This is a genomic window from Polaromonas sp. (genome assembly GCF_039932935.1).
Lineage (GTDB): Bacteria > Pseudomonadota > Gammaproteobacteria > Burkholderiales > Burkholderiaceae_C > Polaromonas.
The window spans coordinates 1-56,237 of the sequence record NZ_JBDTPB010000146.1; the positions used below are offsets into that span (position 1 = coordinate 1).

At 61.5% G+C, this 56,237-nt stretch carries 55 protein-coding genes and 1 riboswitch; of the genes, 31 read left to right on the forward strand and 24 right to left on the reverse strand.

The window, feature by feature from the left end; translation table 11 throughout:
- From ABI546_RS23135 to dnaA, 3 genes are all read right to left on the reverse strand, one after another.
- The coding region (locus ABI546_RS23135) for a hypothetical protein (protein ID WP_348050692.1) at positions 1-212 on the reverse strand (212 nt) is incomplete at its 3' end.
- Between the two features lie 114 nt (positions 213-326).
- Entirely contained in the window at positions 327-1,433 is a 1,107-nt protein-coding gene (gene dnaN / locus ABI546_RS23140) for a DNA polymerase III subunit beta (protein ID WP_348050694.1), read from the reverse strand.
- 308 nt (positions 1,434-1,741) lie between these two features.
- Positions 1,742-3,136, reverse strand: a complete 1,395-nt coding sequence (gene dnaA / locus ABI546_RS23145) for a chromosomal replication initiator protein DnaA (RefSeq protein ID WP_348050696.1) — start codon at positions 3,134-3,136, stop codon at positions 1,742-1,744.
- A 446-nt stretch (positions 3,137-3,582) separates the two neighbouring features.
- On the opposite strand from dnaA, the gene rpmH reads away from it, so the two are divergent.
- From rpmH to ABI546_RS23180, 7 genes are all read left to right on the forward strand, one after another.
- Positions 3,583-3,717 carry a 50S ribosomal protein L34 gene (gene rpmH, locus ABI546_RS23150; protein ID WP_007862708.1) on the forward strand — a complete coding sequence of 45 codons (135 nt, stop codon included), beginning with the start codon at positions 3,583-3,585 and terminating at the stop codon, positions 3,715-3,717.
- A gap of 53 nt (positions 3,718-3,770) precedes the next feature.
- A complete protein-coding gene (locus ABI546_RS23155; protein ID WP_348050699.1) occupies positions 3,771-4,190 on the forward strand; it encodes a ribonuclease P protein component in 420 nt (139 codons plus the stop codon).
- Between the two features lie 47 nt (positions 4,191-4,237).
- A complete protein-coding gene (gene yidD / locus ABI546_RS23160) occupies positions 4,238-4,516 on the forward strand; it encodes a membrane protein insertion efficiency factor YidD (RefSeq protein WP_348050808.1) in 279 nt (92 codons plus the stop codon).
- Positions 4,513-6,234: a membrane protein insertase YidC gene (gene yidC, locus ABI546_RS23165; RefSeq protein ID WP_348050701.1), complete on the forward strand. Its 1,722-nt coding sequence runs from the start codon at positions 4,513-4,515 to the stop codon at positions 6,232-6,234. Before yidD ends, yidC begins: the two co-directional genes overlap by 4 nt.
- Positions 6,235-6,353: 119 nt before the next feature.
- On the forward strand, positions 6,354-7,790 hold the full coding sequence (gene mnmE / locus ABI546_RS23170; RefSeq protein WP_348050703.1) for a tRNA uridine-5-carboxymethylaminomethyl(34) synthesis GTPase MnmE: 1,437 nt from the start codon (positions 6,354-6,356) through the stop codon (positions 7,788-7,790).
- Positions 7,791-8,054: 264 nt separating this feature from the next.
- Positions 8,055-8,546: a cyclic nucleotide-binding domain-containing protein gene (locus tag ABI546_RS23175; RefSeq protein ID WP_122954706.1), complete on the forward strand. Its 492-nt coding sequence runs from the start codon at positions 8,055-8,057 to the stop codon at positions 8,544-8,546.
- A gap of 253 nt (positions 8,547-8,799) precedes the next feature.
- The gene (locus ABI546_RS23180) at positions 8,800-9,519 is read left to right on the forward strand and encodes a hypothetical protein (RefSeq protein WP_348050706.1); all 720 of its coding nucleotides are present in this window, start codon (positions 8,800-8,802) and stop codon (positions 9,517-9,519) included.
- Between the two features lie 130 nt (positions 9,520-9,649).
- Here the strand turns inward: ABI546_RS23180 and ABI546_RS23185 are convergent, their stop codons facing one another.
- Both ABI546_RS23185 and ABI546_RS23190 read right to left on the reverse strand, forming a co-directional pair.
- Positions 9,650-10,222, reverse strand: coding sequence for an adenine phosphoribosyltransferase (locus ABI546_RS23185; protein ID WP_348050708.1), 573 nt, complete (start codon positions 10,220-10,222; stop codon positions 9,650-9,652).
- A 90-nt stretch (positions 10,223-10,312) separates the two neighbouring features.
- Entirely contained in the window at positions 10,313-12,307 is a 1,995-nt protein-coding gene (locus tag ABI546_RS23190; RefSeq protein ID WP_348050710.1) for a cation:proton antiporter, read from the reverse strand.
- A 126-nt stretch (positions 12,308-12,433) separates the two neighbouring features.
- Between ABI546_RS23190 and ABI546_RS23195 the strand changes: the two genes are divergently transcribed.
- The 4 genes from ABI546_RS23195 to ABI546_RS23210 all read left to right on the forward strand — a co-directional run bounded on the left by ABI546_RS23195 (position 12,434) and on the right by ABI546_RS23210 (position 15,760).
- On the forward strand, positions 12,434-13,426 hold the full coding sequence (locus tag ABI546_RS23195; protein ID WP_348050712.1) for a KpsF/GutQ family sugar-phosphate isomerase: 993 nt from the start codon (positions 12,434-12,436) through the stop codon (positions 13,424-13,426).
- 151 nt (positions 13,427-13,577) lie between these two features.
- Positions 13,578-14,180: an HAD hydrolase family protein gene (locus ABI546_RS23200; RefSeq protein ID WP_348050714.1), complete on the forward strand. Its 603-nt coding sequence runs from the start codon at positions 13,578-13,580 to the stop codon at positions 14,178-14,180.
- Positions 14,177-14,953, forward strand: a complete 777-nt coding sequence (lptC, locus tag ABI546_RS23205; protein WP_348050716.1) for an LPS export ABC transporter periplasmic protein LptC — start codon at positions 14,177-14,179, stop codon at positions 14,951-14,953. Before ABI546_RS23200 ends, lptC begins: the two co-directional genes overlap by 4 nt.
- A 30-nt stretch (positions 14,954-14,983) precedes the next feature.
- On the forward strand, positions 14,984-15,760 hold the full coding sequence (locus ABI546_RS23210) for an SDR family oxidoreductase (RefSeq protein ID WP_348050718.1): 777 nt from the start codon (positions 14,984-14,986) through the stop codon (positions 15,758-15,760).
- Between the two features lie 107 nt (positions 15,761-15,867).
- Here ABI546_RS23210 and ABI546_RS23215 read toward each other — a convergent pair whose 3' ends face one another.
- From ABI546_RS23215 to ABI546_RS23225, 3 genes are all read right to left on the reverse strand, one after another.
- Positions 15,868-16,332: an RNA-binding protein gene (locus ABI546_RS23215; protein WP_348050720.1), complete on the reverse strand. Its 465-nt coding sequence runs from the start codon at positions 16,330-16,332 to the stop codon at positions 15,868-15,870.
- A gap of 658 nt (positions 16,333-16,990) precedes the next feature.
- Positions 16,991-17,197 carry a zf-HC2 domain-containing protein gene (locus tag ABI546_RS23220; RefSeq protein ID WP_348050722.1) on the reverse strand — a complete coding sequence of 69 codons (207 nt, stop codon included), beginning with the start codon at positions 17,195-17,197 and terminating at the stop codon, positions 16,991-16,993.
- 31 nt (positions 17,198-17,228) lie between these two features.
- Positions 17,229-17,795 carry a sigma-70 family RNA polymerase sigma factor gene (locus tag ABI546_RS23225; RefSeq protein ID WP_348050724.1) on the reverse strand — a complete coding sequence of 189 codons (567 nt, stop codon included), beginning with the start codon at positions 17,793-17,795 and terminating at the stop codon, positions 17,229-17,231.
- Between the two features lie 109 nt (positions 17,796-17,904).
- On the opposite strand from ABI546_RS23225, the gene ABI546_RS23230 reads away from it, so the two are divergent.
- From ABI546_RS23230 to ABI546_RS23250, 5 genes are all read left to right on the forward strand, one after another.
- Positions 17,905-18,501 carry a TlpA disulfide reductase family protein gene (locus ABI546_RS23230; RefSeq protein ID WP_348050726.1) on the forward strand — a complete coding sequence of 199 codons (597 nt, stop codon included), beginning with the start codon at positions 17,905-17,907 and terminating at the stop codon, positions 18,499-18,501.
- A 163-nt stretch (positions 18,502-18,664) separates the two neighbouring features.
- Entirely contained in the window at positions 18,665-18,946 is a 282-nt protein-coding gene (locus ABI546_RS23235; RefSeq protein WP_348050728.1) for a DUF2282 domain-containing protein, read from the forward strand.
- 91 nt (positions 18,947-19,037) lie between these two features.
- Complete coding sequence (locus ABI546_RS23240) at positions 19,038-19,922, forward strand: DUF692 domain-containing protein (RefSeq protein ID WP_348050730.1); 885 nt, start codon at positions 19,038-19,040, stop codon at positions 19,920-19,922.
- Positions 19,919-20,815 (forward strand): DNA-binding domain-containing protein, encoded by an 897-nt coding sequence (locus ABI546_RS23245; protein WP_348050732.1) that lies wholly within the window; start codon positions 19,919-19,921, stop codon positions 20,813-20,815. The genes ABI546_RS23240 and ABI546_RS23245 overlap by 4 nt, the downstream gene beginning before the upstream one ends.
- Positions 20,812-21,327, forward strand: a complete 516-nt coding sequence (locus ABI546_RS23250; protein WP_348050734.1) for a DoxX family protein — start codon at positions 20,812-20,814, stop codon at positions 21,325-21,327. Before ABI546_RS23245 ends, ABI546_RS23250 begins: the two co-directional genes overlap by 4 nt.
- A 58-nt stretch (positions 21,328-21,385) precedes the next feature.
- On the opposite strand, the gene ABI546_RS23255 is transcribed toward ABI546_RS23250, so the two are convergent.
- Positions 21,386-22,588 (reverse strand): ammonium transporter, encoded by a 1,203-nt coding sequence (locus ABI546_RS23255; RefSeq protein WP_348050736.1) that lies wholly within the window; start codon positions 22,586-22,588, stop codon positions 21,386-21,388.
- 176 nt (positions 22,589-22,764) lie between these two features.
- A riboswitch (yybP-ykoY riboswitch) is annotated at positions 22,765-22,951 on the forward strand.
- Between the two features lie 5 nt (positions 22,952-22,956).
- Between ABI546_RS23255 and ABI546_RS23260 the strand changes: the two genes are divergently transcribed.
- From ABI546_RS23260 to otnI, 7 genes are all read left to right on the forward strand, one after another.
- Entirely contained in the window at positions 22,957-23,520 is a 564-nt protein-coding gene (locus ABI546_RS23260; protein ID WP_348050738.1) for a TMEM165/GDT1 family protein, read from the forward strand.
- A 248-nt stretch (positions 23,521-23,768) separates the two neighbouring features.
- Positions 23,769-24,920, forward strand: a complete 1,152-nt coding sequence (locus tag ABI546_RS23265) for a homoserine O-acetyltransferase (RefSeq protein WP_348050741.1) — start codon at positions 23,769-23,771, stop codon at positions 24,918-24,920.
- Positions 24,917-25,531: a methionine biosynthesis protein MetW gene (gene metW, locus ABI546_RS23270; protein ID WP_348050743.1), complete on the forward strand. Its 615-nt coding sequence runs from the start codon at positions 24,917-24,919 to the stop codon at positions 25,529-25,531. The genes ABI546_RS23265 and metW overlap by 4 nt, the downstream gene beginning before the upstream one ends.
- 116 nt (positions 25,532-25,647) lie before the next feature.
- Positions 25,648-26,529 carry a chromate resistance protein ChrB domain-containing protein gene (locus ABI546_RS23275; RefSeq protein ID WP_348050745.1) on the forward strand — a complete coding sequence of 294 codons (882 nt, stop codon included), beginning with the start codon at positions 25,648-25,650 and terminating at the stop codon, positions 26,527-26,529.
- Entirely contained in the window at positions 26,526-27,917 is a 1,392-nt protein-coding gene (chrA, locus tag ABI546_RS23280; RefSeq protein WP_348050747.1) for a chromate efflux transporter, read from the forward strand. The genes ABI546_RS23275 and chrA overlap by 4 nt, the downstream gene beginning before the upstream one ends.
- A 45-nt stretch (positions 27,918-27,962) precedes the next feature.
- On the forward strand, positions 27,963-29,912 hold the full coding sequence (locus ABI546_RS23285) for a SulP family inorganic anion transporter (protein ID WP_348050749.1): 1,950 nt from the start codon (positions 27,963-27,965) through the stop codon (positions 29,910-29,912).
- A gap of 16 nt (positions 29,913-29,928) precedes the next feature.
- Positions 29,929-30,762, forward strand: coding sequence for a 2-oxo-tetronate isomerase (otnI, locus tag ABI546_RS23290; RefSeq protein WP_348050752.1), 834 nt, complete (start codon positions 29,929-29,931; stop codon positions 30,760-30,762).
- 15 nt (positions 30,763-30,777) lie between these two features.
- Here the strand turns inward: otnI and alkB are convergent, their stop codons facing one another.
- The 4 genes from alkB to ABI546_RS23310 all read right to left on the reverse strand — a co-directional run bounded on the left by alkB (position 30,778) and on the right by ABI546_RS23310 (position 35,143).
- Positions 30,778-31,431, reverse strand: a complete 654-nt coding sequence (gene alkB, locus ABI546_RS23295; protein ID WP_348050754.1) for a DNA oxidative demethylase AlkB — start codon at positions 31,429-31,431, stop codon at positions 30,778-30,780.
- 10 nt (positions 31,432-31,441) lie between these two features.
- Positions 31,442-32,185: a 2OG-Fe(II) oxygenase gene (locus ABI546_RS23300; RefSeq protein WP_348050756.1), complete on the reverse strand. Its 744-nt coding sequence runs from the start codon at positions 32,183-32,185 to the stop codon at positions 31,442-31,444.
- 101 nt (positions 32,186-32,286) lie between these two features.
- Positions 32,287-32,706 (reverse strand): Cu(I)-responsive transcriptional regulator, encoded by a 420-nt coding sequence (gene cueR / locus ABI546_RS23305; protein ID WP_348050758.1) that lies wholly within the window; start codon positions 32,704-32,706, stop codon positions 32,287-32,289.
- Positions 32,699-35,143, reverse strand: coding sequence for a heavy metal translocating P-type ATPase (locus ABI546_RS23310; protein WP_348050760.1), 2,445 nt, complete (start codon positions 35,141-35,143; stop codon positions 32,699-32,701). The genes cueR and ABI546_RS23310 overlap by 8 nt, the downstream gene beginning before the upstream one ends.
- Positions 35,144-35,319: 176 nt before the next feature.
- On the opposite strand from ABI546_RS23310, the gene ABI546_RS23315 reads away from it, so the two are divergent.
- A complete protein-coding gene (locus tag ABI546_RS23315) occupies positions 35,320-35,508 on the forward strand; it encodes a heavy-metal-associated domain-containing protein (protein WP_348050762.1) in 189 nt (62 codons plus the stop codon).
- Between the two features lie 73 nt (positions 35,509-35,581).
- A complete protein-coding gene (gene asd, locus ABI546_RS23320; protein WP_348050764.1) occupies positions 35,582-36,436 on the forward strand; it encodes an archaetidylserine decarboxylase in 855 nt (284 codons plus the stop codon).
- Positions 36,437-36,445: 9 nt separating this feature from the next.
- Here asd and ABI546_RS23325 read toward each other — a convergent pair whose 3' ends face one another.
- Positions 36,446-37,297 (reverse strand): DUF72 domain-containing protein, encoded by an 852-nt coding sequence (locus ABI546_RS23325; RefSeq protein ID WP_348050766.1) that lies wholly within the window; start codon positions 37,295-37,297, stop codon positions 36,446-36,448.
- Between the two features lie 199 nt (positions 37,298-37,496).
- On the opposite strand from ABI546_RS23325, the gene ABI546_RS23330 reads away from it, so the two are divergent.
- Positions 37,497-38,972 (forward strand): M20 family metallopeptidase, encoded by a 1,476-nt coding sequence (locus ABI546_RS23330; protein WP_348050768.1) that lies wholly within the window; start codon positions 37,497-37,499, stop codon positions 38,970-38,972.
- A gap of 77 nt (positions 38,973-39,049) precedes the next feature.
- Positions 39,050-39,970, forward strand: coding sequence for a lysophospholipase (locus ABI546_RS23335; RefSeq protein WP_348050770.1), 921 nt, complete (start codon positions 39,050-39,052; stop codon positions 39,968-39,970).
- Positions 39,971-40,087: 117 nt separating this feature from the next.
- On the opposite strand, the gene ABI546_RS23340 is transcribed toward ABI546_RS23335, so the two are convergent.
- From ABI546_RS23340 to ABI546_RS23350, 3 genes are all read right to left on the reverse strand, one after another.
- Entirely contained in the window at positions 40,088-41,335 is a 1,248-nt protein-coding gene (locus ABI546_RS23340) for an MFS transporter (protein WP_348050772.1), read from the reverse strand.
- Positions 41,332-42,105, reverse strand: coding sequence for a 16S rRNA (uracil(1498)-N(3))-methyltransferase (locus tag ABI546_RS23345; RefSeq protein WP_348050774.1), 774 nt, complete (start codon positions 42,103-42,105; stop codon positions 41,332-41,334). The genes ABI546_RS23340 and ABI546_RS23345 overlap by 4 nt, the downstream gene beginning before the upstream one ends.
- 84 nt (positions 42,106-42,189) lie before the next feature.
- Positions 42,190-43,335 (reverse strand): phosphotransferase, encoded by a 1,146-nt coding sequence (locus tag ABI546_RS23350; RefSeq protein ID WP_348050776.1) that lies wholly within the window; start codon positions 43,333-43,335, stop codon positions 42,190-42,192.
- A gap of 117 nt (positions 43,336-43,452) precedes the next feature.
- On the opposite strand from ABI546_RS23350, the gene ABI546_RS23355 reads away from it, so the two are divergent.
- The 4 genes from ABI546_RS23355 to ABI546_RS23370 all read left to right on the forward strand — a co-directional run bounded on the left by ABI546_RS23355 (position 43,453) and on the right by ABI546_RS23370 (position 48,923).
- Positions 43,453-45,894 (forward strand): LPS-assembly protein LptD, encoded by a 2,442-nt coding sequence (locus ABI546_RS23355; protein WP_348050778.1) that lies wholly within the window; start codon positions 43,453-43,455, stop codon positions 45,892-45,894.
- The gene (locus ABI546_RS23360) at positions 45,887-47,302 is read left to right on the forward strand and encodes a peptidylprolyl isomerase (RefSeq protein ID WP_348050780.1); all 1,416 of its coding nucleotides are present in this window, start codon (positions 45,887-45,889) and stop codon (positions 47,300-47,302) included. The genes ABI546_RS23355 and ABI546_RS23360 overlap by 8 nt, the downstream gene beginning before the upstream one ends.
- A 124-nt stretch (positions 47,303-47,426) precedes the next feature.
- A complete protein-coding gene (rsmA, locus tag ABI546_RS23365; RefSeq protein ID WP_348050782.1) occupies positions 47,427-48,206 on the forward strand; it encodes a 16S rRNA (adenine(1518)-N(6)/adenine(1519)-N(6))-dimethyltransferase RsmA in 780 nt (259 codons plus the stop codon).
- 15 nt (positions 48,207-48,221) lie between these two features.
- Positions 48,222-48,923 carry a glycosyltransferase family 25 protein gene (locus ABI546_RS23370; protein WP_348050783.1) on the forward strand — a complete coding sequence of 234 codons (702 nt, stop codon included), beginning with the start codon at positions 48,222-48,224 and terminating at the stop codon, positions 48,921-48,923.
- Positions 48,924-49,171: 248 nt separating this feature from the next.
- On the opposite strand, the gene ABI546_RS23375 is transcribed toward ABI546_RS23370, so the two are convergent.
- From ABI546_RS23375 to ABI546_RS23405, 7 genes are all read right to left on the reverse strand, one after another.
- Positions 49,172-49,621 carry a barstar family protein gene (locus ABI546_RS23375; protein WP_348050784.1) on the reverse strand — a complete coding sequence of 150 codons (450 nt, stop codon included), beginning with the start codon at positions 49,619-49,621 and terminating at the stop codon, positions 49,172-49,174.
- A 49-nt stretch (positions 49,622-49,670) separates the two neighbouring features.
- Positions 49,671-49,997, reverse strand: a complete 327-nt coding sequence (locus ABI546_RS23380; protein WP_348050810.1) for a ribonuclease — start codon at positions 49,995-49,997, stop codon at positions 49,671-49,673.
- Positions 49,998-50,251: 254 nt separating this feature from the next.
- The gene (locus tag ABI546_RS23385; protein WP_348050785.1) at positions 50,252-52,582 is read right to left on the reverse strand and encodes an NADP-dependent malic enzyme; all 2,331 of its coding nucleotides are present in this window, start codon (positions 52,580-52,582) and stop codon (positions 50,252-50,254) included.
- Between the two features lie 242 nt (positions 52,583-52,824).
- The gene (locus ABI546_RS23390; protein ID WP_348050786.1) at positions 52,825-53,541 is read right to left on the reverse strand and encodes an ABC transporter ATP-binding protein; all 717 of its coding nucleotides are present in this window, start codon (positions 53,539-53,541) and stop codon (positions 52,825-52,827) included.
- On the reverse strand, positions 53,534-54,310 hold the full coding sequence (locus tag ABI546_RS23395; RefSeq protein ID WP_348050788.1) for an ABC transporter ATP-binding protein: 777 nt from the start codon (positions 54,308-54,310) through the stop codon (positions 53,534-53,536). Before ABI546_RS23395 ends, ABI546_RS23390 begins: the two co-directional genes overlap by 8 nt.
- Complete coding sequence (locus ABI546_RS23400; protein ID WP_348050790.1) at positions 54,307-55,281, reverse strand: branched-chain amino acid ABC transporter permease; 975 nt, start codon at positions 55,279-55,281, stop codon at positions 54,307-54,309. The genes ABI546_RS23395 and ABI546_RS23400 overlap by 4 nt, the downstream gene beginning before the upstream one ends.
- 1 nt (position 55,282) lies before the next feature.
- On the reverse strand, positions 55,283-56,155 hold the full coding sequence (locus ABI546_RS23405; RefSeq protein WP_348050792.1) for a branched-chain amino acid ABC transporter permease: 873 nt from the start codon (positions 56,153-56,155) through the stop codon (positions 55,283-55,285).
- Positions 56,156-56,237 lie beyond the last annotated feature (82 nt).

Consider the following 56,237-nt stretch of genomic DNA (forward strand, 5'->3'; position numbering starts at 1 on the left):
GTGCCGTCAGACGTGTCGCCGATGTACATGCCGGGGCGCTTGCGCACGGCTTCCAGGCCTTCCAGGATCTGGATGGAGCCCTCACCATAGGCTTCGGACGCGCCGGCCTGGTTGGTGTCGATCTTGGGCTGGAAATTGGAGCTTTCCTCCGTTGCAGCACCGTCGTTGACGTTTACCTGATCGGCTTCGTTAGGTTTGTTTTCTTCAGTCATGGCCAGCTTTACTTCCGATCTTTTCTCGAATTACTTCGATTTCTTCAATCTCTTGAATGACCAAACCCGCGGAGAGTCGCGGGTCTGGTTGTTGTTCAGCGTGTGGTCGGCGCGTTAAATGCGCATCGGCATCACCACGTATTTAAAGGCTGCGTCGTCGGGAATGGTCAGCAGCGCGGAGCTGTTGGAGTCAGCCAGCTCGATCTTCACCATGTCCTGGTCCATGTTGGCCAGGGCGTCGATCAGGTAGGTCACGTTAAAGCCGATTTCGATGGCGTCGCCACCGTAGTCGATGTCGAGCTCGTCGACAGCTTCTTCCTGCTCGGCGTTGTTGGAGGCCACGCGCAGGGTGCCTGGCTCGATGTTCAGGCGCACGCCCTTGAACTTCTCGCTGGTCAGGATGGCGGTGCGCTGCAGGCTGGCCAGCAGGGGCACGCGGCCCAGGGTGATGATGTTTTTGTGGTTCTTGGGAATCACGCGGTTGTAGTCGGGGAACTTGCCTTCGACCAACTTGGTGACAAATTCCATACCTTCAAAACTGAACTTGGCCTGGTTGCCGGCAAATTGCATTTCGATGGCGCCTTCTTTGTCGCTGAGGAGGCGCTGCATTTCCAGAACCGTCTTGCGCGGCAAGATGACTTCCTGCTTGGGCACTTCAACGTCGAGCATGGCCGACGAGAACGCCAGGCGGTGGCCGTCGGTGGCAACCAGGCTCAGCTGCTTGCCTTCGGCGACGAACAGTATGCCGTTGAGGTAGTAGCGGATGTCGTGCACCGCCATGGCAAACGACACCTGGTTGAGCAGCTCTTTGAGCACCTTTTGCGGCACAGCGAAGCCTGGGCCGAAGTTGGCGGCTTCCTGGACCAGGGGAAAGTCTTCAGCCGGCAGGGTTTGCAGCGTGAAGCGGCTTTTGCCGCCCTTGAGGATCAGCTTGTTTTGCGAAGACTCGAGCGAGACGGTCTGGTCGCTGGGCATGGAACGCAGGATGTCGATGAGTTTGCGGGCGCCCACGGTGGTGGTGAAGTTGCCGGCGTCGCCGTCGAGCTCGGCCGTGGTGCGGATCTGGATTTCCAGGTCGCTCGTGGTGAGCTGCAGCTGTGCACCGGTTTTGCGGATCAACACGTTGGCCAGAATCGGCAAGGTATGCCTGCGCTCCACGATGCCGGCAACGGATTGCAGTACCGACAAAACTTTATCCTGGGTTGCTTTCAGAACGATCATGACTTCCTCTGTATATATCTTTAATTCTTTAATTCAAATTAGTAGTAGTAGATAAGGGTGGCACTCATCTGTGGATAGCACCATTTTCCCCTTTTTGATCAACCACTTGGCGTTTGTTTAACCATGTGTTCAGACGCCCCTGAAGTACCGTGCCCAATATGAACAACTTTCGATTGTCATCTGCTTCTGTGGATAAGCCATGGGTTGTTCAAAAGTTGTCCCCAAAGTTATTGCGCGGGTGTTGGAGCCGGGTAAAACACTGCCAAAACTGCGCGCTAAAGGGTACTAAACGGTTTATATGGCGCATTTCAGCCTTTGAGGGTTTGTTCGAGCACATGCAGCTGCTGGTTGAGCTCTGTCATTTGCTGGCGTTCGGCAGACATCTTGCGCACGGCGTGCAGCACGGTGGTGTGGTCACGCCCGCCAAAGAGCTCACCGATCTCAGGAAGGCTCTTCTGGGTGAGTTCCTTGGCCAGGTACATGGCGATCTGCCGTGGCCGGGCAATGCTGGCGGGCCGTTTCTTTGAATACATGTCGGCGACTTTGATCTTGTAATAGTCGGCGACGGTCTTCTGGATGTTTTCGACGGAAATCTGCCGGTTCTGTATAGAGAGCAGGTCGCGCAGGGCCTCGCGGGCCAGCTGGATGGAGATTTCCTTGAGATTGAAGCGTGAGTACGCCAGGATCTTGCGCAAGGCGCCTTCGAGCTCGCGCACGTTGGAGCGGACGTTCTTGGCGACGAAGAAGGCGACTTCTTCCGGCATGGACGTGCCTTCGGCCTCGGCCTTGCGGATCAGGATGGCGACACGCATTTCGAGCTCAGGCGGCTCTATGGCGACCGTGAGGCCGGAATCGAAGCGCGACACCAGCCGCTCATGAATATCCGTCAGACCCTTGGGATAAGTGTCGCTGGTCATCACAATGTGCGACTTTTTGGTCAGCAAGGCCTCAAAAGCGTTAAAAAACTCTTCCTGGGTGCGATCCTTGTTGGCGAAGAACTGGACGTCGTCAATCAGCAGCAAATCCAGGGAGTGATAACGCTCCTTGAATTCATCAAAAGTCTTGCGCTGGTAAGCTTTAACCACATCTGAAACAAATTGTTCAGCATGGATGTAGAGAACTTTGGCGGCGGGGTTGTCTGACAGCAGCTTATTGCCGATGGCGTGCATCAAATGGGTCTTGCCCAAACCGACGCCGCCGTAGATAAAAAGCGGGTTGTAAAGCTGGCCCAGGCTGCTGGAAACGTGAAGCGCTGCGGCCCGGCCCATGCGATTGGCTGTGCCTTCAATCAGGGTGTCGAAAGTCAGCGCGCTGTTAAGGCGGTTTTTGAACGGAGCGCCTGCGGCTTCTTCAGGAACGCCCAAGCCGACGGGCTCAGGAACGCTGGAGCCTTCAAAGCTGCGAACCAAAGATGATGACTTGACGGGGGATTCGCGCGGAGCAAGCGCTAACTCAAGTGGAATGCTTTGGCCGGAAATCTTCTCGAGCAAGGCCGAAATCCGGCCTGCATACTGGGCACGAACCCAGTCCAGCTTGAAGCGATTGCCAACCAAAACGGTGACTTTGGTGAGGTCAGGAGCGACCTCCACGAGCAGCGGGCGGATCCAGGTATTGAACTGTTGTTCAGGTAATTCCTGCGCCAGGTGGTCTACGCAGCTTTGCCACAAATCCTGGTTCAGGTTTTGTACGGATGCCTCACTCATGCTGTTTTTGGCTGGGTTGCTGGCCTGGGAAGAGGCGCCCGGCAGCGGTTAGCTGCTTGTGGATATTGTTAATTTTAAGCACCGGCAATTGTAGTCCGCGTGACGAGTTATCCACAAAATAATTGCTTCGGGTTTCAACCTATTTCCGGAGCCGTTTTATGGTAGCCAAGACCCCTTTCAGTCGCATCTCAGCCTTTACCCCAAATGGGCGGGCTAACTTGTTGCCAGCGTTGGGAAATCTGCGATAATCATGGGTTTCCCTGATTCGCGGCGGGTTTGCCTGCCTTGAAGACTTGCAGAGATGGTTGTGTTGTACGGCCACCAAGATCATTCGAATCGCCAAAAGCAGTGCCCTTGAGCTTGATTGAGTAATTGATCAAGTCAACAAGAAGGCAACGCAAGGCAAAGGGGGAAGCTTTGTAGCTGACCGGCTAGTAGGACTCATCATGAAACGCACATACCAACCCTCCAAAGTCAAACGCGCCCGTACGCACGGCTTCCTGACGCGCATGAAAACGCGCGGCGGCCGCGCAGTGATTGCTGCACGCCGCGCCAAAGGCCGTAAACGCCTGGCTGTATAAGCCTGTTTTTTGCTGCCAGCCATTCGCAGTTTTTAAACTGACGCCTGGCGCTCGTGCAACGGCTTCAGACCCGACCGCAGTTCCAGGCAGTTCTTGCCGGCGCCATTGTTGCAAAGACAACGCACTTCGCATTGCACCGCAATGCGCTGGGCGCAAGGCCTGAGCAAACCGGACCCGGCAAACTGGCTGATGTGCTTGCGGCAAAACCGCTGTTTCCCATACAGGATGTCTGGCTGGGGGCCATGGTCCCCAAACGCTGGGCCAAACGCGCCGTCACACGCAACGCCATCAAAAGACAGATCTACACCGTGAGCGCTGATTTTTCGCATCAGTATCCACAGGCTGCTTATGTGGTCCGCTTGCGGCGTGATTTTTCGCGCACCGAATTCATCAGCGCGAGCTCCGAGCAGCTCAAATTGGCCGTGCGCACCGAAGTGCTGGCCTTGATGCAGGCAGGAGCCAAGGCGCCATGAGCCAGGTTATTACCCAGGTTATTGCCACGCTGGCTCCGCTGGTCCGTTTGCCGCAAACCTTGTTGATTGGCCTGGTCAAGGGCTATCGCTTGTTTCTCAGCCCCTGGCTGGGCTCCGCCTGCCGTTTTGAGCCGACGTGTTCTGCCTATTCGCTGCAGGCCCTGCAGCAGCATGGTGCGGCCGCGGGCAGTTACCTTACCTTGCGCCGGCTGGCCCGCTGCCAGCCCTGGTGCGAAGGCGGGCACGATCCGGTGCCGTCTGTTTCCCTCTTTTCCCGCCTGGCCACCACGGTGGCCCCCACCCCTTCTAAAAAGACGCCGTCATGAACGACATTCGCCGCACCATTTTGTGGGTGATTTTTGGTTTTTCCATGGTCCTGTTGTGGGACCAGTGGCAGGTTTATAACGGCCACAAGGCGACCTTCTTTCCTTCGGCAACACAGAGCGCCAAGGCGCCTGCGACCGGTTCCGCGGCTTCGGCTCCCGCAGCCATCGGCAGCGCAGGGTCTTCTGTGCCTGCGCCGCAGGCCGCCAACGCAACGCCAGGCGCCGCCGGTGTTGTGCCCGCCGGTGCCCCGTCGATCACCCCATCGACAACCAGGGAACGCGTGGTTGTGAACACCGATGTGCTCACACTGACATTTGACAGCGAAGGCGGCACCCTGGTGCACTCGGCGTTCATCAAATACAAAGACCAGACGCACAAAGAAGAAGGTTTTGTCCTGATGGATGAAAGCGCCAACCGCGTTTACGTGGCGCAAACGGGGTTGATTGGCAGCGCTGCCTTGCCAACCCACAAGACGCCAATGGCCGTTGTGCCCGGTGACCGGGCCTTGAAAGAGGGACAGGACGAGCTTCAGGTCAAGTTTGAGTCGGCGGACATCAATGGCGTCAAGCTGATCAAGACCTACACCCTCAAGCGCGGCGCCTACGACATTGCCGTGCGCCACGATATCGTGAACACCGGCACGGCAGCGGTCACACCGCAGTTGTATCTGCAGCTCGTGCGTGACGGCAACAAGCCGCCCGGCGAGTCGTCGTTCTATTCCACCTTTACCGGTCCGGCCATTTACACCGAGGCGAAAAAATACCAGAAGGTCGAATTCAAGGACATCGAAAACAACAAGGTCGACGTCGAGAAGCAGGCTTCCAACGGCTACGTGGCCATGGTGCAGCACTACTTTGCAACGGCCTGGATCTTGCCGGACGGACTCAAGCGCGACCTCTTCTTCCGCAAGGTGGATAACAACCTCTACGCCGTGGGCCTGATCACGCCGCTGGACACCATCGCGGCTGGCACCACCAAAACCGTGGAGTCGAAATTCTTTGTCGGCCCGCAAGAAGAAAAAACCCTCGAAGCCATTGCCCCCGGCCTGGAACTGGTCAAAGACTACGGCTGGCTCACCATCCTGGCCAAGCCGCTGTACTGGCTGCTCGACAAGCTGCATGGCTTCCTGCACAACTGGGGCTGGTCCATCGTGGCGCTGGTGCTGTTGCTGAAGATTGCGTTCTATTGGCTCAACGCCAAGGCGTATTCCAGCATGGCCAAGATGAAGGCGATCAACCCCAAGATCATGGAAATGCGTGAGCGCCTGAAAGACAAGCCGCAAGAAATGCAGCAGGCGATGATGAAGATCTACAAGGAAGAAAAGGTCAACCCGATGGGCGGCTGCTTCCCCATCATGATCCAGATCCCGGTGTTCATTGCGTTGTACTGGGTGCTGCTGTCCAGTGTTGAAATGCGCAATGCGCCGTGGATCTTGTGGATCCATGACCTCTCAGCGCCGGATCCATTCTTTATCCTGCCTGTGCTGATGACCCTGACCACCATGCTGCAAACGGCGCTGAACCCTGCGCCGCCGGATCCGATGCAAGCCAAGCTGATGTGGTTCATGCCGCTGATCTTCAGTGTGATGTTCTTCTTCTTCCCGGCCGGCCTTGTGTTGTACTGGATCACGAACAACATCCTGTCGATCACCCAGCAGTGGATCATTAACACCCGCATGGGCGTGCCGCCGCAGTTCAACCTGCCGAAGTTCAACTGAGGACAGGCAGAAAATAAAAAAAGGGGCCGCTTCGCGGCCCTTTTGCTTGGGGGACGAAGCCGGCGCTGAAACCGCTTTAGCCCCACCCCACCGCCCCCTTTGCCCCTTAATATCGCACCATGCTGGCCCGCCACCACGACCCGATCGTTGCCATCGCCACCGCACCCGGCCGTGGCGCGGTCGGCATCGTGCGTGTGTCGGGCAAAAACATTGCCGCGGTCATTGAAGCCGTGTGCGGCCGCCCGCTAGCGCCTCGCCACGCGACCTACCTGCCGTTTATCGACGCGCAAGGCATGGCCATCGACGAAGGCCTGGCATTGCATTTCCCCGCGCCTCACTCCTACACCGGCGAGGACGTGCTGGAACTGCAGGCCCATGGTGGCCCTGTGGTGCTGCAATTGCTGCTGGCGCGATGCCTGGAGGCTGGCGCGGCCCTGGAACCCGTGACGGGCCAGGCAGCCCTTGCGGGCCTTCGCGTCGCACAGCCCGGCGAGTTCACCGAACGCGCGTTTCTCAACAACAAAATCGACCTGGCGCAGGCAGAAGCTATCGCCGACCTGATCGACGCCAGCACCGAAATCGCCGCGCGCTCGGCGGCGCGATCAATGTCCGGCGAGTTCTCGGACGCCGTCAATACCCTGCTGGAACGGCTGGTCCATCTGCGCATGCTGGTCGAGGCCACGCTCGACTTTCCGGAAGAAGACATCGACTTCCTGCAAAAAGCCGATGCAGAGGGCCAGCTGGTTCGCCTGCGGACAACTCTTGCCGATGTGATGCGGCGCGCCACGCAGGGCGCCATCCTTCGTGAAGGCATCAAGGTCGTGATTGCCGGCCAGCCCAACGCCGGCAAGAGCTCGCTGCTGAACGCGCTGGCGGGGGCCGAGCTGGCCATCGTCACGCCGATCGCGGGCACCACCCGCGACAAGGTGTCGCAGCTGATCCAGATAGAAGGGGTGCCGCTGCATGTGGTCGACACTGCCGGCCTGCGCGACGCGCTGGATGAGGTCGAGAAAATCGGCATCGAGCGCGCCTGGGCGGAAATCGAAAGTGCCGACGCGGTGCTTTTTCTGCACGACCTGGCGCGGCAAGCGCCAGGCGGCGACTCACAGGATGCTATAAATTACATAGCTGCTGACGCTCGATTAGCAAAGGTCCTGAGCCAAAAACTCCCCAAAAACGTCACCGTGATTGATGTCTGGAACAAGTCAGACGCGGTGACCGCTGCGGCGATAGAGACGCTGCCAGCGGGCGTCACGATATCGGCAAAGACCGGTGCCGGCCTGCATGACTTGCGTCAAAAGCTTCTGGAAGTGGTGGGCTGGCAGGCGGCGCCCGAGGGTGTCTTCATGGCCCGCGAGCGCCACGTACGCGCGCTGGAAAACGTCAATGCCCAGCTGCAAAAGGCGGCGAAACAACTGCACGCCGCGCATCCCGCGCTCGACCTGCTGGCCGAAGATTTGCGCCAGGCCCAGCGCCATCTGGGTGAGATCACAGGTCAATTTACCGCCGACGACCTGCTGGGTGAAATTTTCTCGCGTTTCTGTATAGGCAAGTAGCTTGGACCTGGCCGTCTGCTTTGCCGGGCCAGTGCATCGCGTCGGTTGAAAAAACTGGCGCCGCTACACACCAGCGGCTGGTAAGTAGGTCTTTTGGGTGCCAAAAGCCGACCAGCGGGGCGACCCGGAGGATCAGCGGTTGAGTTGCAGCCAAAACCCTCATTTCCCAATGAAATTACAAATTTTGAACCCGCTGTATCAGGTGTAAGGGGGCGTTAATGTCCCTTGCCGGCCTTGTAGTGCAAAGGTATCTTCCGTCCCACTATGAACGCTCCACTACCTGCCGCTATCCGTTTTGACATCCAGGGCCTCGCCCAGGCCATTCTTCACTGCCACGCCAGTGACGCGTTGCGCTGTCAATTCAACCAGCCGCATTGGGACATCCTGGCCAGCTACATGCAGCCGTTTGCCCTTAACAGCGGCCAGGTGCTGATGGAACAAGGCGCGTTGGACCGGACCCTGTATTTCGTGGAAAGCGGCACGCTGAGCGTTCATTACGAAGATGAAAAGGCTCGCGTTCGGATGGCGCTCGTAGGCGCCGGTACCGTACTCGGGGAAGGCGCATTTTTCTCGCACATGCCGCGTAGCGCCACCGTGCATGCTTCAACGCCCTGCAAACTGTGGTGCCTCACGCCCATGCGCTTTCTTGAGCTGGCAAACCGCCACAGCCCCATCGCGCTGGAGTTGACCATGGCGATGGGCTCCGTGATGGCCAAACGGCTGTACAACCGCCCCAAGCGCGTCGCGGTGACCTGAACCTCTACCCCGTTGGGTGCACGGCACGGCAGCAACGTGGCAACTTTCCCCGACACGATTCTTATGACGCAACAGGCCGTCAAAAGTCGCGATCGGCGTGATTTTTTACCAGATTTCGCATAAGTGAATCGCTACAGTAACTGGCCAAACCGGATTCGCTGCCAAACAACAGCTGACCCGGTTTGAGCTATTGCTTACAGATTTCACTTCGTGCATTGATGGAAAATGCAGATTCATCACGAGAACGTTGCTTATGTCTTTTATGAACTGGTTTTCCAGCAAGCCACCTCAAGCCAAACCGGCCGCCCACGAAGAGCACAAGCGCGTAGCACCCGCTCCCCAGCGGCATGCCGCCGAAAACCTGGTGCCGGCCGATACCGGCAAAGTCAAGCGCCATGCGCGTCGCGAGCAGCTGTATGTCGCAATTCGCGAGGCGATGACCCGTTCCGGCGTGCTCTCCGCGAGCTACAAGTTCAAGGTGCTCTCACTCGACCAGGGCGGCAATGAATTCCTGGTCATGATGGATTTGGCAAAGGCTTTTGGCGGACCGCCGGAGCAGCTGGGTGAAATTGAGACGCTGATCATGCAGCATGCCAAAACGCGCTTTGAAATAACCGTGCCTGCCGTGTATTGGCGCCTGGACGAGCTGGCCGTAGTGGTGAAGCCCGCCGCCCCGGCCGTGCACCAACCGACGCCGGCTCCAGCCGTGCGGGCCGAAACCAACGTGGAAACCCCACCAGCCAAACCGGCGGCGCCGCGCTATGAGCCGATCCAGGCCGACGAGGTCGCCGCTTTTAAACAGGCTTTGGCGGCGGCATCCGCGCAAGGGCCAGCTGTATCGGAAAAGGGCGTCAAGGTTCACAGCGGCCCGCGTTCCTACACGCTGTTGACGGGTTTTGAGGACACGGAGATGCCGCCGGATTCCGCGGCCATGCCCGCACTCAGCAGCACCCAATACGGCGATCTGCACTGACGGACCCGCGCTAACCGAGGCAAAATATGGCTGTAGCCCAATAGCAGCGGGCGCAAGCAGCTATTATTTTAATAGCATCAGCCTGGGCTGAGGCGGCAAAACCGCCTTGTTCCGTGCCGCGTCGGGCGGCTCAATGCCCGGCGAAATCAATCAAGGTGAAGAGCGGTAAGCCAGCCGCACGCAATTTGTCGGAGCCACCCAGTTCAGGCAGGTCGACAATGGCCGCGCCTTCGGTGACGGTGGCGCCCAGTTTTTCCAGCAGCTTTTTGCCAGCCATCATGGTTCCGCCCGTGGCGATCAGGTCATCGATCAAGAGCACCCGGTCGCCAGGCTTGACCGCATCGGTGTGCAGTTCCACGGTAGCGCTGCCGTACTCGAGTTCATAGGTCTCTTGCACGGTCGTGAAAGGCAGCTTGCCCTTCTTGCGGATCGGCACAAAGCCAACGTTCAATTCATAGGCCACCACCGCACCAAGGATGAACCCGCGCGCGTCCAGTCCCGCCACCACGTCGGGCCGGAGTTGCGCGTCCATGTAGCGGTGCACAAAGGCGTCAATCAACACGCGAAAAACCTTGGGGTTCTGAAGCAAAGGCGTGATGTCACGAAACTGCACGCCGGGAGCGGGCCAGTCCGGCACCGTGCGGATATGGTTTTTGAGGTATTGGCCGACGGTTTGGTGGGTGAGGCTGTGCAAGTCAGGCATGGCTGGTTCAAGTGAGTGCGCCCGTATTGTGCCCCCATCGTCACGACAGGCGGCTACCCTGCCGGGTGATTTCTGCCGGCGCTCGGCTGCTTAAACAGCGCGGCCGCGCAGCAGCTTTTCTTCGGCTATGGCCAGCGCCTCGGGTTTGCCCGACAGAACCAGCGTATCGCCGCCTTCCAGCAAGGTCTCGTGGTGTGCCGGCACTGCCTTGCCATTGCTGCGGCGCAGACTGACCACGCGTACTCCACCGGCTTCCAGCGCCATGGCGCCTACAGGCTTTCCGGCGGACTTGCTATCCAGTGGAAGCGTGACGTTGGAGAGGCGCTCTTGCTCAATCTCATTGACCGTGTCGTCGTCGGCGCCGCGGAAATAACCACGCAGCAGGTTGTAGCGCGCGTCACGCTGGTCCTGCACCACGCGGATCACGCGACGCATAGGCACGCCGACCAAGGCCAGCGCATGGCTGGCCAGCATCAGACTGCCCTCGATTGCTTCGGGCACCACTTCGGTGGCGCCCGCCGCCTGGAGTTTTTCGAGGTCATGGTCATCGACGGTTCGCACGATCACCGGCACTGTGGGGGCGTGGGCGCGGGTGTTCGCCAGCACCTTGAGCGCACTGGCCGTGTCCAGGTAGGTCACGACCACCGCGCTGGCGCGGGCCAGGCCGGCGGCCATCAGGGCTTGCAAGCGCACAGCATCGCCAAACACCACGGAGTCGCCGGCAGCAGCGGCTTGCCGCACCCGGTCGGGGTCCAGGTCAAGCGCCATGTACTGGATTCCCTCGCGCTCCAGCATGTGGCCGAGATTCTGGCCGCAACGGCCGTAACCGCAAATGATCACGTGCTTGTTGGCGTTGATGGATTTGCGCGCGATGGTCGTCATCTGCAACGACTGCTGCAGCCATTCGCTGGAGACCAGCTTCATCACGATGCGGTTGCTGTACATGATGATGAAAGGCGTGGCCAGCATGGACAGCACCATGCTGGCCAGAATGGGATTGAGCAGCGCGGGTGGCACCAGGTTGCTTTGCTGAGCCAATGTGAGCAGCACAAAGCCGAACTCACCGGCCTGGGCAAGGTACAGGCCGGTGCGCAGTGAGACGCCGGCGGTCGCGCCCAGTGAGCGGGCCAAGGCAGTCACCAACACCAGCTTGAAGAGCACGGGCAGCGTCGTCAGCAGCAGCACCAAGGGCCACCGTTCGAGCACCAGCCGCCAGTCCAGCAGCATGCCGATACTGATAAAGAAAAGGCCCAGCAGAACATCGTGGAAGGGACGGATGTCGGTTTCCACCTGGTGTTTGTATTCGGTCTCGGAAATGAGCATGCCGGCAATAAAAGCGCCCAGTGCCAGGCTCAAGCCGGCCTGCTCAGTTAGCCAGGCCAGCGCCAGCGTGACCAGCAGGAGATTGAGTACAAACAGCTCTTCGCTCTTGCGCCGCGCCACGATGGTGAGCCACCAGCGCATGATGCGTTGCCCGCCGGTCAGCAGCAAGCCGACCAGCAGGGTGGCTTTGACCCCCGCAACCGCAAGGGCCATGAACAGCGCATCGGCCGGCGCACCCAGCGCCGGAATCAACACCAGCAACGGCACAACGGCCAGATCCTGAAACAGCAATACGCCCATGACGCGCTTGCCATGCTCCGATTCCAGTTCGAGGCGTTCCGACAGCAGCTTGACCACAATGGCGGTGCTGCTCATGGCAATCGCGCCGGACAGCGCCAAGGCGGTTTGCCAGCCCATCTTCCAGAGGCTGGGCGCCATGCTGGCAAGAAACAAGGACCCCACGGTGGCCAGCACGATGGTCAGCGTGACCTGCAACAAGCCCAGACCGAAAACGTGACGGCGCATGGAGCGCAATTTCGGGAGGTTGAACTCGAGCCCGATCACAAACATCAAAAACACGACGCCGAACTCGCCCAGATGGCGAACACCGTCGGAATTTTGCGCCAGCGCCAGTGCGTTGGGGCCAATGACAACGCCCACAGCAAGGTAGCCCAGCATGGGAGGCAACTTGAGCGAGCGGCATGCGACCACACCCAGCACAGCGGCCAGCAGGTACAGCAGGGTCAGTTCAAGCGCGCTCATGCATTGATGGTAGCCGAGGAAATTGAACGCCCCGGAACGATTTGCAGGCGATAAAGGACCGCGAAAGAGCCGTGCATGGCTGTCCGCCGCGAGGATGGGCGCCGGGCGCCTCTATAGAATGCTGCCATGAGCCTTGACACCGCGAACTTTGATGCCGAACAGGTGCTGAGCCTTGCCAGGAAGACCTTTGAAATAGAAGCGGCGGCCGTGCTGGGCCTGGCGGGACGTGTGGGCGCTGAATTTGCACAGGCGGTGCAGTTGATGCTGGAATGCCGCGGCCGCGTTGTTGTGATGGGCATGGGCAAGAGCGGCCACATCGGTCGCAAGATTGCCGCCACCCTCGCCTCCACAGGAACACCCGCCATGTTTGTTCATCCGGCGGAGGCCAGCCACGGCGACCTGGGCATGATCAAGGCCATTGACGTGGTGCTCGCGATTTCCAACAGCGGGGAAAGCGCCGAGTTGACGATGATCCTGCCGGTGCTGAGCCGCCAGGGCGTGCCCATGGTGGCGATTACGGGGGGGGCACAGTCCACGCTGGCCCGGCATGCGCAAGTGAGACTCGACAGCAGCGTAGCGCAGGAAGCCTGTCCACTCAATCTCGCGCCCACTGCCAGCACGACCGCGCAACTGGCGCTGGGCGATGCGCTGGCGGTGGCCCTGCTGGATGCGCGCGGCTTCAAGGAAGAAGACTTTGCCCGTTCGCACCCGGGCGGAGCGTTAGGCCGCAAATTGCTGACCCATGTCAGTGACGTGATGCGCAGCGGCGAGGCGGTACCCAAAGTGCGGGCAGATACCAGTTTCACCGACCTCATGCGCGAAATGAGCGCCAAGGGACTCGGTGCATCTGCTGTGGTGGATGACGGTGGGCGCGTACTCGGCATATTCACCGATGGCGATCTACGCCGCTTGGTCGAAAAAGGCGTGGATCTGCGCAGCAGCAAGGCCGGCGACGTGATGCATGCCGGCCCGCGCACGATACAGCCCGACTCGCTGGCCGTGGAGGCCGTCGCATTGATGGAGCAATACCGGATCACCAGCGTGCTGGTGGTGGATGCCGCTGGCGCGTTGTGCGGTGCGCTGAACACCAACGATCTGATGCGGGCAAAAGTGATATGAATATGGCCCTCACGCTTTTCGCTTCGCGTAATGCGCTGCCCCGCGGGGGGGCCCCTGCGCCTGCGGCCTGGCGTAGCCAGATCCGCGGCCCTGGCTTGCGAAGTCGAGGCCTCGCGCAGATGGCGGCGTTTCGATTTTTGCGAGATTACCTATGAAGGTTGTGACGCCTATCGTGAATTTCGCGCCGGAGTTGCTGCTTCGCGCCCAAGGCGTCAAGGTCGCGTTTTTTGACATTGATGGTGTCCTGACGGATGGCGGCCTGTATTTCTCCGAGTACCCTGATGGCCATGAGTTGGCGGTGGCCAATGGTGGCTACCGCGCCTCCGGTGAAATTGTGAAGCGCTTCAATACGCTGGACGGCCATGGGCTCAAGTTGCTTCAGAGGGCTGGCATTACGCCGGCGGTCATCACCGGACGCGACAGCCATGTGCTGCGTGCCCGGCTGCAGGCGCTGGGCATTACACATGCGCATTTTGGAACAGAAGACAAACGCCCTGCTGCCGAAATTACCCTGCAAGCCTTGGGGCTGGATTGGGACGCCGCTGCCGCCATGGGGGACGACTGGCCTGATCTGCCTGTGCTGTCTCGGGCGGCCATGAGCTGCGCACCCGTCAATGCGCACGCAGAGGTTCGTGCAATGGCCCATTACGTGACCCAGGCGGCAGGCGGCCACGGCGCGGCACGTGAGTTCTGTGATGTGCTGCTGGTTGCGAGTGGACGCTACGCCAGCTTGCTGGAGGAATACCGCCAATGAGTACTTCCGTGACGGGTGGCGGCGCAGGCCGCAACCAGGGAGCGCCGCCATCCTTGAAAAGCATGTGGCGAAGTTTTTTGCGTACGTGGGACAGTGTCGCCATCTACATGCCGCTTCTGATGATGGGGGTGTTGGCTCTGGGCACGTATTGGCTCGTGCGCAATACCCCGATATTCAGCCCGCCCGAGATGGCGAAGGAGGCAAGCCATGATGTCGATTACTTCATGCGTAAATTCACCGTCAAGACGTTTGACGAAGGGGGCCACCTCAAGAGCGAAATTTACGGAACCGAGGCCCGGCATTTTTCAGATACCGACATCCTGGAAATTGATCAGGCGCGCATTCGCAGCATTAACGTGGAAAAGCGCATCACGACGGCCACAGCCAACCGGGCCTACACCAACGGTGATGGATCGGAGGTACAGCTGACGGGCAATGCGGTGGTGATCAGAGAAGCGAGCCAGGATGCGAACGGGAAGGAGACGCCGCGCATGGAATTTCACGGCGAGTTTCTGCATGCTTTCTTGAATGACGAGCGTGTGAAGTCGCATAAGCCGGTGCTGCTGATTCGCGGCACCGACCAGTTCACCGGCGACACCTTTGCCTACGACAACCTCGACCAGGTGGCCGACCTCAAGGGACGTGTTCGCGGCATTCTGGTGCCGCGCTCTGCGGCCAGCGCTGCGAGTGCCGGTAACCTTGCTTTCCCCGGGCCCGCGCCGGCTCTCACGCCGGCCGCGAGGCCGTCAAGCAGTGCATCGTCAGCGCGGTAACACCGCATTTTTAACGAACGGCGCCTCAACATGTCCAGACTCGTATTCATCACCGGCGCTTCCAGCGGCATTGGTCAGGCGCTGGCCCTGCGGTTTTATTCCGCAGGCTATCGCCTGGCGCTGGCCGCCCGCAGGACTGCCGAGGTGCAGGCTTGGGCCGACGCAAGTGCTCTCAGTGCGGGCCGGTATCAGATTTACAGCGCTGATGTCTCTGACATAGACGGCATCGTCGCGGCGGGGCAGGCCTGCATCACGGCGCAGGGTGTGCCGGATGTCGTGATCGCCAATGCGGGCATCAGCATCGGCATGGATTCCGCTGTTCGTGCAGACCTTGATGTCATGGCGCAAACTTTTGCGACCAACAATATTGGTGTGGCCGCCACTTTTCATCCGTTTATCACCAGCATGGCCTTGCGAGGTAACGGAACCCTGGTCGGTATCGGCAGCGTGGCCGGCATACGTGGCCTTCCCGGCCACGGCGCCTATTGCGCCAGCAAGGCGGCGGTTATCAATTACTGTGAAAGCCTTCGCGGCGAATTGCGTCCCAGCGGCGTCAAGGTGGTCACGATTTGCCCTGGCTATATCGACACGCCGCTGACCCGCGAAAACCGCTATGCCATGCCGTTTTTGATGAAGGCCGAAGTGTTTGCCGAAAAAGCGTTCGCCACGATTCAGGCAGGGCATAGCTACCGGGTGATCCCCTGGCAAATGGGAATGGTTGCCAAGTTGTTGCGTCTGCTGCCGAACGCGTTGTTCGACAAGGCGCTGTCTGGCCGGGCCCGCAAGCAGCGCCAGGACGAACGCTGAGTTCCGGTCGTTTCCTGCATCGCAAAGCAAAAAGGCCTCAAAACCGAAGTTCTGAAGCCTTTTAAAACTTTCTTCAACTTGTGGTTGAAGAGTGGATTGGGGAGGGCTTAGTAGCCGCCGCGTCCGCCGCCACCGCCGCCAGAACGACCACCGCCGCCGTAGGGGCTGCGGAATCCGCCGTCGCCACCGCCACCGCCGCCGCCGGAGCGACCACCGCCGCCACCACCACCGCCGTAGCCGCCACCGCCGGAACGATCGCCACCACCACCACCACCACCGTAGCCGCCACCACCGCCGAAGCCGCCGGTACGGGGAGGACGTGCCTCCATCGGGCGCGCTTCGTTCACGACAACGCTACGGCCGCCCAAAGGCTGGCCGTTCATGCCGTTGATGGCAGCTTGAGCTTCTGCATCGCTTGCCATTTCGACAAAGCCAAATCCTTTGGAGCGACCGGTGTCGCGTTCCATCATGACTTTAGCGCTGGTGACAGCGCCGAATTGGCCAAAAGATTGTTGCAGGTCTTCGTCACGCACCGAGTAAGGCAGGTTGCCGACGTATAGTTTGTTGCCCATGAAGGGACTCCTCTAAAACACAAAAACAAAAGCGATGGGGTCCCGAAAGCACAACAAACCTTGATACGTACCGCTGTAGCGCGCGAAACTGACCGATCACCTAACGTGCGCGGATGCCGACACCCGCACCGGCATATTATGCTCGAGTCATCTAAAACACAATCCACTAGCGTTACTACCTAGGGCAGCGTCAAGCCGCATGAACAGGGGCTTTCAGCGCCCTTGCCCTCAAAAAAATGCAGCCGAACTTCTTACGTTTCGGTAAGCGTCCGCCCTGCCCCGAACAACCAGGGCGGCGCCGATTCAGCGGAAATCATCTGCGCGAATCCACTGCCTTTGATCTGCAAGACCCATGCGCGCTTCAAACTGCGAAAACCGATAGTCAATATTTAACTGAGGAAAATGACAAGTTAGTGCACACACTTGAAAATTGCCAATCGTTCAAACCAGTGCGATTGGAAATCAGGATGCGCGCCCGACTTTCTCAGGCTGGCAGATACCAACAGCCGTCCAAAACAAGCGCCAATAAGCCCTGCGATTGGCGACTCAATACGCTGTCCATGCAAAACATCGGTAAATAGTTACACAAAATTTCAATCGCGCTGCGGTGCGCGCGCCAATCGAAGCGGCGAAATCACCAGCGCCGCCGACGACCGATTCAGGTGTCGCCGTAATGGCGCCATTGCTTCATGGCCGCCCGCATGGTCAGAAGCTGGTTTTCAAACTTGGGGCAAGCGTCGCAGGCCATCAAGTGCAACTTCAACGCAACGTTGTCCGGCAGGCTGAGCGCGCGATCCTCGCGCGCTACCAGCAGTGCGGCCGCTTCCCGGCAGGTACGTCTTAGCAGTGTGATACGCGGTTTCACGTTGAATAAAAAAAGTTGAGGTGGGGAATGGTCAGGCGCCGTGCTTGCCGAACCAGTGAATATTCAGGCATTCCTGCAAGCGAAGGCGGGCCCGATGTAACTGGACATAGAGGTTAGTCGGCGTCAGCGAGAGTTCCTTACAAACTTCTTGCGAAGAAAGCTCCAGCCACTCGCGCATCAAAAACAGCCGGCCCAGCGCGGGCGGCAAACGCTCCATGCAGGCGTCCAACACCTGAAAGAACTGAACCTGCTGCAGGGTCTGGTCAGGGTTGCCCCAGTCGTTGGGCGTCTCGGCAAAGTGGCCGTCGGCCTTGAAGGAGAGCCGGTCCAGCTCGTCGCCCTCATCGTCAGCCTGCGCATCCGCAACGGTCACCGTACGTGCATTGGCGCGAAGCAGGTCAATCACCTTGTGCTTGAGGATGCCGACCAGCCAGGTCTTGAGCTGTGAACGGTTGCCGAAGTTTTGCGGCTTTGAAAGCGCGGCCAGCAAGGTTTCAGACACCGCATCCTCGGCCCACGCATCATTGCGCAACTGCAGGCGAGCAAACCGCATGAGGTAGACGCGGTGCTCAACCAGTTGTTCTTCAAATGTGGCCATGCATTGAAGTCTAGCCGCACGCCAGCCATGCCGGCAGAAAAAACGGCGACGACCGTAAGAATTGCAGCCGGGCCACGACTAATCCTCATCACCACTACAAGGACGCACCATGGCCCCGACTGAACACACGCCGCGGCAACCGCCTTTTCGTCGCCGATGGAGCCGGGTTTATCGGCGAGCCCTTTTGGTGTCGGGTGTGGTTGTGATGTCGGCGGCGTCGGCCCTGGCTCAGGCGCCGGCAGCAACCAACGCGGCGGGCGCAACCGCCGCTGCATCGGCATCCGCTGCCATGGCGCAGGTCGAGGGCAAGACGATTGAGGGGGCCTCCTTCAAGCTGTCCTCACTCAAAGGCAAAGTGGTGCTGGTGATGTTCTGGTCCACCGGCTGCGCGGTGTGCCGCGACAAGATGCCGGAGCTGCGAAACAACTATGAGGGCTGGGCAGGCAAACCTTTTGAGCTGGTCGCTGTCAACACCGACACGCGCATGCAGGATTTCCTTGATTACGAACGCATCATCTCCCGCACGGTCCCGCTGAAGCAGCGTTTTGTACAGCTCTGGACAGGAGATGCCGGCTACAAGGACAACATGGGAAAACCCGCGCAGTTGCCGGCCGCATTCCTCGTCGACAAGACCGGCAAAGTTGTCGAGCGTTATGTGGGCCGTATTCCTCCCGAAGCCTGGGACCGCATCGCCGACTTGTTGTAGCAAAACACGCGCGGCCAGGGCACTCGCCCAGGTCACGAAAATTTTTTCCTGCGTCCGCGTAAGAAAAACGCACCCGGCCAGACTAATTCGCGATCACACAGAAAATTTCTGCCGTGGTTGCTGTTCAACTTTCACAATTTACCAATTAACAGGAGTCTTCACCATGAACCAACGCGCCATGATTGCTGCCGCTGCCGCTTCCCTGCTGTCCACCATGCTGGTTGCGACCCCTGCTGTCGCCCAGGAAAAAGAAAAATGCTACGGCATCACTGTAGCCGGCCAGAACGACTGCGCCAACCTGAGCGGCACGCATTCCTGCGCCGGCCAGTCCAAGGTCGGCGCCGATGCCAACGAATGGAAATATGTCGCCAAAGGCACCTGCGCCGGCATGAAGGGCATGAGCGCAGAGCAGGCCAAGATGAAGGCTATGGAAAAGAAGAGCTGAACGCACCTTCTTTGACGAAACAGGAAGTGGGCACAACCGAGTGGTGGGCACCCTCTTCTTGTAAACCGTCAGATGCCACGTGACACCCATCATGCCTTTGTCAGACCATGCAGGCCATGCCTCCTGCGGCATTGGATGGCGGCATCCCCACTACGCGGAACTGCTGGAGTCCCTGCCCGACCTTGATTTCATCGAGGTTCATTCAGAGAACTTTTTTGGCGATGGTGGCGCCACTCTGGCCGTATTGGGCCAGGCGCGCGAGCATTATCCCGTGAGCCTTCACGGTGTCGGACTCGGGCTGGGCTCGGCCTGCGGGATCGATGCCTGGCACCTGGACCAATTGGCCCGCCTGGTCGAGCGCATTGAGCCGGTCCGCGTGTCCGACCATGCCTGCTTTGCGCGAGGCATGGCGGCCGGCCGCGAGCTTCACGCCGCAGACCTGCTGCCCATTGCCTTCAACAATGCCACCCTGAACGTGATGTGCGCCAACGTGCAACGCGTGCAGGATCGCTTGAAACGGCCGCTGCTGGTGGAGAACCTGTCGGCCTATCTCCACTTCAACAGCTCAGACCGTGACGAGGCTACGTTTCTTCGCGAACTGGTTGAGCGCACCGGCTGCAGTCTGCTGGTGGACGTGAACAATATTTATGTCAACGCGCTCAATGCGCGCCTTGCCGGCAGCGCGGCCGACCCGCTGGCCGCCTGTCTGCAGTGGCTGGACCAGCTTCCACCCGGTTGTGTGGGCGAACTGCATCTGGCCGGCCACTGCGATGGCGGTGATATCGTGATCGACGACCACGGCAGCCGCGTCTGCACGGAGGTCTGGCAGATCTACCGCCATGCGCAGCAGCGCTTTGGCGGCGTGCCGGCGCTGGTGGAATGGGACACGGACATCCCGCCTCTGGCCGTATTGCTGGAGGAAGCCGCCTGCGCGCGAAATATCACAGCGCACATTCCGCAGACGGTGATCGCATGAACGCCATGGCGAAATTGGCGCAGGAGCAGCAAGCGCTGCTGCAGGCCTTGATGGGCGAATGCGACGACGGCAGCCTCTGGCCCCATTTGCAGCTTGTGCATGCCCCGCTGGCGCGCCGTGGCCTGCAGGCCTATCAGGCCAACGGGCTCGCATTGGCGGGGCGGGCGCTGGGCGCGGCTTACCCCGTGCTGGCGCAGCTGATTGGGGACGAAAGTTTTGGGCCGCTCGCGCGGCATTTCTGGCGTCGCCATCCTCCCTCCCGCGGCGACGTCGCCTGCTGGGGTGACGGACTTGCAACTTTTCTGGAGGCATCGCCGCAACTCGTGGACGAGCCTTATCTGGGCGACGTCGCCCGCATGGAGTGGGCGCTGCACCAGGCCACCACAGCGGCCGATGCATGGCCTGATCCGCACTCTTTTACCTTGCTTTCAGCGGCTGATCCCGCAGAGATTACGCTCACGCTGGGTGCCGGAGTTTTTCTGTTGGCAAGCGCCTATCCGGTGGCCAGCATCGTCAATGCCCACTTGCTGGGCGAGCCTGCTCTGGCTGAGGCAGCTGCGCTGTTGCGCACAGGCGCGGCGGAGCATGCGCTGGTCTGGCGGCAAGGCTTCAAGCCCCGGGTGGGCGCCGTCACGGCGGCCGAGCATGCCATGCTTTCGGCACTTCAAGCCGGGAACTCGCTGGAGGCTGCGCTTGAGCACGCTTTGGAATGTACGCCGGCCGGCACGCCGGAATCCGCGGCGGCATTCAGCTTCGAACACTGGCTGGGTCGGGTCGTGCAGGACGGCCTTGTCACGGGCGCGCGCCGGCTAGCTCGCTCAGCTTTCCAGGCATCCGATCCGGCCGGACCCAACCCTTTCAACCTTCACAACAACCCAGGGGAGCATCCATGAACACAATCCACACTGTGCCCGCAAATCCGACGAGCCTCTGGCAACGTGGCCTGGGCTCGTGGCGCCTGCTCACCCGCCTGCTGGATTCGCTGCAGCCTCTTGCCGCCTTGTTGGCCCGGCTTTACATCGCGCAGGTGTTCTTTCTCTCGGGCCTGACCAAGCTGCGCGATTGGGATATCACCGTGGCCCTTTTCACAGACGAATACAAAGTGCCCCTGTTGCCGCCCGTTCTGGCTGCAGCGATGGGCACAGCAGGCGAAATCGTTTTGCCGGTGCTGCTCGTGCTGGGTCTGGGAAGCCGTATTTCGCCCCTGGGCCTGTTTGTGGTGAATGCCGTAGCGGTCATTTCGCTCAGCGAGATTGCACCGGCCGCCCTGCAGCAGCATGTGTTCTGGGGCTCGCTGCTGGCGGGGCTGGCTATTTACGGACTGGGTCCGTGGTCGCTGGATCGCTGGGTGGCGCCACACCTGCGGCAGCCTCGTTATTGGTCAAAACAGGGTTTTGACCAATAGAATCGGCCGCAAGCAGCTCCTGAATTAATAGCAGAACTGTTTTCCCGAAAAAATGGCCCTACCAGTTGACTTCGCGGTCCGGCGTGGCGCCGATGCGGTGGATGGACAGATCGGCGCCTTCAAACTCTTCTTCCTGGCTGAGTCGTAGCCCCATGGCCGCCTTGAGGGTGCCGTAGACGGCAAAGCCTGCCAGCAACGCCCACGCCACGCCCATCGCGCTACCGATGAGTTGCGCGCCAAAACTCACGCCGCCCAGGCCGCCAAAAGCCTGGCTGCCAAAAATGCCGGCCGCGATGCCGCCCCATGCGCCGCACAGGCCGTGCAGGGGCCAGACGCCCAACACGTCGTCGATTTTCCATTTGTTCTGCGTCAGCGTGAACATCACAACGAACACGCCGCCGGCTACCCCACCCGTCACCAGCGCGCCCAGCGGGTGCATCAGGTCAGAGCCCGCGCACACCGCCACCAGGCCGGCCAGCGGGCCGTTGTGCACAAAGCCGGGGTCGTTCTTGCCAAAGGCCAGCGCCGCCAAAGTGCCGCCCACCATGGCCATCAATGAATTGACGGCGACCAGGCCGGAAATCTTGTCGATGGTCTGCGCACTCATCACGTTAAAGCCGAACCAGCCTACGGTGAGGATCCACGCGCCCAGCGCCAGAAAAGGGATGTTCGAAGGTGGATGCGCCGACACTGCGCCGTCCTTGCGGTAACGGTTGCTGCGCGCGCCCAGCAAAATCACTGCCGGCAATGCCAGCCAGCCGCCCACGGCGTGAACCACGACAGAGCCCGCGAAGTCATGAAACTCCGCGCCCGTCAGCGATTTGATCCAGGCCTGCACGCCGAAATGCTGGTTCCAGACAATGCCCTCGAAGAAGGGATAGACAAAGCCGACGATGACCGCCGTGGCGATGAGCTGGGGGTAAAAGCGCGCGCGTTCGGCAATGCCGCCAGAAATAATCGCCGGGATCGCCGCTGCAAAGGTCAGCAGGAAGAAGAACTTGACCAGCTCATAGCCATTTTTGGCGGCCAGTTGCTCGGCCCCGACGAAGAAATGGGTGCCATAGGCCACCGCATAACCGACCATGAAATACACCACGGTGGACACCGAGAAGTCCACCAGGATCTTGACCAGGGCATTGACCTGGTTCTTTTTGCGAACGGTGCCCAGCTCCAGAAAGGCAAAACCGGCATGCATGGCGAGCACCATGATGCCGCCCAGCAGGATGAACAAGGCGTCTGAGCCCTGTTTTAGTGCTTCCATATGTCCCTCTTCAGATGAAATGTGATGTATTGGTGCGGTATCGGGTCGATTTTTGAGAATCGCACCAAATACAAGCAAGAAATACGCCACAAGCGTGCATAAATGACTCTAAGGGCATCTGGAAGAGCGCTTGCAGGGGGCGTCAAACCGAAACTTCGGGGGCTAACGATATAATGCAGGCTGTCATTGGGGAGTAGCCAGCCTTTCAATCCTGAAAGGGGCTTGCGTCAACAGACTTGTCCTTAGAACCTGTTCTTCTGGGCATGGCGCAAGCGGTCTTCGGATCACGCGAGACCTTTGACTGCACAGCCTCCGCTTCAGGCCGGGGATGCCGTGCAGTCATCGGTTTTCGGCCGGAGTATTTTTGAATGGAAGCTTTCCTCGTCTCCACGGGCATCGTCGCCCTCGCCGAAATGGGCGACAAGACGCAACTCCTCGCACTCATCCTCGCCGCCCGGTTCAAGAAACCCTGGCCGATCGTCGCCGGCATCCTCGTCGCGACCCTGGTCAACCACGCTTTGGCCGGCGCCGCCGGCGCCTGGGTCACCACGCTGATCGGCCCGCAAATGCTGCGCTGGATTCTTGGCGCGTCCTTCCTCACCATGGCCGCGTGGATGCTGGTGCCCGACAAGATCGAGGCGGAAGAAGACGAAAAGCCGCCGCGCTACGGCGTGTTCTTCACCACCGTGCTGGTGTTCTTCCTGGCCGAAATGGGCGACAAGACGCAGATCGCCACCGTGATGCTGGCCGCGCGCTACGACGCCATCGTCAGTGTGGTGGCGGGCACCACGCTGGGCATGATGCTGGCCAACGCGCCGGCGGTCTGGCTGGGCGAGCGCGTGACGCGGCTTGTGCCGCTGCGCGCTGTGCACATCATCTCGGCGCTCATCTTTGCCGGCCTGGGGCTGGCGGCGCTGCTGATCAAGGTTTGAGCAACAGCGGTTGTCGGTCGCACTTTCCAACCCAGCATGAGCCGCGGGACTGGCTTTGCCAGACCGCAGGCGGGCGGCCCCCTCGGGGGGCAGGAAGCTACACGAGGTGAGCGACCGTGGGGGTATACTGTTTTCAGCGCCGATTTGCTCAGCTTGCGGGCGCTTAAAAAGTACAGCTAAAGACGAACTCCAAACGACCCGGACTCGCTTTAGCGATGCCGGGTTTTTTGTTTTCTGCAGGTGATTTTTTGACACTCGTTGCCACCCCGCTCAGCATGCATTTTGTCGAGGCGCTGCCGTTGCAGAGCGGCGCGTCAATACGCGCCTACGACCTGAGCTACGAAACCTACGGCGAGCTCAACGCCGACAAATCCAACGCCGTGCTGATTTGTCATGCGCTCAACGCCTCGCACCATGTGGCGGGTGTGTATCTCGACGCGCAAGGCCAGCCCATCGACAAATCCGAAGGCTGGTGGGACACCATGATTGGCCCCGGCAAGCCGGTCGACACCGACCGCTTCTTCGTGATTGGCGTCAACAACCTCGGCTCGTGCTTTGGCTCCACCGGGCCCATGCAACCCAACCCCGACACGCAGGAACTCTACGGTGCCGACTTCCCTGTCGTCACGGTGCAGGACTGGGTCAGCGCCCAGGCCCGCCTGCTGGACCGCCTCGGCATCCAGACCCTGGCCGCGGTGATGGGCGGCAGCCTGGGCGGCATGCAAGCCCTGGCCTGGACGCTGCAATACCCGGACCGCGTGCGCCACGCCGTGGTGGTGGCCAGCGCGCCCAACCTCACGGCCGAGAACATCGCCTTCAATGAAGTAGCCCGCCGCGCCATCGTGACCGACCCTGATTTTCACGGCGGCCATTTTTACCGCCACGGCGTGCTGCCCAAGCGCGGCCTGCGCATTGCTCGCATGATCGGCCATATCACCTACCTGAGCGACGATGTGATGAACGAGAAGTTTGGCCGTCAGCTTCGCGAGCTCTCCGCGATCCATGAGACGGGCTACAAATTCTCGACCCAGGACGTGGAGTTCGAGATCGAAAGCTACCTGCGCTACCAGGGCGACAAGTTCGCCGAGTACTTTGACGCCAACACCTATTTATTAATCACCCGCGCGCTCGACTACTTTGACCCAGCCAAGGCCTTCGGTGGTGATCTCAGTGAAGCGCTCAAAATCGCGACAGCCAAATTCCTGCTGGTGAGCTTCACGACCGACTGGCGCTTTTCCCCGGCGCGCAGCCGCGAAATCGTGAAGGCCCTGCTGGACAACCAGCGCGACGTGAGTTACGCGGAAATCGACGCGCCGCACGGCCACGATGCATTTTTGCTGGAGGACGACCGCTACCTGGGTGTGGTGCGCTCCTACTTCCAGAGCAAGGTGGCTGTATGAACCCGGCTGTAACTGTCGACCTCAATGTGCAGCCTTCGCCCGACTTGCTCTCGATCGCCCGGCTGGTGCCGCACGGCTCCCGTGTGCTTGACCTCGGTTGCGGCACCGGTGAGTTGCTGGACCACCTGATCCGCGAGCGTGGATGCTCGGGCTATGGCGTCGAAATCAACGACGCCAACGTGCAGGCCTGTGTGGCGCGCGGTGTCAACGTGATCCAGCTCAACCTTGAAGCCGGCCTGGCGTTGTTCGGTGACAGCTCGTTTGACGTGGTACTGCAGATTGACACCCTGCAGCACCTGCACAACGCTGAAACCATGTTGCGCGAGACCGCGCGCGTTGGTCGCGCCGGCATCGTCGTGTTCCCTAATTTTGGCCATTGGCCCAACCGCCTGGCTGTTGTGCGAGGCCGCATGCCGGTGACCAAGGTGCTGCCCTACCAATGGTATGACACGCCCAACATTCGCGTTGGCACGTTGCAGGACTTCGAAGCGCTCGCGTTGCAGAACCAGCTGCGCATCCTCGACGCCTTCGGCCTGCAGGACGGCCGCGAAGTGCGCTTCTGGCCGAATGCCCGGGCGAGCCGCGCGGTGTTCAAGTTCCAGCGCGGCTAGACCTTGCTCGCAGGTTCCGGAGGGTGCTAGTATTCGCCTATCGGGATTTCAGCCTCCCGAATCTTCACAGATAGACGGTGTCCCGTCCAAGCGCTGGCAACTCATTGGAGTACTCCGTGGACACCTCTATCCTTTCCGTTCCCTCTACATCCCCACAAGAACTCGCTGCCCGCGTGGGCCGCGCGGATGCGCCTTTGCTGCTCGATGTGCGGCGCAAAGGTAAATTCCTCGAAAGCCCCCACCTCCTCGCGGCGGCCAGACGCTGTGCACCGGAAGACGTGGCCGCGTTCGCCGCCTCCCAATCCCCACGCGAAGTGGTGGTGTACTGCGTCTACGGACACAACGTCAGTGCTGACGCCACGGCAACGCTGCGGGCTGCGGGCTGGAATGCTTATGCATTGGCCGGCGGCATCGAGGGCGGTGAAGACGGCGTCGATGCGCCGCAAGATATTGCCCAGTGGCGCGCGCGGCGACCGCTTATCCTCACCAAGCGATCCGATTGGGGTGTCACCGGCGAACAGCCCTCGCGATGGATCACGCGCGAGCGGCCCAAAATTGACCGGATCGCCTGCCCCTGGCTGGTACGCCGTTTTATCGATCCGCGCGCCGAGTTCCTTTATGTGCCGGCTCCGCAGGTGCTGGATGAAGCGAAGCGGCTGGGCGCCGTGGCCTACGACATTCCCGGCGCGCCGGTGTCGCATGAAGGCGAGCTCTGCAGCTTTGACACCTTGCTGAAAGCCTTCGAGCTGGTCGATTCCGCGTTAAATGTATTGGCGCGCATCGTGCGCGGCGCCGACACCGACCGCCTCGAACTCGCGCCGCAGTCGGCCGGGCTGCTGGCGTTCTCGCTCGGCCTGTCGCGTCTGCATGCCTACGATGACCACGCCATGCTGGAAGCGGCCATGCCGCTTTACGACGCGCTCTATGCCTGGTGCCGCGACGCACAAGGCGAGCCGCACAGCTGGAAACCAGAAACCATGACCGGAGCCGTCAAGTGACCGCCGCCTTGCCCTCTTCCCTTCCTCCGTCCGACGAACGCCCGGCGGCTGTGTCTTTTGCCGACGCACTCAGGTTCTGGCTCAAGCTCGGCTTCATCAGCTTTGGCGGGCCGGCCGGGCAGATCGCCATCATGCATCGCGAGCTGGTCGAGCAAAAACGCTGGATCAGCGAGCGGCGCTTTTTGCATGCGCTCAACTACTGCATGCTGCTGCCCGGCCCCGAGGCACAGCAGCTGGCCACCTACATCGGCTGGCTGATGCATCGCACCTGGGGCGGCATCGTGGCAGGCGTGCTGTTCGTGCTGCCCTCGCTGTTCATCCTGATCGGATTGAGCTGGGTCTATGTGGCGTTTGGCGATGTGCCCTTGGTCGCAGGCCTGTTCTATGGCATCAAGCCGGCGGTTGCTGCCATCGTGCTGCAGGCGGTACACCGGATCGGCTCACGTTCATTGAGAAAACCGACCCAGGCCCCCGTTTTATGGGCGATGGCTGCTATCAGTTTTATAGCAATCTATGCCCTGAGGGTGCCGTTTCCATTGATCGTGTTGGGCGCTGCGGCCGTGGGCTGGCTGGGGGCGCGCTTCTCGCCTACGCAGTTTTCCGGCGGTGCCGGGCATGGCGAGGCCAGACTGGGTTACGGGCCAGCGCTGATTGACGACGACACCCCGACACCGGCGCATGCCCGGTTCAAACCGTCTCGCTTGGCCGCCGTGTTGGGTGTGGGTGCCGTACTCTGGCTGTTGCCCATGGGCGCCCTGATGGCCACGCAGGGCTGGGACGCCACGCTCACCCAGATGGGATGGTTCTTCACCAAGGCGGCGTTGCTCACTTTTGGCGGTGCCTATGCAGTGCTGCCTTATGTCTATCAGGGCGCGGTGGAGCACTTCCACTGGCTGAGCGGCTCGCAAATGATCGACGGTCTGGCACTGGGAGAGACCACGCCCGGGCCACTGATCATGGTCGTGGCTTTTGTCGGCTTCATGGGCGGGTGGGCCAAACAGGTGCTGGGACCGGACACGGTGTTTCTGGGCGCGGCGCTGGCGGCCACGGTGGTGACCTGGTTTACTTTTCTGCCCTCCTTCCTGTTCATCCTGGCCGGTGGGCCTTTGGTGGAGTCCACGCACGGCAAGCTGCATTTCACCGCGCCGCTCACGGCCATCACGGCCGCGGTGGTGGGTGTGATTGCCAGCCTGGCGCTGTTTTTCCTGGCGCACATTGCGTTGCGTGCTGACGTGGGAGGCTCCTGGTGGGCCAGGGTGGATTTCTACGCCTTGGCCATTACGCTGGGCGCCGCGGTGGCTTTGCTGCGCTACAAGCGCGGTGTGATCCAGGTCATCGTGGGGTCGGCCCTGGCCGGCCTGCTGCTGCGCCTGTCCGGCCTGGCCTGATCGCGCCTGTCAGGAATCCGGGCGCGGTATGCTCAAGCCCTCGTGATGGAACCTTCCGACCCCAGCGCATCCCGGCCATTGATTCCGCTCCTGGAACGCCTTTTTGGCGACTGGGTGCGCGAGGTGTCGCCCGCCACTTTGCGTGCCGACGCGATGGCGGGCCTGCTCGGCGCGGTGCTGGTGCTGCCGCAGGGCATTGCCTTCGCCACGCTGGCCGGCCTGCCGCCGGCCTACGGCCTTTACACCGCAGTGATTCCCTGCATCATCGCTGCGCTGTTCGGCTCCAGCCGGCATGTCATGTCTGGCCCCACCAACGCCAACTCGCTGGCTTTGTTTGCCATGCTCTCGCCTCTGGCTCTGGCTTTCAGCCCGCTTTATATCCAGTTGGCGCTGGCCGTTACGGTGATGGTCGGCGTCATGCAGTGGCTGATAGGCGCGCTGCGCCTGGGCATGCTGGCCAACTTCATTTCACCGGCCGTGCTGTTCGGTTTTACTTCCGGCGCTGCGCTGCTGATAGCCGTGCATGCGCTGCCCGACCTGTTGGGCCTGGCGGCCGCGCCCGAACACGGCGCGGCGTCGGTGCTGGCGCATGTGATCACGCAGCTAAGCCACGCCCAGCCCCTGGCATTGGGCGTCGCGGCCGTCACGCTGGGTGTGGCGCTGCTGCTGCGCCGCCTGCGCCGCAATTGGCCTTACATGTTGATCGGGCTGGTGGTGGCCACCGCGCTGGCCTGGGTGTGGAGCCGTTTTCTGCATGCCGACGCCATACCGTCCGCCTCGCTGCGCACCGTGGGCCAGATCCCCGTGCCCTGGCCGCGCTTTGAAGTGCCGCGCATCGGCTGGGCGCAGGCCGCTGACCTCATCGGCTTGGCGTTTGCGCTGACCATCGTGGCGCTGGGCCAGGCGATTTCGATTGCCAAGACGGTGGCGCTGCGCTCGGGCCAGCGCATAGATGCCAACCGTGAGTTCCGCGGCCAGGGCCTGTCCAACATCGTTGGTGGTTTCTTCTCGAGTTATGTTTCTTGCGGCTCCATGAACCGCTCCATGCCCAATCTGGAAGCCGGTGCGCGCACGCCGTTGGCCTCGGTGTTTTCGGCGCTGTTGCTTTTGGCGCTGGTGGCCGTGAGCGCGCCGCTGCTCGCGCAGATCCCCATGGCGGCGCTGGCGGCGCTACTGGTCCTGGTCGCCCTTGCCCTGCTGGACTTTGCGCGCTGGCGCCAGCTATTTGCCCTGAGCCGCAGCGATTTCGGGGTGGCTCTGGCCACTATGGTGGCCACCGTCACCATACGGCTGGAGATCGCGATTTTGCTGGGCATGATTTTGTCGCTGATGTCTTTCCTCTACCGCACGTCAAAGCCTGCGATGCGCACCATGGGCTTTGACAGCCGCGGGCTGGACCGGCAGTTCGTGGTTATTGACAATTCGCCCGACGCGGGGCTGGAAGCCAAACGAGCCCAGTTGCCGACGGCAGGGGACACCAACGGCCGCAGCGCCGGGCCGCCCCAAGCAAGGGCAGCCTCCTCGGGGGGCAGCGAAGTAGGCGAAGTGACAGGCGTGGGGGCCGCGTTAGCTGAGTGCCCGCAGCTCAAGCTGCTGCGCATGGAAGGCGAGGTCTATTTCGGCGCGACCCAGCATGTGGCCGACATCCTGCATGGGCTGCGCACCCAGCCGCAACCGCAAAAGCACCTGCTGGTCATGGGCAAGAGCATGAACTTCATCGACCTGGCGGGGGCTGAGCTGTGGGAGGCTGAACTTGCCGCGCGCCGCGCCATGGGCGGGGATTTGTACTTTCACCGGCCCCGGCCCGAGGTGATTCGTATGTGGCGCAAGACCGGCTTCACCAGCGTGCTGGGGCCAGAGCATCAGTTTCCCGACAAATTCACCGCCATCTCCACCATCTTCAGCAAACTGGACCCTGAAATTTGCCGGGGCTGCACCGCGCGGATATTCTGGGAATGTCAATCTGCACCCGGCCCCGACACCCCCACTGCCTGAACCCCTGATTGACCCCATGCCTCAATTCGCCGCCAACCTCAGCTGGATGTACACCGAGCTTCCCATGGCGGAACGCTTTGCCGCCGCCGCGCGTGACGGCTTCACGGCCGTGGAAATCCTTTCTCCCTACGCTTGGGCCCCCCAAGAGCTCAAAGCCATCTTGCAGCAGCACGGCCAGGAGCTGGTGCTGTTCAACGCCCCGCCGGGCGGCGTGGATGTGGCCGGCATCGAAAAGGCCTGGGCTTCCTCGCAAAAGGGCACCGCCTGCCTGCCGGGGCATGAGGCCGAGTTCCGTGCAGGCATCGCGATTGCGCTGGAGTATGCGCAGGCGCTGGGTTGCCCGCGCATCCACGTGATGGCCGGCGTGCTGCCGGAGGGGATGGAGCGCGAAGCGGTGCAGCCCATCTATGTGAACAGCCTGCGCGAGGCGGCTGCGCAGGCGGCCAAGGTCGGCGTCGACTTGCTGATCGAGCCCATCAACACCCGCGACATCCCGCGTTTCTTTTTGAATCGCCAAGACCACGCGCATGAAATCATTCGCGAAGTGGGTGCGGCCAATGTCAAGGTGCAGATGGATCTTTACCACTGCCAGGTTGTGGAAGGCGACCTGGCCATGAAGCTGCGCAAATACCTGCCCACGGGCCACGTCGGCCACCTGCAGATTGCAGGCGCGCCTGGCCGCAACGAGCCGGACGTTGGCGAGATCAATTACCCGTATCTTTTTGCGCTGCTGGATGAGCTCGGTTACGGCGGCTGGGTGGGGTGTGAGTACAAATCGCTGCGCGGCGCAGAAGCTGGCGCGACACCGGACGGGCTGGGCTGGCTGAAAAAATTTCGCGAACGCGCCTGAACGCGTTCGACATCTTTAGCGCGCGCAGCGAAACGTCAGATTGATGCGCTGCCTGCCCAGGCGCGCATGCTCGCCCTCGGCCAGCGGCGCCACGCCGTGGTAGGACAGCCGCGACGGGCCGCCCCATACCGCCACGTCGCCATGCACCAGGCGGTATCGCGTGGGGCGGTCATTGCGATTCAAGCCGCCGAAGAGGAACACGGCTGGCAGGCCCAGCGACACCGACACGATGGGCGCCGCCATGTTGCCTTCATCCTTGTCCTGGTGCAGCGACAGCCGTGACCCGGGTTCGTAGCGGTTGATGAGGCAGGCGTCCGGGTGGAAATTGTCAAACCCCGCCTGGGCTGCGGCGCGCAATGCCAAATCGGCGAAGCCGCCCGGCATGGCGGGCCAGGGTTGGCCGGAGAGCGGATCTTTCGCGTCATACCGGTAGCCGCTGCGATCGGACACCCAGCCCAGCGCGCCGCAGTTGCTCATCGCGACCGACATGGTGTAGCCGCCCGGTGTGACCAGGTGGCGCAGCGGCGCCGCCGCAACCACGTCTTCTATGGCGTGCAGCAAGGCTTCGTCCACCTCGCGGGCAAAGCCGCGCAGCAACACGGCACCTGGCGCGATCACCTCGGGCGCGGCATAGGGTGCCGGCACCTCATCGAAAAGCCCCAAGGTCAAACTATCTCCTTCATTGCGCGTCATGAAAAATAATGCCCAGCGTGTGCCGGTGCCCGCTGCGCAGTGTGCTCACGCCGTGCCGCATGTTGACCCGGTAAAACCCGCGGCTTCCCTCCACCGGGCGGTGATGCACGGCAAACACCACGACATCGCCTTGCTTCAGCGGCACCACCTCGGGCCGCGACTGCATGCGCGGGCGCTGCTCCGTCAGCACAAATTCGCCGCCCGTGAAATCTTCGCCCGGCCGCGACAGCAGCACCGCGACCTGGATCGGGAACACATGTTCACCATACAGGTCCTGGTGCAGGCAGTTGTAGTCGCCCGGGCCATATTGCAAGAGCAGCGGTGTGGGCCGCTGCTGGCCGGCCTCATGGCAGCGCGCGAGGAAATCGGCATGAGCAGCCGGATAACGCACGTCAATCCCCATGGCCTGGTTCCAGGCATTGGCCACATTGACAAGCCGGGGGTAAAGCGTGGAGCGCAACTGCTGCACGATGTCCGGCAGCGGATAGCTGAAGTACTGATATTCGCCCTGGCCAAAGCCGTGACGCTGCATCACCACGCGGCAGCGAAAGCGGAGCGTGTCCGCATAGAGCGCGGCGACGGTGTTGCATTCCTGCGCGCTCAGCAGCTGCGGCAGCACCGCGCTTCCGTGACGATTCAGTGTGTCCGTGATGCGGGCCCAGTCATCGCCGTCGCGGTCCGCGTGGCTGAGGTCGGGTAGCAGGGAGGGTGCGTCAGAAACAAGTGGCATGCGGCAGTCCGTTGGGCGATGGAGTGTCTATCGATAGACCTCAGAATAAATCCGGCGGTTCGCCCGCGCTCGCCGGATTCGGACATTTCATTGCGCCCTGCTCATGCCGCCAGCTCGGTCAGGATGGGGCAGTCGGGCCGGCTGTTGCCCTGGCAGCAATGCGCCAGATGGCCCAAGGTCTGCTTCATCGCTTCCATCTCGGCAATGCGGCGCTCCAGGTCGGCCACATGGGCCAGCGCGATTCGCTTGACGTCCGCGCTGGCGCGGCGCTTGTTCTGCCACAGCTTGAGCAGCGCGGCAATTTCGGCCATGCTGAAACCCAGCACGCGGGCGCGGCGTATGAAGCGCAGCGTGTGCACTTCTTTTTCGCCGTACTGGCGGTAACCGGCGTCCGTGCGGTGCACGGTGGGCAGCAGGCCCAGCGACTCGTAGTGGCGGATCATTTTGGCCGACACGCCTGAGTGCGCAGCGGCCTGGCCGATGTTGAGCGGGCCTGCGGCGACGGGAGAGGTGTCAGTCATGGGTGCGTCCTTTCCAGCGGCGCAACAGCAGGGCATTCATCACCACGCTGGCACTGCTCAATGCCATGGCGGCGCCGGCGATGACGGGGCTGAGCAGTCCCAGCGCAGCCAGCGGGATGCCGACCACGTTGTAGACAAAAGCCCAGAACAGGTTCTGGCGAATCTTCGCGTAGGTACGGCGCGAGATGTCGATGGCGTCGGCCACCAGCGCCGGGTTGCCGCGCATCAGCGTGATGCCGGCCGCATGCATGGCCACATCGGTACCGGTAGACATCGCGATACCCACGTCGGCTGCCGCCAGGGCCGGCGCATCGTTGATGCCGTCGCCCACCATCGCCACGCGCCCGCTTTGCGCTTGCACGCCGGCCTTGAGCTGGCCGATGATGGTGGCCTTGTCTTCCGGCAGGACCTGGCTGTGCACGAGGTCTATTCCGAGTTGCTGCGCCACAGCGTTGGCGCTGCCGCGGTTGTCGCCGGTCACCAGGGCGGTTTGAATACCGAGCGCGTGAAGGCGCGCAATCGCTGGTGCCGCGCTGGTTTTCAAGGTATCGCCAAACGCCATCAGCCCGAGTAGCTGCGGGGTCTGGGTAACCTCGGCGAGCCACGACACCGTGCGGCCCGAGGCCTCGAGTTCTCTGGCGTGAGCATTCAGCACAGCAAATGCATCAAGGTCCAGACCGAGCTCTTGCATGAAGCGCGGGCTGCCGAGCCGAAGTTCGCGGCCCTCCACCACGGCAGCCATGCCGCGCCCAGCGACGGCGCGCAGCTGTGTCGCCGCCGGAATCGCAAGCTGCTGCTCCGCTGCGCGCCGCGTCACCGCGCGGGCCAGCGGGTGTTCGCTGCCCGACTGGATGGCGGCTGCCCAGGCCAGCAAATCATCGGCCGCGATGGCGTTGGGCTCAAGTGCCACCAGCTCGGGCTTGCCTTCGGTCAGCGTGCCGGTCTTGTCGAAAGCCACCACCTTGACGCTGTGTGCTACCTCGAGCGCCTCCGCGTCCTTGATCAGGATGCCCTGGCGTGCTGCCGCCCCGGTGCCCACCATGATGGCGGTAGGTGTGGCCAGTCCCAGCGCGCAGGGGCAGGCAATCACCAGCACGGCGACGGCGTTGAGGATGGCCGCCTCCCAGTTTTGCGTGGTCAGGCCCCAGCCCAGCAGCGTCAGCAATGCAATGCCAATAACCACTGGCACAAAAACGGCGCTCACCTGGTCCACCAGCCGCTGTATAGGTGCTTTTTTGGCTTGGGCGGATTCGACCATGCGCACGATGCGGGCCAGCGTCGACTCCGCGCCTATAGCCGTAGTGCGCACCACGATCAGGCCTTCGGCATTGACCGCGCCCCCTGTCACGTGGTCGCCAGCATGTTTGGAAACCGGCAGGCTCTCGCCGGTGATCAGCGATTCGTCTACTTGTGTGGAACCCTCGATGATCTCGCCGTCGACCGCGATGCGTTCGCCGGGGCGCACCACCACCAGGTCGCCGAGCTGTATGTCTTGCAGTGCGACGTCTTCGTCTTTTCCGTCCCGGCGGCGGCGCGCGGTGTCGGGGCGCAGCGCCTGCAACGCGCGTATGGCGTCCGTCGTCTGGTGCTTGGCGCGCGCTTCCATCCACTTCCCCAGAAGCACCAGCGTGATGACGACCGCCGAGGCTTCAAAGTACAGATGGGCCATGCCGTGGTCGCCGTGCCGCAGCAACTGGTAGACGCTCAGCCCGTAGGCGGCAGACGTGCCAAGGGCCACCAGCAGGTCCATGTTGCCGGTTCGGGCTCGCAAGGCGCTCCAGCCGGCGCGGTAAAAACGTGCACCCAGCCAGAACTGCACCGGTGTGGCCAGCAGCCACTGCAGCCAGCCGGCCAGCATCCAGTCCTTGCCGAACAGCGTGCCCACCATGGGCAGCGCCAGCGGGGCGGACAAGGCCGCCGCCAGAGCGATGGGCCACCAGGCTGCAGCGGGCTTGTCCGCAAGGGCCGCGCCGCCGGCGACGGGAACTTCCCGCGCCTGGTAGCCGGCTTTGGCCACCGCAGCCATCAGCGCAGGCAGCATGGCGGCGGTGCCTGCCACGGCGACCTCGGCGGTCTCGGTCGCCAGGTTGACGCTGGCCGAGAGCACCCCCGGCACCTGTTTGAGCGCTTTTTCGACGCGCGACGCGCAGGAGGCACAGGTCATGCCGTCTATCCTGAGTTGCAAGGACTGCTCGGCCACGCTGTAGCCGGCTTTTGTGACGGCGGCTTTCAAGTCGTCCATGCCCACGTCGCCGCGTGCCTTGACGCTGGCCTGCTCGGTGGCGAAATTAACGCTGACATCCTGCACACCGGGGACATTGGCCAGCGAGCGTTCCACGCGCGCCACGCAAGATGCGCAGCTCATACCTTCGATGGGGAACTGCCACTCCGTCAGTGCGGCGGCGGAAGACGAATTCGAGGTGGAGGAAATGTTCATGGCTGCAGTTTGAACCTTACCACCATGGGAGGGTCAAGCGCCGCGATGTAATAGCCCTGAATCGGGACGGGACTTGCCAGGCTTGAGTTGACCCTGCCCCTATGGGAAGGTTCAGACTAACCGCATCAAGTCTTTTCTCCCTTCCCCGCTATACACACACATCCCAAGGAGTCTTTATGGAATTCAACGTCCCCGACATGAGTTGCGGCCACTGCGCCGGTGTCATCAACAAGGCCGTCAAGGCACTGGATCCGGCCGCGCAGGTCAGTGTGGATTTGCCGGCCAGGAAGGTCACGATCGAATCGTCCGAAGACCGGCAGACCGTGGCTGAGGCGCTGGCCGAGGCGGGTTATCCCGCAGAGTAAGGCGCCGCTATCCGACGGGAGGGCCGTATGGGCGTCGATAGAATGGCCCTTCCTTCCTCCATTGAGCCGCCTAGTGTCCGACCGATCTGCCGTCCTTCCCCAATACCTGTTTCCCAAACAGGCGCTGACTTCCTTTGCCGGTTTCGTGGCTTCGCGAGAGCGCGGCTGGGTCACTACCGAAATCATCCGCCGCTTTGTCGCCAAGTACCAGGTCAACATGGACGAGGCGCTCAATTCAGACATTGCGAGCTACCTGACCTTCAATGATTTTTTCACGCGCGCGCTCAAGCCCGGTGCGCGGCCATTGGCAGGCACCGAGCTAATCTCACCGGTGGACGGCGCCATCAGCCAGTTCGGTGCGATCGAGAAAGACCAGATCTTCCAGGCCAAAGGCCACAGTTATTCGACCACCGCGCTGGTGGGCGGCGACGCGGCGCTGGCGGCGCACTACCAGGATGGCCATTTCGCTACGCTGTACCTGAGCCCCAAGGACTATCACCGCATTCACATGCCCGCAGGCGGACGGCTGACGCGCATGATTTACGTGCCGGGCGAGCTGTTTTCCGTCAATCCTGTCACCGCGCGCGGCGTGCCGGGCCTGTTTGCGCGCAATGAGCGTGTGGTGTGCGTCTTTGAATCGGCGCGTGGGCCTTTTGTGCTGGTGCTGGTCGGCGCGACGATTGTCGGCAGCATGGCTACGGTGTGGCACGGCGTGGTCAACCCGCCGCGCGGCAAGGAAGTGCGGCAATGGGACTACCCCGACGAGCCAACTTCCGCAATCCGCCTGCAGCAGGGCGAGGAGATGGGGCGCTTTCTCCTGGGCTCGACGGTGGTGATGCTGTTTCCGAAGGGGCCGCTCAAGTTCAACCCCGGGTGGGCGCCCGGCCGCGACATCCGGCTGGGCGAGGCCATGGCCTCTTACGACTAGGCCTGCCGGCTACGCAGTCGGCTCAAAACCCAGCCGATCCAGAAAAGCCATGGCGGCCGCTGGCGCCCTCTCTTTGGCGCCATTGATGAAATACACGAATACGTCGCGCGGGTTGCCCTGCGCCTGCGTGTCTTCCAGCGCAGGCAGGTCGGCCGGCGCTGCGCCTGCTGCCCACTGCCGGGCGCGCTCGGCCCAGGCATCGAGTGCGCCTTCGTCGTAGCCGGTTTCCAGATCAGCGTCACTCATCATCAGCCGCGCATAAGCAAAGTCACCGGTGAGATCGGCAAACGACGGGAATTTGTCAGCGTCGGTAAAGACCGTGACCACCTTGTAACGGCGCGCCAGTGCCAGGTAGTCGGGTGACATAAAACTCTCGTGACGCACATCGACCACATGTCGCAACGCGAGGCTGCCCACCTGTTTGGGCAAGAGCGCCAGAAAAGCCTCGAAATCCCCCGCGTCGAACACCTTGCCGGGCATGAACTGCCAGACGATGGGGCCCAGTTTGGGGCCCAGTTCGCTGATGCCGCTGTCAATGAATTTCTTGATGGAATCGCCCGCTTCCGCCAGCACGCGGCGGTTGGTGGCGTAGCGTGAAGCCTTCAGGGAAAACACGAAATCATCAGGCGTCTCGTCGTGCCACTTCCTGAAGCTCGCCGGCTTGAGCGTGCCGTAATAAGTGCCGTTGACCTCGATGGCGCTGAGCTTGCGGCTCGCATATTCAAGTTCCCGGCTGTGCGGCAGGCCGGGCGGAAAGAAGTTGCTGCGCCAGGGCTTGAAAGTCCAGCCCCCGACGCCTGCGCGGATGCGGGGCGCGACGACGGGACTTGAAACAGGGGTTGAGCGGGTGGGCTGGGTCATTGCGGCTCCGTGGCGTACTCTGTTCTCTCGTTCAATAGAGAGTATCTTTGCCGTCACCCGCCTCGCCTGCTGTAGGTTGAGACCGCAAATTGCGGGTCTTGCGCTGCTGGGTGGCACGGTCGGTGTCGGAAGCGTACAGTAGCAGGTGCCGCAGCAAAACGCTGTCCTAAAAAGCCGACTTTTCCCTCCGGAGCCTTTCATGAACGCCCCCCTGCACCGCGAAATTCCCGCCAGCATCCTCAACGCCGCCCAGGTCCTTTCGCAAGTCACCGCCCAGTGGGATGGCGACATCGTCAAACAGATCACCGACTACATCGCCATCCCCGCAAAGTCCCCCACGTTTGACAGCGATTGGGCGCAGCATGGTTATATCGACACGGTCATGCGCAATGCCGCCGCCTGGGTTGAAGCGCAAAAAGTCGAGGGCTTGACGCTCGAAGTTGTGAGGCTGGAAGGCCGCACGCCGGTGCTATTTTTTGAGATCCCGGCCACGCGTGCCGATTCGACGCAAACTGTCTTGATGTACGGACACCTCGACAAGCAGCCCGAGTTCACCGGCTGGCGCAACGACTTGAGCCCCTGGACAGCCAAGTACGAGGACGGCAAGCTCTACGGCCGGGGCGCCGCTGACGACGGCTATGCGGTTTATGCCAGCATCGCCGCGGTACAGGCGCTCAAGGCCCAGAATGTTCCGCACCCGCGCATCGTCGGCCTCATTGAGACCTGCGAAGAAAGCGGCTCTTACGATTTGCTGCCTTACGTCAACGCGCTTCGTACGCGCCTGGGCGAAGTCGCACTGGTGGTGTGCCTGGACTCCGGCGCGGGCAATTACGACCAGCTGTGGCTGACCACCAGCCTGCGCGGCAATGCGGCGGGCGTGCTCAAGGTCGAGGTGCTCACCGAAGGCGTGCATTCCGGCGACGCCAGCGGCCTGGTGCCGTCGAGCTTTCGCATCATGCGCCAGGTGCTGGACCGCCTGGAAGACAGCAAGACCGGCCGCCTGCTGCCGCAGAGTTTTCACTGCGAAGTCCCGGCCGACCGCCTGGCCCAAGCACAGGCCACCGCCAAGATCCTCGGTGAAGAAATTTACAAGCGCTTTCCGTGGGCGCACTACGACTGCGAGGGCTCCAGCGCATTTGCCTTGCCCACCACGACAGATCCGGTGGAAGCCCTGCTCAACCGCACTTGGCGCCCGACCTTGAGCGTGACGGGCGCCGAAGGCTTTCCCGCGCTGAAGGATGCGGGCAATGTATTGCGTCCTTACACCGCCTTCAAGCTCTCACTGCGCTTTCCGCCGTTAATCGATGCCAGCGCGGCTGTGCAGGAACTCAAGACGCTGCTCGAAGACAACGCGCCTTACCGGGCGAAGGTAACCTTCGAAAGCAATGGCGGTGCCACCGGCTGGAACGCACCCAGCACCGTGCCCTGGTTTGAAAACGCGCTCAACGATGCGTCGCAAAGCTTTTTCGGCGCGCCTTGCGGCACCATCGGACAGGGGGGAACCATTCCCTTGATGAGCATGCTGAGCAAGGGCTTTCCCAAAGCGCAGATGATGGTCTGCGGCGTGCTGGGCCCCAAAAGCAATGCGCACGGCCCCAACGAATTCCTGAACGTGCCGTATGCGAAGAAGCTGACCGCCGCGGTTGCCCATGTGATGGCCCGTGTCCCCGGTTGAACTCGGGTGAGCATCCCCTCTTTCCGCGGTGCGCAGCCGGCGACTGACTTCCAGGCGCGGCCTTCTGCCGCTGCGGCATGCAACCGACCGTCCTAGCGCCCTTCACGGCCCGCGACGGCGAAAACCTGGCGATCTATGAGTGGCCGCTGGACGCCTGGGCAACCGAAACGAGCCAACGTGCCTTGCCGCCGCGGGCCGTGGTGCTCTTAGTCCACGGTTTGGGTGAGCATGCCTGCCGCTATGAACATGTTGCCGGCCGCCTCCTCGATTGGGGATTCGCGGTTCGCGCTTACGACCAGCGTGGCCATGGTGAGTCGGGCGGAGCTCGCGGAGTGTTGCCCGATGAAACCGCACTGCTTGACGACCTCGCCGAAGTGATTGACGACACGCGCTTGCGTTGCCGGCATTTGCTGGACGACGAGCCCGCTTCAGCTGTGCAAGTCCCCGTATTGCCACTGGTTCTTTTGGGCCACAGCCTGGGGGGGCTGGTGGCAAGCCGCTTCGTCGCGTTGAAAATCCGGCCTGTGGAAGGCCTTGTGATGTCTTCACCAGCCCTGGATGCCAGGCTGGGTGTTCTGCAGAAGCTTCTGCTGGCGGTCATGCCTACGCTGGCACCCGACTTGTGCGTCAACAATGGGCTGGATGCGCGCTACCTCTCGCATGAAGGCGAAGTGGTCAAAAGGTACCTTGCCGACCGCCTGGTCCACCGCAAAATTTCTCCGCGCCTGGCCCGGTTCATCGCCACGGCAGGCCCCGAGACAATCGCTGCGGCGGCGAAATGGGCCACACCCACGTTGCTGATGTACGCAGGTGCCGACCGGCTGGTCAATCCCGCGGGCAGCCGCGCCTTTGCCGAAAAGGCCGCCAGCTCACCGGCCGTCAAGGCGGGTACTGTCACCACGCGCTGTTTTGAGGAGCTTTACCACGAACTCTTTAATGAGGTCGATGCCGAGCCGGTGTTTGATGCGCTGAAGGCCTGGCTGGACGCGCGGTTTTAGCGAAAATGGCTTCCAGCCCTTTGTGAGTGTGCGCCAGCAGCTATAAAAACAATAGCAACAGACGGCGCCCCCCGTGGTAGAGGCGGCTTCAGCCCGGACACACGGACGGCGAAAGCTTCAGGGGGTGCGGGACCTGCGCCTGTCCAGCGCGAGCCATGCCAGGCTGGCAGCGGTCAGGCCCAGCGGCAGCAGCGAACCCAGGTTCAACAAGGTCCAGCCTTGCGTAGTCACCAGCACGCCGGAGGCGAGCGACGAAACCGCCAGCACGGCAAAGACGCAGAAATTGAGCGCGCCTTGCGCCTTGTCTTTTTCTTCCGGACGGTAGGTCGTAAGCGCCAGGGTCGTGCTGCCGGTAAAGAGGAAGTTCCAGCCCAAGCCCAGTAAAAAGAGCGCCAACAGAAACTGCTTTAACTCCACGCCCGTGAGCGCGATGACCACGCAGAGCACGTTCAAGGCAACACCCACAGCCATGATGGGCAGTGCGCCAAATCGCCGGATCAGGTGGCCCGTGAAAAACCCCGGGGCAAACATGCCGATCACATGCCATTCGAGCACCAGCGCGACGCTGGAAAACGGCAGGCCACAGACCTGCATGGCAATGGGCGTGGCGGCCATCAGGAGGTTCATCACGCCAAAACCCAGGGCGCCAGCGCCCGCGGCCACGATGAACACCGGTTGCCGCATGATTTCGCCAAGCGGTCGACCTTCACTTGCCCCCACGCTTGTCACTTCGTGTACTACGCTGCCCCCCGAGGGGGCTGGCCTTGCTTGGGGCGGCCCGGCGCGGCGGCCGGGACTGCTGGTTTCGCTCGGCGGAAAATAGATAAAAACCATTAACGCCATCGACAGCAACGCCACGCCAGCTAGCGCGAGATACGCACCCGTAAAGGGCACATCGGTCAGCCCGCGTGTGTGGGCCGCGAGGTTGGGCCCAGCGATGGCACCCAGCAGGCCGCCGGCCATGACCAGTGAAATGGCCTTCTCGCGAAAGGCCGGCAGGGCAAGTTCGGCTGCGGCAAAGCGGTAGAGCTGCGCGTTGGCGTTGTAGTAGCCGGCCACTACCGTGGCAATGACCAGCAACCAGAAATTTTTGCTGTAGGCCGCATAGCAACACAGCAGGGCCGAAGCCACGGCCACCAGCAAACCCAGCTGGAACGATATCTTTCTCCCGAAGCGCATTTGCGTGCGCGCCACCACAGAGGTTGACAGCGCCCCACCCACCACATACCCCATGACCGGCAAGGTGGCCATCCAGCCCAGCGGTGCGAGATTCAGGCCGACCAGGCCGTTGATGGCAATGAAGGTGACATTGTTGGTGAGGAACAAGCCCTGGCAAACGGCCAGCAACCAGAGGTTGCGGTTCATGCCCGGGCTCCGCCCAGCGTCAGCAGGGACAGGCAAGCCAGGGGTGCGGTCTCGGCCCGCAGCACGCGTGGCCCAAGGGTAACCGGTGTGAAGCCGCAGGCAATGGCCGCCGCTTCCTCGGCAGGGCTGAGCCCCCCTTCCGGACCACTCAGAAAAGTCAAAGCACCGGAGGCGGCTTCTCCTGCCGAGGCTGCGATTTCGGCCAACGGGCGCGCGCCCGCCTGCAGGGAAAGCAGCAGCCGGGCGCCGCTGTCGGCCGTGGCCGATGCGATTTTCAGCCACTCCGCCAATGTGGCGACATCGTGGATGGGCGGGACCCGGTTGCGGCCGCATTGCTCGCAAGCGGCGACGGCAATACCGCGCCAGTGAGACAGCTTCTTGTCGGCACGCTCGCCCTTGAGGCGCAGCACGCTGCGCTCGCTCATCAGGGGCTGGATGCTCGCAGCGCCCAGCTCGGCGGCTTTTTCAATCAGCCAGTCCATGCGTTCATTGGCGGGCATAACAAGCGCCAGATGAATGGTCTGGCCGGCTTCGCGCCGTGTCGCGGTGTAGTTGCCCACTGTGACTTCCACGTCGCTGCGACCCATGCGTTGCACGGTGGCGTCAAACTCGCCTTCGCCGCCGGGCTCGCCGTTTCCCTGTCCGTTGAACAGCGTCAGGGCATCGCCAGGCTGCATGCGCAAGACCTGGACATGGCGGGCTGTGGCGGGCGGCAAGCTGACGGTGCTGCCCGGCACGAGCGCGATGTCAGCGAAAAAACGCGCGGTCATGGATGTGGCGCGGGAACGGGTGGCGCATGGAGTGTGCTGGCGCTGCTATAAAAGTAGTAGCTGCTCGCGCAGGACTGCAAAGGGCTAGGGCCTGATTGATGCATCAAACGTGTAGCCTATCCGGGTTTCATTGCCTTCGATCTCGTCGAGCAGTACCATCAGCGGGCCCAACTGCCGGTAGCGCGCGGCGGTGTTGCGTGCGTACTTGATGAAGCGCGGCGTGTCCGCCAGGTATTTGGGTTTCCCGTCGCGCAGCGTGAGGCGCGCAAAAATGCCCAGTACTTTAAGATGGCGCTGCAAGCCCATCCATTCCACGGCCCGGTAGAACTCACCGAAATCGTCGCCGACCGGCAGCCCGGCCTTGCGGGCCTTTTGCCAATACCGGACGGTGATGTCCAGCACGAAATCCTCTTCCCAGCTCAAAAATGCGTCGCGCATGAGGCTGGCAATGTCATAGCTGATAGGGCCGCACACCGCATCCTGGAAGTCCAGAACCCCCAGCCGGGTGGCGTTCTCAAGGGCTAGTTCGCTGTCCGAGGCCGCGGTCGGAACCGTATCTTTCACCATCAGGTTCCGAGGCATGAAGTCGCGGTGAACATAGACTCGCGCGCCGCCCAGCGAGTTCAGGTTGCTGGCTTTGATTTGTTCAAACAAGCCGTTCAGTTTGTCCTGTACGCCAGTGTCCAGTGCAATGCCGCGGTGTTTGGCGATGTACCACTCAGGGAACAGCGACAGTTCGCGGGACAACAGGGCGTCGTCATAAGGAGGAAGCACCCCCGGCTGCGACGCGAGCTGCCAGCGTATCAGCGCGTCTACGGCATCCGTGTACAGATCGTAGTGGGAAGGTGTAGGGCTGGCGATCACGCTGACATCGGTGGGCGGAACAATGACATCCATCATGGTCCGTGCGCCCAGGTCGCTCAGCAGCATGAAGCCCTGAACTTCGTCCCACGCCATTACGCGGGGCGCATTCAAACCGGCGCCGGCCATCAGCCCTGCGACCTGGACAAAAGGCCTGCAATCTTCCTGCGCCGGCGGCGCGTCCATGATGATGTAACTCGCATCGCCCGCCGCAGCGTCAACCCGGAAATAGCGGCGAAAACTGGCATCGGCCGAAGCGAGCCTGACCGTGTCAGCCCGCAACGCGTGCTGCCCGGCGGTGGCAGCGAGCCAGGCTTCGAAAGCGGCGGCACGCGTCGGGTCCGTCCATGCGATAGGAGGGGAAGTCATGTTTCGGAAGCCCCTGCCGGGCCTGCAACAGTGCATTGGCTCGACATTATGGGAAGGGGGTGGAGGGTCATGGATAATCGGGCCTGATTTTACAAACGGGTTTATCTCACATAAACGATGCACCGCGCATCCCCCTCGCCTTTTATTCTTTCCCCGATAGCCCAAGCTGTCTCCACGCTCGTGGTTTGCGCAGCTTTGGGGATGACCGGTGCCGGGAGGGCGCACGCCCAGACCGGGGCTGGCCCGCAAACACCTTTGCAGGAAGCGACGGTCGCCCCTTCGGCCGACATTCCCAAACTTAAATCTTCGTCCCAACTGGCCGAAGAGGTTTCCAGCGACCCGCAAAACAAGGGGCCCACATTTGTCTTTGGCGACCGGATTTCGGGACGCCCGGACCTCGAAACCGTGATCGACGGCAATGCGGAGTTACGCCGTGGAGCCACGGCGATCCGGGCAGACCGCATCGAGTATTACCAGCCCGATGATCAGCTCAAAACCCGCGGCAATGTGCGCATCAACCGGGCCGGCAACAGGTTCGAAGGGCCCGAGCTGGAAATCAAGCTGGACCGCTTCGAGGGCTTCTTCACCACTCCGACGTACCGATTCCTCAGCAATGGAGGGAACGGACAGGCACAGCGGATCGATTTCCTCGATGAAGGCCACCTGACGGCACAGGGTGCCAGCTATACCACCTGTGAGCGCAATGATGAGGCCAGCTGGACGCCATCATGGGTTTTGAGCGCCCGGAGCTTTGAGTTTGACCTGGAGCGCGAAGTGGGCGTCGCCAATGGCGCTGTGGTGCGGTTCAAGGATGTGCCGATTCTGGGCTTTCCCCGGTTCAGCTTTCCGTTGAGTGACAAACGCAAATCGGGTTTGCTGCCGCCCACCATCGGCATAGGTTCGGAAAATGGCTTTGAATACCGACAACCGTATTATTTCGATATCGCGCCGAACCGGGATGCGACGTTTTCGCCCACGCTGATGACCAAGCGCGGCGTGGACCTCGCCGGTGAGTTTCGATATTTGGAGCCAAAGTACAAGGGGGAACTCCATGGAAACTTCCTTCCGGGCGACAAATTGCGTAACCGTGACCGTTGGTCTTACGGTTACCAACACATAGGTACTATCGGTAGCGGCCTGTCATCCGTAGGTGATCTCGGCATTAACCTCAACTTGAACCGGGTAAGCGATAACGACTATTGGCGTGATTTTTCAGCCGTCAAGGGAGCGACGACGGACCGTCTTTTGGCCCAGGACGCAATCTTCTCCTGGAATCGCGGATTCTTTTCTTCTTCCATTCGCACGCTCAAGTGGCAGACCCTGCAAGATGTCACCTCGCCCATCGTTCCGCCCTATGACCGCTTGCCCCAATTCACAGCCGGCTACAGCCGTGTAGACGCGCCTGTGGCAGGGCTGGGCAATGGCTTCGACTGGTCGGTGGAAGGCGATTTCACCCGCTTTTCAGCAGACAGCCGACTGACTAACCAGCCCAACAGTGACCGGGCGATTACTCGATTGCAACTGAGTCGCCCGTGGTTGTTGCCGGGCGGATATATCACCCCCAAGGTGCAGTTGCATGCCACGAGCTACAAATTTGATTCAGCACTGCCCAATGGTGCAACAACGGCGTCGCGCGTGGTGCCCACCTTCAGCCTGGACAGTGGCTTGCAGTTTGAGCGAAACGCCAGCTTCCTGGGCCGAAACTTTACGCAAACCCTGGAACCGCGCGCTTTTTATGTCCGCACGCCCTATCGCGACCAGAGCTTTCTCCCCAACTATGACTCGGCGTCCAACGACTTTAACTTTGCCACGGTTTTTACTGAAAATGCCTTTGGTGGCAGCGATCGTATTTCAGACGCCAACTTGTTGACCTTGGGTGTTACTTCGCGACTGCTGGATCCTGCGACCGGTGCGGAAGCCGTGCGTGTTGGGATTGCACAGCGCTTTCGTTTTGAGGATCAGAAAGTTACCCTGCCAGGCGTGCTCCCGGTCACGGACCGCATCAGTGACCTGCTGGTCGGCGCTTCCGTCAATTGGGTACCGCAGTGGTCTTTCGACACCACGGTTCAATACAACCCTAAGATCAAACAGTCCGAAAGGGCATCGATCGGCGTGCGTTACAACCCCAGCAATTACCATGTCATCAGTGCCGCATTCCGGCGCCAGCGCAACGTCAGTGAACAAATTGACGTGGGCTGGCAGTGGCCCATCAATGATTTATGGGGTGATAAGGGAAAAGATCTGGGCGCCGGGCAAGGCCAGGGGGGCGGTCGTTACTATGCCGTCGGTCGCTTGAACTACAGCACGCTGGACAAAAAACTGGTCGATTCCATCATAGGAGTGGAATACGATGGCTGCTGCTGGATAGGCCGAGTGGTACTTCAGCGTTCCCAGACAGGCACCGGAAACGCCAATACGCGGATCCTATTCCAGCTTGAATTAGTGGGGTTCTCGCGCCTCGGCTCCAACCCCCTGGAATCCCTGAAGTCAAATGTTCCCCGTTACCAGTATCTGCGCGAGAATGTCAGCACGCCAAGCCGCTTTACCACTTATGACTAAACATCGCGCCCTTCCAGAACTTCTTTCCTACCCGGCCCATGCGATTACTTTTGCGTTGGCGCTTCTTTTGACGGCAGGAGCGCAGGCGCAGGGCCTGCGGCCGTCCGGGACGCTGCGATTGCCCGACGCGACCAGCGGTTCTGCCCGGGCTATAGGGGCGCAAGGAGGCGCGCAGCGGCAGGCCGATTTCATTGTGGCGGTGGTGAACTCAGAACCCATTACCAACAATGAAGTCCGTACCAAGCTAATTCGCACCGAGCAGCAAATGCTTCAGTTGGGGGCGACGGTGCCGCCGCGCAGCGAGCTGGTTGGACAAATCCTGGAGCGGCTCATCAGCGACAAGGCGCAACTGCAGATGGCGCGCTCTTCGGGCTTGCGGATCGAAGATAACGCGGTAGAGGGCGCGATCCAGACCGTCGCCAGCCAGAACCAGCTGACGGTCACCGAGCTGCGCAGCCGGCTGAAGACCGACAACATCGACTACACCCAGTTCCGCTCGGAATTGCGGGACGAGCTGCTGGTCAGCCGCTTGCGCCAGCGCGAGCTGGAAGCCCGGGCGACGGTGACGGAACAGGAAGTCGACCAGTTCCTGCGCGACCAGGATGGCGGCACACAGCCGTCTTCGGTGGCGCTGAACCTTGCGGAGATTTTGATCGCCGTGCCGGAAAATGCCACGCCCGATCAGGTCGCAGCGTTGCAAGCCAAAGCCCAGCAGGTCTTGGAGCGCGCGCGCAACGGTACCGATTTCGCGGCTCTGGCCGCCGAAGCCTCAGCCTCCCCCACGCGTGCTTCCGGTGGACTGATGGGCTTGCGCATGGCGGACCGCTACCCGGAACTGTTTGTGGAGGCCACCGCCAAATTGCAGGCCGGAGGGTTGGCTGGCCCGGTTCGAAGCGGCGCCGGTTTTCACATTCTCAAAGTCATCGAAAAGCGGCAGGGCGGCATGCCCGGTGCGATGGTGGCGCAAACCCATGCGCGGCATATTCTGCTGCGTCTGACGCCTCAGCTCAGCGAAGCGGCCGCGGTGGAAAAACTGGCCGGATTCAAAAAGCGCATTCAGGCCGGACAAGCGGATTTTGCGGCGCTTGCGCGCGAAAACAGCGAGGACGGCTCGGCCAAGGAGGGAGGCGATCTCGGCTGGGCGAGCCCTGGCATGTTTGTGCCGGAGTTTGAAAAAGTCATGAACGGCCTGGCGCCAAACCAGGTGTCGGATCCGCTGGTGTCCCGTTTCGGTGTCCACCTCATTCAGGTTCTCGAGCGTCGCGAAACCCAGATGTCGCAGCGCGACCAGCGGGAAATGGCGCGGGGTGTGCTGCGTGAGAAAAAACAAAACGACGCCTACGCTGTGTGGGCCCAGGAAATCCGGGGCCGTGCCTATGTGGAATACCGCGAAGCACCGCAGCTGTGAGCACCGACGCGCATTTCCTTTCGCGCTCATGCGTGGATTTTGTGCGTAGACCGGAACATGGGTTTTCCCTGGTGTGCAGTCGCTGTTTTGACGCAGGTCAGATGGCGCTGAGGCCGTCCACGGTGTGAAACATATTCCGCGTAAGCGTTTTGGCCAGCATTTCCTGACCGACCAGGGCATTGTCGAAGGCATCGTGCGGGCCATTGCCCCGCGTCCCGGCCAGGCTGTGGTGGAGATCGGACCAGGATTGGCCGCTTTGACCCAACCCCTGGTTGAACGTTTGGGGCACCTGACGGTGATCGAGCTGGACCGCGATCTGGCGCGCCAGTTGCGACAGCATCCGCAGCTGACGGTAGTTGAGTCCGACGTGCTCAAGGTCGATGTCCGTGATCTGGCGCACACGGCATGTGCCAATGAACAGAAACTTCGCGTAGTTGGTAACCTTCCTTACAACATCTCCACGCCTATCCTGTTTCATTTGCTGGAGGCCGTTCAGGTCATAGAAGACCAGCACTTCATGCTGCAAAAGGAAGTGATCGACCGCATGGTGGCGGCGCCCTCCACCAGCGACTACGGCCGGCTCAGCGTGATGCTGCAGTGGCGTTATGCGATGGAAAACGTGCTGTTTGTGCCGCCGCATAGTTTCGACCCGCCTCCGCGCGTCGACAGCGCCGTGGTGCGCATGGTGCCTCATGCAACCCCGGAAGCGCTGGACGTGAAGGTTCTCAGTGAACTGGTACAGGTTGCTTTCAGCCAGCGCCGCAAGCTGCTGCGTCATACCCTCGGGAAATGGCTGGACGGCGAGGGTTTCGGCGGGCAGTTTGACGTCCAAAGACGTGCTGAAGAGGTGCCGGTTGCCCAGTATGTGGCGCTGGCACAGGGCATCGGGCAGCTGCGCCAGTAGGACGGTGCATCCGGCATGAAGATATTTGTTATTTCCCTTCCTGAAGCCGCGGCAAGGCGCGCGGCAATTGCCCGGCAGATGGCGGCGCTGGGACTGACCTACAGTCTGATTGACGGCGTACGGCCCGATCCCACGCGCCCGGCCGAGCTTGGTTACAACGAACGGGGGCGACTTCTTCGCTACGGCTACGGCATGGCGCCTGGAGAGATTGGCTGTTTCCTGGCCCACAGGCAAGCCTGGAGAGCAGTGCAGGCGCATGGCAAAAAATGCGTGGTGCTGGAAGATGACGTGCTGGTGCCGGGGCTGAATGTCGCCTTGCTTGAGCGGCTTGCACTGGCGCCCTATCCCATCGTGAGGCTCGCAGGTATTTTTGAAAAACGCCATAAATTCGTGGACGACAGCCCCTTTGCCAAATACTGGGGTGATCCTGCGGGGACGGCGGGGTATATGCTCGGGCCTCGCGAGGCGGCTCAGCTGCTGCGACGATCAGCGCGGTTCTACATGGCCGTGGACGACTTCATGGAGGCGCGTCATTTGCACGGCGTCAATACCTATGCCTTGCTGCCGTACCCGGTCCGGCAAGCCGGCGTGGACACACAAATAGGCCATCGGTTACGACCGCATTTGTCGGGCTTTGCGCGCCTCCGGCTGATGCTGGTCCGCATTCCGGGCGACCTGCACGAATATTGTCGCCGCGTGCTTTATTACGTGTTGTAAAGCGCACGCCTAACCGGCGAAGCGCCTGAGCGGTAGAAAGCAAAAAGCCCGCGACAAGCGGGCTTTTTGACTTCAGCCTTTTCTTCAGGCTGCTGCTAACCAATAACCCGCGTTAAACGGGCTGCTCATGCGCAATGCCAATGGCGATACGTCTACCAACTTGTCCGTCGGCATGACTTCTTCGCCTTCGGCGACTGCTTGCTGGGCCTCATTCGCCCGATCCCCTTGGCCAATGTCTGGGGAGCGGGCTACAGAAAAGAATAGAAACATCTGAACGGTATCTTGCGATCCGCCCAGTAATCAGAGGCATCCCGGAAGATGTCGAGCAGTTGCTCGCGCGCTTCCTTGTCAAATTTGGCATTGGCGGGAATCTGCTCCAGCACAACGATAAAGCCAGGCTGTGGCCCAGACTTGTGGACCAAGTCCGTCATGCAGTCGTACAAGGCGTCAAAGTTCTTGCCGAAATGCGCCGGAAAGGTGTACTGCGCTGCAATCATGTCCAAGACGTCCTGTTTGCTCTGGGCATTGCCCAGGTTGGCATACAGAAAATGCTGGTTCAGATGCGTTGCCGCATCCTGCAGGTCTTGCACCCGGAAGGCACGTATGGATTGAACGATATTGGGACGTACCCCGCGCAAGGGCGTTTCACCGTCCTTGCGCAAAGGCGTCTCGTTGTCCCGACGAAGTGGTGTATCCATCTCCGCTACTCTTTCTCTTAAGTCAAAAACTCAAAATGACAACCACAGTTCAGTTTATTGACTGAACGATTCTGCGAAAACTCGCATAGTGATCGTCGGTGTAATAACAGGCATCAGGCGCGACGGGTTTCAAGCCGCCACACACAATGCGCCGGGCTCCCCGGCTTCGTTCACCGGGCGTCCTGACGGTGTATTCGCGGTAGTAACCGCGCTTTTGATCCGGTAGCAATCGCTCCCGGTTCCCGAACACCACGCCGTCTTTCTCATGCTTGAAAGGCCCGCCCTGGTAAATCCGCGCCATCATGTCCCGCCCTTGTGGGGGCAACTGAGCCATGGCAACAGTCCCGATCGGAACTGGGCTTTTCGCTTGCACCATGCTGGGGATTGCCCCGGCCAAGCCGGTTGCCAAAATCAGCCACATGGCCGTTTTGGCCGCCCACCCATTGCGCAACATGAAAAACCTTCTCTCGAATCCCAGAGTCGCCCGCTGATTTCTCGGGTTAACCCTTAAATTTCAAGAGAGGTAGTTTGCCGCATATGCCCAAAAAACGCAAGCGGATGCTGAAAATTTAGGCAGTAAAGGTAGAGGTTATTGACTTGTTAAGTTAGTACTAGCTATCTAATTTTGGCTTATCGGCTCGCGTTGGCATCCGCAACCGTGAGAGCGGTCATATTGACAATACGCCGTACTGTTGCTGTCGCGGTCAGGATGTGCATGGGTTTGTTGGCGCCCAGCAGGACAGGGCCAATGGCGATATTGCCGCCAGCCGCCGTTTTCAGCAGGTTGTACGAGATATTGGCCGCATCAATATTGGGCAGCACCAGCAGGTTGGCCTCGCCTGTCAGGGTGCTGTTGGGCATGATGAGTGCGCGCGCGTCCGCGTCGAGCGCCATGTCCCCGTGCATTTCGCCGTCGACTTCCAGCCAGGGCGCCTTTTCGCGCAGCAGTTCAAGCGTGCGGCGCATCTTCAGCGCGCTGGGGAGGTTGGAAGAACCAAAGTTCGAATGTGACAGCAGCGCCGCTTTGGGCTTGATGCCGAAGCGCATCATTTCCTCCGCCGCCATGGTGGTGATTTCTGCAAGTTGTTCGGCTGTCGGATCGCAATTGACATGCGTGTCGAGCAGGAACACCTGACGTCCCGGAAGCAGCAAGCCGTTCATGCAGGCATACGTATTGACGCCTTCCCGCTTGCCGATCACCTGGTCGAGGTAATCAAGATGGTGTGCCGTCGTGCCCCAGGTGCCGCAGATCAGGCCGTCCACATCGCCCTTGTGCAGCAACATGCCGGCGATCAGTGTGAGGCGACGGCGCATTTCGATCTTGGCGATCTGCACAGTCACGCCGCGGCGCTCCATCAGGCGGTGGTAGGTTTGCCAGAAGTCGCGATAACGATGATCCTGTTCGACATTGACCACGTCGTAGTCGAGCTCTTCCTTCAACCGCAGGCCGAATTTCTCGATGCGTTGGGCAATGATGGCGGGGCGGCCGATCAGCGTCGGGCGCGCCAGGCCTTCGTCCACCACGATCTGGCACGCGCGCAATACGCGCTCTTCTTCGCCTTCCGCGTAAGCCACGCGCTTGCGGGCTGCCGCTTTGGCGGCCGCGAAAATCGGCTTCATGACGGTGCCGGAGGCGTAGACAAAGCTTTGCAGCCTCTCGCGGTAGGCGTTCATGTCCTGAATTGGCCGCAGGGCCACGCCACTGTCGGCTGCGGCCTGGGCCACCGCAGGGGCGATCTTCATCATCAGGCGCGGATCAAAAGGCTTGGGAATCAGGTACTCAGGGCCAAATGCCAACTTCTCGCCCACGTACGCCGCCGCGACGACTTCGCTCTGCTCGGCCTGGGCCAGCTCGGCAATGGCGTGCACGGCCGCGATTTCCATTTCTACGGTGATGGTAGACGCGCCGGCATCCAGCGCGCCCCGGAATATGTAGGGGAAACACAGGACGTTGTTGACCTGGTTGGGATAGTCCGTGCGGCCGGTGGCCATGATGGCATCGTCACGCACGGTCCGGACGTCTTCGGGCGTGATTTCCGGGTTGGGATTGGCCAGCGCCAGGATGATGGGCTTGGCCGCCATCTTGGCGACCATGTCCTTCTTGAGCACACCGCCAGCGGAAAGGCCGAGAAAAATGTCTGCGCCCGCGATGACGTCATTCAGCGTGCGTGCGTCGGTCTTTTGCGCAAACTGGATTTTGTCCTCATCCATGAGTTCCGTGCGGCCTTCGTAAACCACACCGGCCAGATCGGTCACAAACACGTTTTCGCGCTGGATACCCAGCTTGAGCAGCAGGTTCAGGCAGGCCAGCGCCGCTGCGCCTGCGCCGGAAGTCACCAGCTTGACCTGCCCCGGACCCTTGCCGACGACCTTGAGCGCATTCAGGACGGCCGCGCCCACGGTGATGGCGGTGCCGTGCTGGTCGTCATGAAAGACCGGGATCTTCATGCGCTTGCGCAGCTCGCGCTCAATATAAAAGCAGTCGGGCGCCTTGATATCTTCAAGGTTGATGGCGCCGAAGGTCGGCTCCAGTGACGCGATGATGTCGACCAGCTTGACCGGGTCTTTTTCATCGATCTCGATGTCGAACACGTCCACGCCGGCGAACTTCTTGAACAGCACGCCCTTGCCTTCCATGACGGGCTTGGAGGCCAGCGGACCGATATCGCCCAGGCCCAGCACGGCGGTGCCGTTGGTCACCACCGCCACCAGGTTGCCGCGGCTGGTGTACTTGAAAGCGTTGTTCGGGTCCTTGACGATCTCCTCGCAAGGCGCGGCCACGCCAGGGGAATAGGCCAAAGCCAGGTCGCGCTGATTCGTCAGTTGCTTGGTCGCCGCGATGGCGATCTTGCCCGGCGTCGGAAACTCGTGGTATTCAAGCGCGGCGCGGCGCAGTTCAGCGCGCTTTTCCTCCTGGTTGGCTTCACTGTTATTGGGCGTCGCGGCGGTGGGTGTCGGCATCAGCAGGTCTCCAGCAGAATCGGTCAAAGCGACCGTCAATTTCTTGTAAGGTCTGCGATTGTAGGCCGCTCAAGGGGGAAACCCTAGTAAGTGAATCTACGCAACCAGGTGCTTCGCTTTTGACTTTTTTGCACGGAAAGCCGACATGCAGGTTCAGTCCCGGAATGTTGGGAGCCGGTAGCGGTCTTTTGCGGCATTTAAGCGAAAAATAACGCCAAGTTCCGCGGCCACCCGCTCCATGCTCAGCGTGTCACACCCAGCAAATGGTCCAGGCGCTCGGGTTGCTCGCGCAGAGCCGATGCCGTATCCGCATGAACCACCCTCCCGCGGTCCAGCACAACGGCAAGGTCGGAGATCGCCAGAACAGCCTGGGGATGCTGTTCCACGATGATGGCGCTCAGGCCTTCTTCGCGGGTAATGCGGCGTATGGCCCGCAGCAACTCTTCCACGATGATCGGTGCCAGGCCCTCCAGCGGCTCGTCCAGCAGCAGCAGCTTCGGGTTGAGCACCAGAGCCCGTCCCACGGCCAGCATTTGTTGCTCGCCACCTGACAGTTGCGTGCCCAAGTTGGTTTTGCGCTCCGCAAGGCGCGGAAACATCGCATACACCCCCTCGGGATCCCATTTGCCGGGGCGTGCCACGGCCGTCAGGTTCTCGTGGACCGTCAACGACTTGAAGATGTTGCGTTCCTGCGGCACCCAGCCTATGCCGGCTGCCGCGCGCTCATGAGAGGGCAACCGGTGCAATGCGGCCGCGGCGGCACCCGCGCCGAATGAAATAGATCCTCCGTGCTGCCGTGTTGCGCCCGCCAGGGTGTTGATCAACGTGGTCTTGCCGGTGCCGTTGCGCCCCAGCAGCGCCAGCGTCTGGCCTTCACCGAGCGCGAGCGATACCTCGTGCAGCACCACCGCTTCGCCATATCCCGCGCGCAGACTTTCTATTTTCAGCAGCTCAGCCATGGCTGACCTCCTCGCCGTGACCCAGGTACACCGCCTTGACGCGCGGGTCAGCGGCAATCTGCTCCGGTGTACCTTCAGTCAGCAGGGTCCCATTCACGAGCACCGTCATGGTTGTGGCGAAGCTGAACACCAGGTCCATGTCGTGTTCAATCAACAGCACCGACACGTCGGCAGGCAAGGCGGCCACGGTCTGCAGCAATTCCTCGCGTTCGCCGGCTGGCACGCCGGCCACCGGTTCATCGAGCAGCAGCACGCGTGGTTCGCAAGCCAGCGCAATGGCGATTTCCAGCAGGCGGCGCTTGCCATAGGCCAGCACACGGGTCGGCTGGTCCATGACCTCGGTGAGATGGAACTGCTCCAGCAACTGTGCGCAGCGTTCGGCAACCCGCGCATCGCGGCCCAGCGTCTGCCACCAGCGCGCGCCCAGCCCTGCCTGTTGCGAGACTGTGAGCGCCAGCGTCTGCAAAGGCGTGAGCGAATCGAACAGCTGGTTGATCTGAAAGGTCCGCACCATCCCACGCTTGACACGTTGATGCGGCGCCAGGCGGGTGATGTCCGCTCCTTCCAGAAGGATGCGCCCTTCGGTCGGCTGAAGCACACCGGTCAGCAGGTTGATCAGCGTGGTTTTGCCGGCGCCATTGGGGCCGATCAGCGCATGGCGCGCGCCGCGTTGCAGCGTCAGGCTCACGTTGTTGGTGGCCGTGATGCCGCCGAAGCGCATCACCAAGCCTTGGGCGGACAGTACCGTCTCCGGCGCCAGCTCGCTCATGGTTGTCCTCCGCGCCGGCGCGTAGCGATCCATATCCAGGGCCGGATCAGCCGATCACGGCCCACCAGTACCAGGACCACCAGGAAGAGGCCGACCCAGAATGTCCAGTACTGTGGCGTGATGGATGACAGCGCGTCCTGCATCAGTTTGAACACAATGGCGCCGACAACCCCGCCATAGAGCCAGCCCGTTCCGCCCACCACCAGAATCAACAGCACATCCGCGGAGCGATGAAACTCAAAAAGATCCAGCGAGGCGAAGCCGGTGGTTTGCGTCAGCAGCGCGCCGGCTGCGCCGGCCACGGCGGCTGCGATGGTGTACGAAACCGCCAGCCGCGAGGTCACTGGAACGCCGACGGCCATGGCCCGCAGGCGGTTGTCGCGAATCGACTTCAGCGAAGCGCCAAACGGTGAATGCACGAGGCGGCGCATCAGAAAAAACAACAGCAGCAACACGGTGAGCGAGTAATAAGCGGCGGTACGGCCAGACAAATCAAATTCAAAACGCCCCAGCAGCGGGCCCATGACCACGCCCTGCAGCCCGTCAGCGCCACCGGTCAGCCAATCCAGCTTGTTCGCCAGCTCCAGCAGGATCAATGCGACGCCGAGCGTGACCATCAACCGCGTCAGGTCGCTGCCGCGCATGATGGTGAACGAGCACAGCGCGCCCAGCAGTGTGGCCGCGACAATGCCGACGGCCAGACCCACCAGCGGATCCGGCATGACAAGCTTGGCAAAAAGCGCCGCGGCGTAGCCCCCCATGCCGAAGAACGCGGCGTGGCCCAGCGAAACAATGCCGGTGTAGCCCAGAATCAGGTCCAGCGAAATCGCAAACAGTGCGACGATCGCAATCTCATTGATGATCAGTGCATGGCTGGGCAACAGCACCGGGGCGGCAAAGGCGGACAGCCACAGCAAGGGCTCCCAAAGCCGCCAGCGGCTGGCACTCAGCAGCGATTGTTGGGTGTTCATGTCACTTGCCTCCCTTGCGCACAAAGAGGCCCTGCGGCCGCCAGATCAAAATCACGATCATCAGGCTGTAGACGATGAAGGCCCCCAGCTTGGGGATGTAGTACTTGCCCGCTACGTCGGCAATGCCGAGCAGCAAGGCGGCCAAGAGCGGGCCGGTGATCGACGACGTGCCGCCAACAGCGACCACGATCAAAAAATAGATCATGAATTTGAGCGGAAAGCTCGGGTCCAGGCCCAGCACTTCGGCGCCCAGTGCGCCGCCCAGCCCAGCCAAGCCCGAGCCGACTGCAAAAGTTGAAAGAAACACCGCGTTCACATTGATGCCCAGACCTGCCGCCACACGCTGGTCGTCCACCGAAGCGCGCAGCCGGCTGCCGAAACGTGTGCGTGCCAGCACGTATTGCAGGGCCACCGTCAGCGCGGCGCACACGGCGATGATGAACAGCCGGTAGTGACCCATGCCCAGCATCCAGGCGCCGCTGCCGATTTCAGTGCGGCCCTTGAGCCAGCCCGGCAATTGCACAATCTGCTGCGTTGAACCGACAAAATAATCCACGCTAGCCACCGCCATGAACACCAGGCCGATGGAAAACAGCACCTGGTCCAGGTGCGGCTTGTGATAGAGCGGACGGTACAGCGTGCGCTCAAGGACTCCGCCCAGCAGTGCTGAGGCGGCAAAGGCCAGCGGCAGGCACAGCAAAAAGGGAACGCCGTAGTGCTGCATCAACAGCACCGTGACGTAGCCGCCGGCCATGGCAAAAGCACCGTGTGCAAGGTTGATGAAGTTCATCAGCCCCATGGTCACCGCCAGGCCCACCGCCAGGATGAACAGCAGCATGCCGTAAGCAATACCGTCAAAAAGAAGGGTCAGCATGCTTTGCCGGATGATCCGTGTTTGCTTGAAGGAGCCTATTCCAGGAACTGCGCGGAACCGGCCTTGGCCTGTCCTGAGCTTG

Excerpts from the sequence above, each read along its gene's own strand:
- metW (WP_348050743.1), top strand. The coding sequence starts at position 24,917 with ATGAACCCGGCTGTAACTGTCGACCTCAATGTGCAGCCTTCGCCCGAC.
- ABI546_RS23210 (WP_348050718.1), top strand. The coding sequence starts at position 14,984 with ATGTCCAGACTCGTATTCATCACCGGCGCTTCCAGCGGCATTGGTCAG.
- ABI546_RS23350 (WP_348050776.1), bottom strand. The coding sequence starts at position 43,335 with ATGACTTCCCCTCCTATCGCATGGACGGACCCGACGCGTGCCGCCGCT.
- ABI546_RS23240 (WP_348050730.1), top strand. The coding sequence starts at position 19,038 with ATGCCTTTGTCAGACCATGCAGGCCATGCCTCCTGCGGCATTGGATGG.
- ABI546_RS23375 (WP_348050784.1), bottom strand. The coding sequence starts at position 49,621 with ATGGATACACCACTTCGTCGGGACAACGAGACGCCTTTGCGCAAGGAC.
- ABI546_RS23395 (WP_348050788.1), bottom strand. The coding sequence starts at position 54,310 with ATGAGCGAGCTGGCGCCGGAGACGGTACTGTCCGCCCAAGGCTTGGTG.
- ABI546_RS23175 (WP_122954706.1), top strand. The coding sequence starts at position 8,055 with ATGAACGCTCCACTACCTGCCGCTATCCGTTTTGACATCCAGGGCCTC.
- ABI546_RS23260 (WP_348050738.1), top strand. The coding sequence starts at position 22,957 with ATGGAAGCTTTCCTCGTCTCCACGGGCATCGTCGCCCTCGCCGAAATG.
- ABI546_RS23380 (WP_348050810.1), bottom strand. The coding sequence starts at position 49,997 with ATGGTGCAAGCGAAAAGCCCAGTTCCGATCGGGACTGTTGCCATGGCT.
- ABI546_RS23400 (WP_348050790.1), bottom strand. The coding sequence starts at position 55,281 with ATGAACACCCAACAATCGCTGCTGAGTGCCAGCCGCTGGCGGCTTTGG.
- ABI546_RS23225 (WP_348050724.1), bottom strand. The coding sequence starts at position 17,795 with ATGGCCACATTTGAAGAACAACTGGTTGAGCACCGCGTCTACCTCATG.
- ABI546_RS23335 (WP_348050770.1), top strand. The coding sequence starts at position 39,050 with ATGCAACCGACCGTCCTAGCGCCCTTCACGGCCCGCGACGGCGAAAAC.
- ABI546_RS23180 (WP_348050706.1), top strand. The coding sequence starts at position 8,800 with ATGTCTTTTATGAACTGGTTTTCCAGCAAGCCACCTCAAGCCAAACCG.
- dnaA (WP_348050696.1), bottom strand. The coding sequence starts at position 3,136 with ATGAGTGAGGCATCCGTACAAAACCTGAACCAGGATTTGTGGCAAAGC.
- ABI546_RS23385 (WP_348050785.1), bottom strand. The coding sequence starts at position 52,582 with ATGCCGACACCCACCGCCGCGACGCCCAATAACAGTGAAGCCAACCAG.
- ABI546_RS23235 (WP_348050728.1), top strand. The coding sequence starts at position 18,665 with ATGAACCAACGCGCCATGATTGCTGCCGCTGCCGCTTCCCTGCTGTCC.
- ABI546_RS23325 (WP_348050766.1), bottom strand. The coding sequence starts at position 37,297 with ATGACCCAGCCCACCCGCTCAACCCCTGTTTCAAGTCCCGTCGTCGCG.
- ABI546_RS23230 (WP_348050726.1), top strand. The coding sequence starts at position 17,905 with ATGGCCCCGACTGAACACACGCCGCGGCAACCGCCTTTTCGTCGCCGA.
- ABI546_RS23215 (WP_348050720.1), bottom strand. The coding sequence starts at position 16,332 with ATGGGCAACAAACTATACGTCGGCAACCTGCCTTACTCGGTGCGTGAC.
- ABI546_RS23310 (WP_348050760.1), bottom strand. The coding sequence starts at position 35,143 with ATGAACATTTCCTCCACCTCGAATTCGTCTTCCGCCGCCGCACTGACG.
- yidC (WP_348050701.1), top strand. The coding sequence starts at position 4,513 with ATGAACGACATTCGCCGCACCATTTTGTGGGTGATTTTTGGTTTTTCC.
- ABI546_RS23185 (WP_348050708.1), bottom strand. The coding sequence starts at position 10,222 with ATGCCTGACTTGCACAGCCTCACCCACCAAACCGTCGGCCAATACCTC.
- ABI546_RS23300 (WP_348050756.1), bottom strand. The coding sequence starts at position 32,185 with ATGCCACTTGTTTCTGACGCACCCTCCCTGCTACCCGACCTCAGCCAC.
- ABI546_RS23340 (WP_348050772.1), bottom strand. The coding sequence starts at position 41,335 with ATGAACCGCAACCTCTGGTTGCTGGCCGTTTGCCAGGGCTTGTTCCTC.
- rpmH (WP_007862708.1), top strand. The coding sequence starts at position 3,583 with ATGAAACGCACATACCAACCCTCCAAAGTCAAACGCGCCCGTACGCAC.
- ABI546_RS23330 (WP_348050768.1), top strand. The coding sequence starts at position 37,497 with ATGAACGCCCCCCTGCACCGCGAAATTCCCGCCAGCATCCTCAACGCC.
- lptC (WP_348050716.1), top strand. The coding sequence starts at position 14,177 with ATGAGTACTTCCGTGACGGGTGGCGGCGCAGGCCGCAACCAGGGAGCG.
- cueR (WP_348050758.1), bottom strand. The coding sequence starts at position 32,706 with ATGACTGACACCTCTCCCGTCGCCGCAGGCCCGCTCAACATCGGCCAG.
- ABI546_RS23190 (WP_348050710.1), bottom strand. The coding sequence starts at position 12,307 with ATGAGCGCGCTTGAACTGACCCTGCTGTACCTGCTGGCCGCTGTGCTG.
- mnmE (WP_348050703.1), top strand. The coding sequence starts at position 6,354 with ATGCTGGCCCGCCACCACGACCCGATCGTTGCCATCGCCACCGCACCC.
- ABI546_RS23250 (WP_348050734.1), top strand. The coding sequence starts at position 20,812 with ATGAACACAATCCACACTGTGCCCGCAAATCCGACGAGCCTCTGGCAA.
- ABI546_RS23355 (WP_348050778.1), top strand. The coding sequence starts at position 43,453 with ATGCACCGCGCATCCCCCTCGCCTTTTATTCTTTCCCCGATAGCCCAA.
- ABI546_RS23245 (WP_348050732.1), top strand. The coding sequence starts at position 19,919 with ATGAACGCCATGGCGAAATTGGCGCAGGAGCAGCAAGCGCTGCTGCAG.
- dnaN (WP_348050694.1), bottom strand. The coding sequence starts at position 1,433 with ATGATCGTTCTGAAAGCAACCCAGGATAAAGTTTTGTCGGTACTGCAA.
- ABI546_RS23315 (WP_348050762.1), top strand. The coding sequence starts at position 35,320 with ATGGAATTCAACGTCCCCGACATGAGTTGCGGCCACTGCGCCGGTGTC.
- ABI546_RS23370 (WP_348050783.1), top strand. The coding sequence starts at position 48,222 with ATGAAGATATTTGTTATTTCCCTTCCTGAAGCCGCGGCAAGGCGCGCG.
- ABI546_RS23200 (WP_348050714.1), top strand. The coding sequence starts at position 13,578 with ATGAAGGTTGTGACGCCTATCGTGAATTTCGCGCCGGAGTTGCTGCTT.
- ABI546_RS23390 (WP_348050786.1), bottom strand. The coding sequence starts at position 53,541 with ATGGCTGAGCTGCTGAAAATAGAAAGTCTGCGCGCGGGATATGGCGAA.
- ABI546_RS23360 (WP_348050780.1), top strand. The coding sequence starts at position 45,887 with ATGACTAAACATCGCGCCCTTCCAGAACTTCTTTCCTACCCGGCCCAT.
- ABI546_RS23405 (WP_348050792.1), bottom strand. The coding sequence starts at position 56,155 with ATGCTGACCCTTCTTTTTGACGGTATTGCTTACGGCATGCTGCTGTTC.
- ABI546_RS23255 (WP_348050736.1), bottom strand. The coding sequence starts at position 22,588 with ATGGAAGCACTAAAACAGGGCTCAGACGCCTTGTTCATCCTGCTGGGC.
- ABI546_RS23195 (WP_348050712.1), top strand. The coding sequence starts at position 12,434 with ATGAGCCTTGACACCGCGAACTTTGATGCCGAACAGGTGCTGAGCCTT.
- otnI (WP_348050752.1), top strand. The coding sequence starts at position 29,929 with ATGCCTCAATTCGCCGCCAACCTCAGCTGGATGTACACCGAGCTTCCC.
- ABI546_RS23285 (WP_348050749.1), top strand. The coding sequence starts at position 27,963 with ATGGAACCTTCCGACCCCAGCGCATCCCGGCCATTGATTCCGCTCCTG.
- ABI546_RS23345 (WP_348050774.1), bottom strand. The coding sequence starts at position 42,105 with ATGACCGCGCGTTTTTTCGCTGACATCGCGCTCGTGCCGGGCAGCACC.